50 protein-coding genes, 2 tRNA genes and 2 pseudogenes (1 of these 54 cut by a window edge) are annotated in these 57046 nt (G+C 62.9%); 28 read left to right on the plus strand and 26 right to left on the minus strand.

The window, feature by feature from the left end:
* Positions 1-103: 103 nt before the first annotated feature.
* Positions 104-517: pseudogene (locus LPA34_RS16485) on the plus strand (IS66 family transposase); the annotation flags it as partial.
* Positions 518-617: 100 nt separating this feature from the next.
* Here the strand turns inward: LPA34_RS16485 and LPA34_RS16490 are convergent.
* The 3 genes from LPA34_RS16490 to LPA34_RS16500 are packed head-to-tail and all read right to left on the minus strand — an operon-like array spanning position 618 to position 3224.
* Positions 618-1625, minus strand: coding sequence for a tyrosine-type recombinase/integrase (locus tag LPA34_RS16490; RefSeq protein ID WP_228980021.1), 1008 nt, complete (start codon positions 1623-1625; stop codon positions 618-620).
* Positions 1618-2580 carry a tyrosine-type recombinase/integrase gene (locus LPA34_RS16495; RefSeq protein WP_228980023.1) on the minus strand — a complete coding sequence of 321 codons (963 nt, stop codon included), beginning with the start codon at positions 2578-2580 and terminating at the stop codon, positions 1618-1620. The genes LPA34_RS16490 and LPA34_RS16495 overlap by 8 nt, the downstream gene beginning before the upstream one ends.
* On the minus strand, positions 2577-3224 hold the full coding sequence (locus LPA34_RS16500; protein ID WP_228980025.1) for a tyrosine-type recombinase/integrase: 648 nt from the start codon (positions 3222-3224) through the stop codon (positions 2577-2579). Before LPA34_RS16500 ends, LPA34_RS16495 begins: the two co-directional genes overlap by 4 nt.
* 790 nt (positions 3225-4014) lie before the next feature.
* On the opposite strand from LPA34_RS16500, the pseudogene LPA34_RS16505 reads away from it, so the two are divergent.
* Positions 4015-4227, plus strand: a pseudogene (locus LPA34_RS16505) (transposase domain-containing protein); the annotation flags it as partial.
* A gap of 643 nt (positions 4228-4870) precedes the next feature.
* Here the strand turns inward: LPA34_RS16505 and LPA34_RS16510 are convergent.
* Positions 4871-4946: transfer RNA gene (locus LPA34_RS16510), tRNA-Lys, on the minus strand.
* Positions 4947-5167: 221 nt separating this feature from the next.
* Here LPA34_RS16510 and LPA34_RS16515 point away from each other — a divergent pair.
* Positions 5168-5572 carry a PaaI family thioesterase gene (locus LPA34_RS16515; RefSeq protein WP_228980030.1) on the plus strand — a complete coding sequence of 135 codons (405 nt, stop codon included), beginning with the start codon at positions 5168-5170 and terminating at the stop codon, positions 5570-5572.
* A 43-nt stretch (positions 5573-5615) separates the two neighbouring features.
* Positions 5616-6482, plus strand: a complete 867-nt coding sequence (locus tag LPA34_RS16520; RefSeq protein WP_228980031.1) for a patatin-like phospholipase family protein — start codon at positions 5616-5618, stop codon at positions 6480-6482.
* 56 nt (positions 6483-6538) lie between these two features.
* Here LPA34_RS16520 and LPA34_RS16525 read toward each other — a convergent pair whose 3' ends face one another.
* The gene (locus LPA34_RS16525; RefSeq protein ID WP_228980034.1) at positions 6539-7552 is read right to left on the minus strand and encodes a D-2-hydroxyacid dehydrogenase family protein; all 1014 of its coding nucleotides are present in this window, start codon (positions 7550-7552) and stop codon (positions 6539-6541) included.
* A 349-nt stretch (positions 7553-7901) separates the two neighbouring features.
* Here LPA34_RS16525 and LPA34_RS16530 point away from each other — a divergent pair, with 349 nt between their 5' ends.
* Both LPA34_RS16530 and LPA34_RS16535 read left to right on the plus strand, forming a co-directional pair.
* On the plus strand, positions 7902-9758 hold the full coding sequence (locus tag LPA34_RS16530) for a phosphoenolpyruvate carboxykinase (GTP) (RefSeq protein ID WP_228980036.1): 1857 nt from the start codon (positions 7902-7904) through the stop codon (positions 9756-9758).
* A 364-nt stretch (positions 9759-10122) separates the two neighbouring features.
* Positions 10123-11217 carry a LysR family transcriptional regulator gene (locus tag LPA34_RS16535; RefSeq protein WP_228980037.1) on the plus strand — a complete coding sequence of 365 codons (1095 nt, stop codon included), beginning with the start codon at positions 10123-10125 and terminating at the stop codon, positions 11215-11217.
* A gap of 94 nt (positions 11218-11311) precedes the next feature.
* Here the strand turns inward: LPA34_RS16535 and LPA34_RS16540 are convergent, their stop codons facing one another.
* From LPA34_RS16540 to dprA, 3 genes are all read right to left on the minus strand, one after another.
* Complete coding sequence (locus tag LPA34_RS16540; RefSeq protein ID WP_228980038.1) at positions 11312-13987, minus strand: DNA topoisomerase III; 2676 nt, start codon at positions 13985-13987, stop codon at positions 11312-11314.
* Positions 13988-14268: 281 nt separating this feature from the next.
* Complete coding sequence (locus LPA34_RS16545) at positions 14269-14646, minus strand: thioredoxin family protein (protein ID WP_228980040.1); 378 nt, start codon at positions 14644-14646, stop codon at positions 14269-14271.
* Between the two features lie 58 nt (positions 14647-14704).
* Entirely contained in the window at positions 14705-15832 is a 1128-nt protein-coding gene (gene dprA, locus LPA34_RS16550) for a DNA-processing protein DprA (RefSeq protein ID WP_228980042.1), read from the minus strand.
* 264 nt (positions 15833-16096) lie between these two features.
* On the opposite strand from dprA, the gene def reads away from it, so the two are divergent.
* The 14 genes from def to LPA34_RS16620 all read left to right on the plus strand — a co-directional run bounded on the left by def (position 16097) and on the right by LPA34_RS16620 (position 29011).
* The gene (gene def, locus LPA34_RS16555; protein ID WP_228980045.1) at positions 16097-16600 is read left to right on the plus strand and encodes a peptide deformylase; all 504 of its coding nucleotides are present in this window, start codon (positions 16097-16099) and stop codon (positions 16598-16600) included.
* Between the two features lie 30 nt (positions 16601-16630).
* The gene (gene fmt, locus LPA34_RS16560; RefSeq protein WP_228980046.1) at positions 16631-17626 is read left to right on the plus strand and encodes a methionyl-tRNA formyltransferase; all 996 of its coding nucleotides are present in this window, start codon (positions 16631-16633) and stop codon (positions 17624-17626) included.
* Between the two features lie 161 nt (positions 17627-17787).
* The gene (locus LPA34_RS16565; RefSeq protein ID WP_228980049.1) at positions 17788-18441 is read left to right on the plus strand and encodes a LysE family translocator; all 654 of its coding nucleotides are present in this window, start codon (positions 17788-17790) and stop codon (positions 18439-18441) included.
* A 103-nt stretch (positions 18442-18544) separates the two neighbouring features.
* On the plus strand, positions 18545-19402 hold the full coding sequence (htpX, locus tag LPA34_RS16570; RefSeq protein WP_228980051.1) for a zinc metalloprotease HtpX: 858 nt from the start codon (positions 18545-18547) through the stop codon (positions 19400-19402).
* Positions 19403-19703: 301 nt separating this feature from the next.
* Positions 19704-21122 carry a 16S rRNA (cytosine(967)-C(5))-methyltransferase RsmB gene (gene rsmB, locus LPA34_RS16575; RefSeq protein WP_228980052.1) on the plus strand — a complete coding sequence of 473 codons (1419 nt, stop codon included), beginning with the start codon at positions 19704-19706 and terminating at the stop codon, positions 21120-21122.
* On the plus strand, positions 21119-21709 hold the full coding sequence (locus LPA34_RS16580) for a DUF4390 domain-containing protein (RefSeq protein ID WP_228980053.1): 591 nt from the start codon (positions 21119-21121) through the stop codon (positions 21707-21709). Before rsmB ends, LPA34_RS16580 begins: the two co-directional genes overlap by 4 nt.
* Positions 21699-24134, plus strand: a complete 2436-nt coding sequence (locus tag LPA34_RS16585; protein ID WP_228980054.1) for a sensor histidine kinase — start codon at positions 21699-21701, stop codon at positions 24132-24134. The genes LPA34_RS16580 and LPA34_RS16585 overlap by 11 nt, the downstream gene beginning before the upstream one ends.
* Positions 24135-24824, plus strand: a complete 690-nt coding sequence (gene esaR, locus LPA34_RS16590; RefSeq protein WP_228980055.1) for a response regulator transcription factor EsaR — start codon at positions 24135-24137, stop codon at positions 24822-24824.
* Between the two features lie 83 nt (positions 24825-24907).
* A tRNA-Phe gene (locus LPA34_RS16595) sits at positions 24908-24983 on the plus strand.
* 497 nt (positions 24984-25480) lie between these two features.
* A complete protein-coding gene (queC, locus tag LPA34_RS16600) occupies positions 25481-26212 on the plus strand; it encodes a 7-cyano-7-deazaguanine synthase QueC (protein ID WP_228980057.1) in 732 nt (243 codons plus the stop codon).
* Positions 26213-26290: 78 nt separating this feature from the next.
* A complete protein-coding gene (queE, locus tag LPA34_RS16605; protein ID WP_228980059.1) occupies positions 26291-26923 on the plus strand; it encodes a 7-carboxy-7-deazaguanine synthase in 633 nt (210 codons plus the stop codon).
* 9 nt (positions 26924-26932) lie between these two features.
* Positions 26933-27376, plus strand: a complete 444-nt coding sequence (gene queD, locus LPA34_RS16610; RefSeq protein WP_228980228.1) for a 6-carboxytetrahydropterin synthase QueD — start codon at positions 26933-26935, stop codon at positions 27374-27376.
* Between the two features lie 151 nt (positions 27377-27527).
* The gene (locus LPA34_RS16615) at positions 27528-28307 is read left to right on the plus strand and encodes an HpcH/HpaI aldolase family protein (RefSeq protein WP_228980061.1); all 780 of its coding nucleotides are present in this window, start codon (positions 27528-27530) and stop codon (positions 28305-28307) included.
* Positions 28304-29011 (plus strand): tetratricopeptide repeat protein, encoded by a 708-nt coding sequence (locus tag LPA34_RS16620; protein ID WP_411179001.1) that lies wholly within the window; start codon positions 28304-28306, stop codon positions 29009-29011. Before LPA34_RS16615 ends, LPA34_RS16620 begins: the two co-directional genes overlap by 4 nt.
* A gap of 59 nt (positions 29012-29070) precedes the next feature.
* Here the strand turns inward: LPA34_RS16620 and rodA are convergent, their stop codons facing one another.
* The 5 genes from rodA to LPA34_RS16645 all read right to left on the minus strand — a co-directional run bounded on the left by rodA (position 29071) and on the right by LPA34_RS16645 (position 35547).
* Complete coding sequence (gene rodA / locus LPA34_RS16625) at positions 29071-30219, minus strand: rod shape-determining protein RodA (protein ID WP_228980063.1); 1149 nt, start codon at positions 30217-30219, stop codon at positions 29071-29073.
* A gap of 11 nt (positions 30220-30230) precedes the next feature.
* Positions 30231-32579, minus strand: a complete 2349-nt coding sequence (gene mrdA, locus LPA34_RS16630; RefSeq protein WP_228980065.1) for a penicillin-binding protein 2 — start codon at positions 32577-32579, stop codon at positions 30231-30233.
* Between the two features lie 138 nt (positions 32580-32717).
* Positions 32718-33230, minus strand: a complete 513-nt coding sequence (gene mreD / locus LPA34_RS16635; protein ID WP_228980067.1) for a rod shape-determining protein MreD — start codon at positions 33228-33230, stop codon at positions 32718-32720.
* Complete coding sequence (gene mreC / locus LPA34_RS16640; protein WP_228980069.1) at positions 33227-34375, minus strand: rod shape-determining protein MreC; 1149 nt, start codon at positions 34373-34375, stop codon at positions 33227-33229. Before mreC ends, mreD begins: the two co-directional genes overlap by 4 nt.
* Before the next feature lie 128 nt (positions 34376-34503).
* Positions 34504-35547: a rod shape-determining protein gene (locus LPA34_RS16645; RefSeq protein ID WP_004189550.1), complete on the minus strand. Its 1044-nt coding sequence runs from the start codon at positions 35545-35547 to the stop codon at positions 34504-34506.
* Positions 35548-35913: 366 nt separating this feature from the next.
* Between LPA34_RS16645 and gatC the strand changes: the two genes are divergently transcribed.
* From gatC to LPA34_RS16670, 5 genes are all read left to right on the plus strand, one after another.
* On the plus strand, positions 35914-36213 hold the full coding sequence (gatC, locus tag LPA34_RS16650; RefSeq protein WP_228980074.1) for an Asp-tRNA(Asn)/Glu-tRNA(Gln) amidotransferase subunit GatC: 300 nt from the start codon (positions 35914-35916) through the stop codon (positions 36211-36213).
* A 113-nt stretch (positions 36214-36326) separates the two neighbouring features.
* A complete protein-coding gene (gene gatA, locus LPA34_RS16655; protein WP_228980075.1) occupies positions 36327-37817 on the plus strand; it encodes an Asp-tRNA(Asn)/Glu-tRNA(Gln) amidotransferase subunit GatA in 1491 nt (496 codons plus the stop codon).
* 4 nt (positions 37818-37821) lie between these two features.
* Entirely contained in the window at positions 37822-39297 is a 1476-nt protein-coding gene (gene gatB / locus LPA34_RS16660) for an Asp-tRNA(Asn)/Glu-tRNA(Gln) amidotransferase subunit GatB (RefSeq protein ID WP_228980077.1), read from the plus strand.
* A 143-nt stretch (positions 39298-39440) separates the two neighbouring features.
* Positions 39441-40280, plus strand: a complete 840-nt coding sequence (locus LPA34_RS16665) for a PPK2 family polyphosphate kinase (protein ID WP_228980080.1) — start codon at positions 39441-39443, stop codon at positions 40278-40280.
* 49 nt (positions 40281-40329) lie between these two features.
* Complete coding sequence (locus LPA34_RS16670; RefSeq protein WP_228980081.1) at positions 40330-41103, plus strand: exodeoxyribonuclease III; 774 nt, start codon at positions 40330-40332, stop codon at positions 41101-41103.
* A gap of 24 nt (positions 41104-41127) precedes the next feature.
* On the opposite strand, the gene LPA34_RS16675 is transcribed toward LPA34_RS16670, so the two are convergent.
* From LPA34_RS16675 to argB, 7 genes are all read right to left on the minus strand, one after another.
* Positions 41128-42225: a M48 family metallopeptidase gene (locus LPA34_RS16675; RefSeq protein WP_228980083.1), complete on the minus strand. Its 1098-nt coding sequence runs from the start codon at positions 42223-42225 to the stop codon at positions 41128-41130.
* Positions 42222-43616 (minus strand): AmpG family muropeptide MFS transporter, encoded by a 1395-nt coding sequence (locus LPA34_RS16680; protein WP_228980085.1) that lies wholly within the window; start codon positions 43614-43616, stop codon positions 42222-42224. Before LPA34_RS16680 ends, LPA34_RS16675 begins: the two co-directional genes overlap by 4 nt.
* Positions 43617-43630: 14 nt before the next feature.
* Positions 43631-44239, minus strand: a complete 609-nt coding sequence (gene metW / locus LPA34_RS16685; protein WP_228980087.1) for a methionine biosynthesis protein MetW — start codon at positions 44237-44239, stop codon at positions 43631-43633.
* Positions 44236-45381, minus strand: a complete 1146-nt coding sequence (gene metX, locus LPA34_RS16690; RefSeq protein WP_228980089.1) for a homoserine O-succinyltransferase MetX — start codon at positions 45379-45381, stop codon at positions 44236-44238. The genes metW and metX overlap by 4 nt, the downstream gene beginning before the upstream one ends.
* Before the next feature lie 298 nt (positions 45382-45679).
* On the minus strand, positions 45680-46351 hold the full coding sequence (slmA, locus tag LPA34_RS16695; RefSeq protein ID WP_228980091.1) for a nucleoid occlusion factor SlmA: 672 nt from the start codon (positions 46349-46351) through the stop codon (positions 45680-45682).
* Positions 46318-47109: a pyrimidine 5'-nucleotidase gene (locus LPA34_RS16700; protein ID WP_228980232.1), complete on the minus strand. Its 792-nt coding sequence runs from the start codon at positions 47107-47109 to the stop codon at positions 46318-46320. Before LPA34_RS16700 ends, slmA begins: the two co-directional genes overlap by 34 nt.
* 225 nt (positions 47110-47334) lie before the next feature.
* Positions 47335-48234, minus strand: coding sequence for an acetylglutamate kinase (argB, locus tag LPA34_RS16705; RefSeq protein ID WP_228980093.1), 900 nt, complete (start codon positions 48232-48234; stop codon positions 47335-47337).
* 281 nt (positions 48235-48515) lie between these two features.
* Between argB and LPA34_RS16710 the strand changes: the two genes are divergently transcribed.
* Genes LPA34_RS16710 through LPA34_RS16720 form a run of 3 tightly spaced genes read left to right on the plus strand, consistent with a single transcriptional unit; the run spans position 48516 to position 50664 of the window.
* The gene (locus LPA34_RS16710; RefSeq protein WP_228980096.1) at positions 48516-48749 is read left to right on the plus strand and encodes a cysteine-rich CWC family protein; all 234 of its coding nucleotides are present in this window, start codon (positions 48516-48518) and stop codon (positions 48747-48749) included.
* A gap of 20 nt (positions 48750-48769) precedes the next feature.
* Positions 48770-50125 carry an ATP-binding protein gene (locus LPA34_RS16715; protein ID WP_228980098.1) on the plus strand — a complete coding sequence of 452 codons (1356 nt, stop codon included), beginning with the start codon at positions 48770-48772 and terminating at the stop codon, positions 50123-50125.
* A complete protein-coding gene (locus LPA34_RS16720; protein ID WP_228980100.1) occupies positions 50122-50664 on the plus strand; it encodes a response regulator transcription factor in 543 nt (180 codons plus the stop codon). The genes LPA34_RS16715 and LPA34_RS16720 overlap by 4 nt, the downstream gene beginning before the upstream one ends.
* 153 nt (positions 50665-50817) lie before the next feature.
* Here the strand turns inward: LPA34_RS16720 and hslU are convergent, their stop codons facing one another.
* The 6 genes from hslU to xerC all read right to left on the minus strand — a co-directional run.
* Positions 50818-52164, minus strand: a complete 1347-nt coding sequence (gene hslU / locus LPA34_RS16725; RefSeq protein WP_228980102.1) for an ATP-dependent protease ATPase subunit HslU — start codon at positions 52162-52164, stop codon at positions 50818-50820.
* 9 nt (positions 52165-52173) lie between these two features.
* Positions 52174-52710 (minus strand): ATP-dependent protease subunit HslV, encoded by a 537-nt coding sequence (hslV, locus tag LPA34_RS16730; protein ID WP_228875513.1) that lies wholly within the window; start codon positions 52708-52710, stop codon positions 52174-52176.
* A 350-nt stretch (positions 52711-53060) separates the two neighbouring features.
* Complete coding sequence (dksA, locus tag LPA34_RS16735) at positions 53061-53480, minus strand: RNA polymerase-binding protein DksA (protein WP_006050516.1); 420 nt, start codon at positions 53478-53480, stop codon at positions 53061-53063.
* Between the two features lie 573 nt (positions 53481-54053).
* Positions 54054-55106 carry a CobW family GTP-binding protein gene (locus LPA34_RS16740; protein ID WP_228980104.1) on the minus strand — a complete coding sequence of 351 codons (1053 nt, stop codon included), beginning with the start codon at positions 55104-55106 and terminating at the stop codon, positions 54054-54056.
* A 166-nt stretch (positions 55107-55272) separates the two neighbouring features.
* The gene (locus LPA34_RS16745; protein WP_228980105.1) at positions 55273-56475 is read right to left on the minus strand and encodes a class I SAM-dependent rRNA methyltransferase; all 1203 of its coding nucleotides are present in this window, start codon (positions 56473-56475) and stop codon (positions 55273-55275) included.
* A 123-nt stretch (positions 56476-56598) separates the two neighbouring features.
* On the minus strand, positions 56599-57046 hold the 3' end of the coding sequence (xerC, locus tag LPA34_RS16750; protein ID WP_228980108.1) for a tyrosine recombinase XerC. Its footprint extends 476 nt past the window's final position; 448 of the gene's 924 nt are visible here — the last part of the coding sequence; the start codon falls outside the window, past its right edge; the stop codon is at positions 56599-56601.

Raw genomic sequence — 57046 nt, forward strand, 5'->3', positions numbered from 1 at the left:
TCACGTCAATAGCCAGGACAGGCCCCATGTTTCCTCGGCGCCTATCGGCTGCCGCCACATAAATTTGGCCGCAACATAGCCACTAAAATGTTATGCATAACATTTTAGTGGCTTCAACGAGCTGTATGAGAGCGGCCGGGTCCGTGAGGCTGCGTGCTGGGATCACGCGAGACGCTACATCTACGATGTACACGCCAGAACGCCTACCGAAGCAACCCGGCAGGTACTCGAACTGATCGGAGCACTTTATGGCATCGAGGCCGATATCCGTGGCCAATCTGCCCCGGAACGACTGCGTGTGCGGCAAGAGAAAAGTGTGCCGCTGCTCGTGACCATTCAGGCCTGGATGACGGACAAGCTCGCCACGCTGTCGAAGAAATCCGAACTCGCCCGCGCGATTCGATACTGGCTCAACCAGTGGGATGCGCTCGTGCTGTACTGCGCCGATGGCCGTGTGGAGATCAGTAACGCGCTGGCCGAGAATGCCCTGCGCTGCGTCAGCCTGGGCCGCAATAATGCGCAGCCAGAAATTATGTTGAGTCCGTCACTGTCGAATAGTGCCATGCGAGTCGCCGAAGCGATCCGCAAGGATTCGCGGTTCGGCGAGCTACGCATAATTACAACGACTCCAGGAACTGAAGGATGCGGTCCGGTGGTCGATATCGACGATTCTTTACTTGCGGCGGCTGAATCCTCTTCAACGCTCGCTCCTTCATTGTCAGATCAGCTTCCATATAGCCATGTGTTGTCGACGGGCTTTCGTGTCCCAGCCACAAGGCGATGACCGACAGGTCGATCCCTGATTGAAGTAGATGCATGGCAGTCGCGTGTCTAACCAGGTGCGGAGAAACACGTCGCTTGGCGAGTTGCGGACATTGGTCCTTCGCGCGCGTTACGGCAATTCTCATCCGATCGGCGACATTGGAGCGTGTCATCGCGTTTCCCGATCGATTTGGAAAGAGCCTCTGACTTGATGCATCTTGGATCTGCGGCAACCACCCCCTGATGAGCCTTGCCGTGGATCGCCATAAAGGCACCGTTCGTTCCTTGCGTCCTTTCCCAAGAATATGAACGAAGGGTGATGTACCCAGGACGACATCACTGACGCGTAGTGCCAGGATCTCCGAGACGCGCGCCCCCGTGTTATACATCGTTGCCAGCAGAACCCTGTCGCGTTGACCCGCCCAAGTGTCCGGGTCAGGCGCCGTCAACAGTTGCTGAATCTCTTCGCGTGACAGGAATCCGACCATAGGTTTATCGCAACGCTTCATCGGGACGGAGAGTGCACGCTGTATAACGGCCAACGACGCGACGTCACGGTGTGCTGCGTACTTCAGGAACGAGCGCAACGCTGCGAGTCGAACGTTGCGGGTCCGCGTGCTGTTGCGCCGCTCAACTTCGAGGTGTCGCAGAAACGCCAGGATCAGAGGTGCATCCATGTCCGACAGCGTCAGATCAGTTGGGCACCTCCCGAGGCGATCCGATGCGAACTGAAGAAACAGACGAAACGAATCGCGATAGCTCGATATCGTCTCCGGGCTCACCGCGCGTTGCTGCATCAACCGTTCGACGAAGAAGTCCTGCAGGAGCGTCGCAAAGGAAGGAGCCAGGCAGGTTTTAGTCATAACGTACCCCTTCAGCAAAGCGCGCAAATTTCTGGCTCACGATTTCCATGAGATCGGGAACCGCAGTCAGATACCAGTAGGTATCGCTCGGCTTCACGTGCCCCAGATATGTCGACAGCGCAATCATCCGATTGTCGACGTTCACGCCTTCCCGATACCACTTGAGAATGCACCGGCACACAAACGTATGGCGAAGATCATGGATTCGGGGCAACGCGTGGTCACCCCGAGAAGTCCACCCGAGTTGCTCGCGAAGCCGACCGAACACCCAATGCACCGTTCGGGCCTGCAACTTCCTGCCATCAAGATTCACAAAGAACGAAACGCACGGCTCTGCGGCGACGACCAGCGCACGGCGAGTAGCGTAACGCTTCATGGCCAGAGTTACGGTAGGATGCATCGGAATAACGCGCGATTTGTGAAACTTCGTCTCACGCACCGTAAGCGTGCCCTCGGCAAGATTCACGTCGTCTCGAGAGAGATTGATGGCTTCCGAGATACGCAAGCCGGTTGCCGCAATCAATCCAAACAGCGCTTCATATGTAAGCGGTCTGATCGAACCGACGGGTAACATTGCCACCGACGCCGTGAGGAGTTCGCCGAGTTCCTGCTCCGTGTAGATGTGCGGCGCCAGACGACGATGGGCCCGCCCGCACAGGTCGCGTCGCGGAACAACTGTATCGGGATAGAACTGCCTGAGATACTTCGCGAAGGGCCGGATTACCTCGATCCGACGCGCCCATGTAATGGCCCTTTCGCTCGGTGTCGAGTGCGCCCAGGTAAGAGTCAGATCTTCCGTGATCGGACCACGATGCCCCAGCGCGTCCGCGAAGCGGGCAAAGTTCATCGATACGTGCCCAGAGATCTTGAGGTCGAAGCCAAGACAGCGTCGTTCGGCGAGATATGCTTGCGCCAGCGATACCATAGTGTCAGCCGAGTTGACGAAGCGTTTCATGATTTGCTCCCCGGCCATGGGAGCGCGACAGCCTCCATGCTTTGCAGGTCGATCTTCGTGTAAATCGCGGTGGTGTCGATGCTTTGATGGCGCAGTACGTCAGCCACTTCCTTCAACGACGAGCCGGAACGAAGCAGCCGTCGGGCCACGCTGTGCCTCAGAAGATGAGTTCCAGATTGTTCAGTCCAGCCGCAGCGAACATATGCGGCATGCACCGCCTGATGGACACGCCCGGTTCCCAACGGAAGGTCGGCAGGCGCGTAGTGCCGTACAAAGACGGCGCGGGAGGTCGTCGTTGTTCTTCGGGCTAACCGGATATAGTCGGCGATCGCATGACCTGTTGGCTCCGGCAACGGAATGACGTAGCCCCGTCGCGATTTGGTGCGACGGATTTGCAGCGTGCCGTCGCGCCAGTTTAAATCGTCGAGCTGTATTTGCACGACTTCCGCAGCACGCAATCCAATATCTGCCAGACAACGTACCATTGCGTAATCACGCAAGTCGGCCGCCGTTTCGTGATGGAAGGAATTCAGGAGCTGTCCGATCGCTGCGTCCGAAAGCGTTTGAGGTAATGCCGCCAACCTCCATCCTGCTACGTTCGGCACCGCCGCGATCAACTCTGCGACCTGCTCGTTATATTGCATGCTCCTGAATCGCAGATAACTGCGCAACGTTATGCCCGCTACGTGAGCTGTTCCGGCTTTGCACCCGTCAGGGTAACGTGTCACGAATCGACGGACATCCTGAATCGTTAGCCGCTCCATGTCGATGGGTCCGCGACCAAAGCGTTGATGCAAGAAATCGCGAATGATTCGACCGCGCTGATATCGCGTGCACTCGGCAAGGCCGCAAACGTCCTTGAGGTACTCAGTGAAACGACACACCTCCTGTTGTACCGAATCCGGTTCTGCCCAAAGATACCGGGGGACAGCGCACGTGCCCAGGACGACCAGCAAATGCTGAAGTGCCGCGCTGACGTCTGTCCGACATCTCGGAATCGGATCGGGGCAGGTGCATCGAGGCAAATGGTCATTCACGAAGCCGCAGGCAAGTCGATTGTCGACGCGAGCTACGGCTATGCGGCGTGTTGTGAGCCAGTACGCAAAGTGCGCGACGCACCTCACGTAACGGTTGACGGTGCAAGCCGCGTAGCCGGCCTCAACGAGATATTCGCAGTAGCGCTCCGCGAAAGGAGAAAGGACGCTGCGCCTTAACCACGCCTGAGGCTGCGGTCGTAGAGGAACCAAGCCGATCATGATGTTTCTCCTGAATGGGTTACAACCCAAACAGGAAAGCACTTTTTATGTGTAGTTTGCTGCTACCCAACGATCCATGCAAGGCGCGTCGCACTGACGCCCGTGACGAGCCGTACCATGCAAACTCCGCATAATTTCTGGCTGCGCATTATCACCTCAATGCAATTATGTGCATTGTCGCAAGAATTTCCTGTTCGCCGGCTCCGACAGCGGAGGTGAATGGGCCGCTGCGATGTATGGCCTGATCGGGACGTGCAAGCTCAACGGGATCAACCCGCGCGCTTACCTTGAATACGTCCTGACTCATATCGCTGACCACCCCACCAATCGTGTCGACGATCTGTTGCTGTGGCGCGTTGCCGGGAAGCTACCTCGGCACGCCGGCCAATAACCGCTACCGTCGAATTGCCGGGCACAAAGCGCCGGTAGCCTCACTCCTCCAATCATGCCTCACGCGCATGAGGCATTGGGAACGGCTCTCGTGAGGTGCTTACCACCAGGCCCGGTGACAACACCCCCCGGATCATGGCTGCGACTGGGGGCGAGAACCATGCCGGGCCTGGCTGGCCAAATCCTCAATTATCGAGGAGTGAAGATAGTAACGGGGCTAGGTGTATCGGATATTGGGCGGACAGCCGCGATGCGATGTCGATGGCACCCTCATGTCCGGTCGTCAGCAGCTCAGACTTTGCTGACGCGTATCGGAGCGGTCGCGGGAGCATCCAAGATATGAGTGGTAAACATTGGACTCAGGGGCGGGCGGTGCCCCAAATCTTCGTGGAGTAAAGCCTGTGTCGCTGTTGGGTGGGGGAAAGGGTGTCGAGTTGCTAGAATTTTCGATGGCGACTGCGATCGCGGATGGAGTAGCCGGGGATCAATTCGCAGCTAGGCGCTGGCCCATCGAGTGTGGGCACTCGCCAAGAATATGAGTTGGCATTGATTGGTGTAGATCCAAAATGCCTACACAGTGCCTACACGAAACCCAGAAAGCAAAAAGCCCAGTCGCGATGACCGGGCTAAGTGCTTGATATCTTTGGTGGGGCGTGACAGATTCGAACTGTCGACCTACGGATTAAGAGTCCGCTGCTCTACCAGCTGAGCTAACGCCCCCAAACAGACTGCAAATTATGCACGAATCTCGGTTACCTGCCTAGCCCCTTTCGCGGATTTCCTGAAAAAATCTATCGGACGGCTCCTGCAAGCGTATCGAGACCAGGCGCGTTGAATCCGCGCACCCGCTCCAGAACACTGACTCTCACCACGCCCGGTATGATGTCGCGACAACACGAACACGCCGCGCTTGCCAGCGCGACTCGAACCGGGGGCACACGATGGACGACAACGCAATCCGCGAACTGCTAGACCGCGTGCTCGCGCCGTGGGTGCGCTCGCTCGCGCTGACGCCCGTCAAGGTCGACGAAGAGAGCGCCACGCTGCGTCTCCCGTTCTCCGGCGAGTTGCGGCATTCGGGCGGCGTGATCTGCGGCCAGGTCTTCATGGCCGCTGCCGATACCGCGATGATCGTCGCCATTTCGGCCGCGCTTGGCGCCTTCAAACCGATGACCACCGTCTCGCTCAACATCAGCTTCATGAAGGCCGTTCGCAAGGGCGACGTACTTGTCATTGCGCGCGTGCTGCGTCTCGGCCGCAATCTCGTGTTCGGTGAAGTCGAACTGCTCGATGAAGACGGACGGCTGGCCGTCCACGCCACCACCACCTACGCGCTGCTCGACTGAACCGGACCGCGCTCATCACGTCGCACCGGGGGAATCAGTCACGATGTTCGATCAGGTCGTATTCGCCGGCGGCGGCAATCGCTGCTGGTGGCAGGCGGGTTTCTGGGACGTCGTCCAGCCCGAACTGCACATCAAACCGCGCGTCATCTCCGGTATTTCGGCGGGCGCGGCCACGGCGTGCATGCTCTATACGAACGAATCCAGCTGGGTGATGCGCTACTACGAGCACGCGCTGCGCGAAAACACGAAAAACGCGTACTGGGGCAACCTGCTGCGTGGGCAATCTGTGTTCCCGCATTACCGGATTTACCGTCAGGCGCTGCTCGATATTTATGGCGACCGTTTCGCGGCGCTCGCGAAGGCGCCGGAAATCCGCATTGGTGTGTCGCATCTGCCACGCTGGCTGGGCGCGCGTAGCGCCGTGGCAGCCGGGCTGATCGCGTACAACATCGAAAAATACGTCCGCAAGACGCTGCATCCGACGCTGGGTCAGACGCTCGGCTTCCATCCGGAATTCGTGCGCGCGCAGGATTGCGCGACGGTCGAGGATCTCGCCGACCTGATCCTGCAATCGTCAAGTACGCCGCCGTTCACCCCAGTTTTGCGACGCAACGGCCGCCCCGTGCTGGACGGCGGAATGGTCGACAACGTGCCGGTCGGCGCCCTCGACGAAACGCCCGGCATGGTGCTCGTGATGGTCACGCGGCTCTATCCGCGTCCACAGATGTTCGTCGTGCCGCACGGCACGCAGCAGCGTCTGTATGTGCAGCCGTCGCGCAAGGTGCCGATTTCGAGCTGGGATTACACCAGCCCGTCACAGATGCAGCACGCGTATAACCTCGGCCGCGTCGACGGCGAGCAGTTCCTGCAGCGCATGCCCGAACTGCTGGACGCCGCCGCTCACGACTGAACCGCGACGCGCCCATACAGACCTCGCACCGCGCACAAAAGCGCGAGGAGGCCGGCTTACCGGCGCCGTCCGCCCTGCAGCGCTTCGGGATTCGCGACACTCGACGTATCGCCTTCGTCGAATGCGAGGATGTTTTTGAACGCCGCGCTGAAGTACAGCTCGTAGCTATCCCGTTCGACATAACCGATGTGCGGCGTGCAGATCACGTTTTCCATCCGCAGCAGGCTGTAGCCCTGCAGGATCGGCTCGCTCTCGTACACGTCGATCGCGACCATGCCCGGCCGGTTGTGCGAGAGCGCGCCCATCAGCGCGTTATCTTCCAGCAGTTCGGCGCGGCTCGTGTTCACGAAGAGCGCGGTCGGTTTCATGCGCATCAGGTCTTCCTGCCTGACGATGCCGCGCGTGTCGTCGTGCAGACGCAGATGCAGCGACAGCACGTCGCTCTGCTCGAACAGCGCCTCGCGGCTTTCGGCGATGTTGTAGCCGTCTTCCTTCGCCGCTTCGCGCGAGTGTTCACGCCCCCAGATCAGCACGTTCATGCCGAATGCCTTGCCGTAGCCCGCAAGCAGGCGACCAATCTTGCCGTAGCCCCAGATCCCGAGTGTCTGGCCGCGCAAAACAGTGCCGAGCCCAAAGTTCGGCGGCAGCGCCGACGTCTTCAAACCCGACTGCTGCCAGGCTCCTTGCTTAAGGTTTGCCACGTATTGCGGAATGCGCCGCTGGGCGGCCATGATGAGTGCCCACGTCAGTTCTGCGGGCGCGATCGGCGAACCGCTGCCTTCCAGCACGGCGATGCCGCGCTCGGTACATGCGGCCATGTCGATGTGGCTCGATGCCTTGCCCGTCTGGCTGATCATGCGAAGATGCGGCAATTTATCGAGGAGTTGCGAGGTGATACGCGTACGTTCGCGTATCAGAACCAGCGCATCGACTTCGGACAGGCGGCTTGCAAGCTGGCCCAGTCCACGGACAGTGTTGTTGAAAACCTTGACTTCATGGTCGGCCAGCAACTGGAAGCAATTGAGCTTGCGAACGGCGTCCTGGTAATCGTCGAGGATGGCAATCTTCATGGCGTTGTGTTTTACGGCGCACTTAATCGGCGCGGAACGGAGTGATAAGCTGAATGTCCCAACATGTGATTCGCACACATGCTGGTACTGCGGATTGAAGCCCTGTCGAACGGGGCCGGAATATCGACACCGTGTCAGGCAGGCAGAATTCACCCCTGTTTTTAACAGTTTGTTGCCAATCGATGCAAGCCGCTTTACAGACGGTTTCGAACAACAGGCTGGCAGGCCCACGACGTCATGCCCAATCAGGCGGCCCGGAACATCGGCGAAGCAGGATTGGACGCCTCTCGCAGCAGCGTTGCTGGGCTGGTTACCGTTTTTCTTTCAATAACAGAACGGAGACAGCTCGATGAATCATCCCGCATTCAACGGTCAGGCCGCCGTAGAGGCACCGGCCTGGATCAGACACCGGAAACTGATCGACTGGGTTCAGCGCGTCGCCGCGTTGACGAAGCCGGAACGCGTCGTCTGGTGTGACGGTTCGCAGGAAGAGTATGACCGGTTGTGCGCGCAGATGGTCGCGGCCGGCACGCTCAGGAAACTGAATCCGGCGAAGCGCCCCAACGCGTATCTCGCGTGCTCCGACCCGTCCGATGTGGCGCGCGTCGAGGATCGCACGTTCATCTGCTCGCAGCGCAAAGAGAACGCCGGCCCGACCAATAACTGGACCGAACCGGCCGAAATGCGCTCGACGCTCGATGGTCTTTTCGACGGAGCGATGCGCGGCCGCACGATGTACGTCGTGCCGTTTTCGATGGGGCCGCTCGGCTCGCCGATCGCGCACATCGGCATCGAACTCAGCGATAGCCCGTACGTGGTGACGAACATGCGCATCATGACGCGCATGGGCCGCCAGGTGTACGACGTGCTCGGCGAGGATGGCAACTTCGTGCCGTGCGTGCATTCGGTCGGCGCGCCGCTCGCCGCGGGTGCGAAAGACGTGCCGTGGCCGTGCAACGACACCAAATACATTGTCCATTTCCCCGAATCGCGAGAAATCTGGAGCTACGGCTCGGGCTACGGCGGCAACGCGCTGCTGGGCAAGAAATGCTTCGCGCTGCGGATCGCGTCGACGATGGGCCGCGACGAAGGCTGGCTCGCGGAACACATGCTGATTCTCGGCGTGATGTCGCCGGAAGGGCGCAAGTATCACGTCGCGGCGGCGTTTCCGTCGGCCTGCGGCAAGACCAATTTCGCGATGCTGATTCCGCCGGAAGGCATGAACGGCTGGCGCATCTCCACGATCGGCGACGATATCGCCTGGATCAAGCCGGGCAACGATGGACGCCTCTACGCGATCAATCCGGAAGCAGGCTACTTCGGCGTCGCGCCCGGCACGAGCGAAAAGACCAACTTCAACGCGATGGCGACGCTGAAGGAAAACGTCATCTTCACGAACGTCGCGCTGACGGACGACGGCGACGTCTGGTGGGAAGGCATGACCGACGAGCCGCCCGCACACGTGATCGACTGGCAGGGCAACGACTGGACGCCCGCGATCGCGAAGGAAACCGGCCGCAAGGCTGCGCATCCGAACGCGCGCTTCACGGCGCCGGCGTCGCAATGTCCTTCGATCGACGCCGAGTGGGAGAACCCGACCGGCGTAGCGATCGACGCGTTCATTTTCGGCGGCCGCCGCTCGACGACCGTGCCGCTCGTCACCGAGGCGCGCAACTGGGTCGAGGGCGTCTACATGGCTGCGACGATGGGCTCCGAGACGACGGCTGCCGCGGCCGGTCGGCAAGGCGTGGTGCGCCGCGACCCGTTCGCGATGCTGCCGTTTTGCGGCTACAACATGAGCGATTACTTCGGCCACTGGCTGCGGACCGGCGAGCGCCTCGCGCGCCTGAACGTGCAGATGCCGAAAATCTTCTGCGTAAACTGGTTCCGCAAGGGCGCCGACGGCAAGTTCGCGTGGCCAGGTTTCGGCGAGAACATGCGCGTGCTGCGCTGGATGGTCGGTCGCATCGAAGGCAACGCGAACGGCGCGGAACATGCGTTCGGCATCTCGCCGTCATACGACGACATCGACTGGAGCGGCCTGGATTTCACGCGCGAGCAGTACGACGAGGTGATTTCAGTCGACGATGCAGCCTGGCGCGAGGAGCTCGACCTGCACGCCCAGCTGTTCGATACGCTGGAGCGCGGCCTGCCGCCGGCATTGCAGGAAACGCGAACGGCATTGCGCGAACGGCTCACCGCATGACAGCATGACAATGTGAGCACCCGCTTCGCTGTTGCAAACCGCTCAAGCCGCCTACGGGCGGCTTTTTCATGTCCTGCATATGGCAAATTCTTGCCGCTTTCGAGGCACTTTCGACGGTTGCGCATAGCCTTTCGGCATTTTGCGCAATGATTGCTTCAACGGCGGCTTCCTCTCATTGTTTCTGACTGGGGAACAATCGAGAGAGGCATCTCACACAAAAGGGCACAATCGCATAAATTTTTATGTAATCGCTATGTTTCCAGGCAACTTCTGCAGGATTTCAGGAGTCGGAGGAGAATTCGCCATTCGCAGTTCGCTTCGCCTTCCCGGGAAGAAAAAAGCTGTAACACGCAGGAGTTGTCTTATGGATCATTTGCAGTCGATGCGAGTTTTCGTCAAGGTGGCGGATCTCGGTAGCTTTGCCCGCGCAGCTGGCGCGATGGATATCTCGAACGCTGTCGCGACCCGACATGTAGCCGACCTCGAAGGCCGGCTTGGCACACGGCTTCTCAACCGGACAACCCGTAGTCTCTCGCTGACCGAATCCGGTCAGGTTTATCTCGAACGCGCGCGCCAGATTCTCGACGAGCTGGAAGACGTCGAACAGATGGTGGTGGCGCGCAATCATGAACCCGTCGGCACGCTGCGCATCGTCGCGCCCGTGGTGTTCGGGCTGCACAATCTCGCGCCGGTGCTGCAGACGTACGCCGAGCGCTATCCGAAAGTCATCCCGGACGTCACGCTGGTCGACCGGCAGGTCGATCTCGTCGAAGAAGGGTTCGATGTGGGTGTCGTGATCGCGCGGCATATGCGCAGCGCGAGCATCGTCACGCGGCGCCTGACCACCGGCTGCATGACCGTATGCGCGACGCCGGCGTATCTGGAAAAGCACGGCGCGCCGACGCGTCCCGAACATCTGGCCGAACACCCGTGCCTGAGCCTGCCGTCCGAATACTGGGGCGACGAGCGTGTCTTCACGGGGCCGGACGGTGAAGTGCGCGTGCGTCCGACGAACGTGATCGTCGCGAACAACACGGAGATGCTGCGTCAGTTCGCGATGCTCGGCATGGGCATCGCGATCCTGCCAAGCTATCTGATTGGCCGCGATACGACGCGCGGCAAGCTGGTGCGCCTCATGGGCGATTACCGTTTGCCGCAGGTCGAGATCAACATCGCGTACCCGAGCCGTCGACATCTGCCGGCGAAGGTACGCACGTTCATCGATCACCTGGTCGAGCACTTCAACCAGACGCCGAACAGCCAGCTGGGCGAGCAATGGATCAAGGACGGCCTGATGCGCCCGTCCGCGGCAGCGATGGCGCCTGCCTCGGATCGCATGCCACCCGAGGCGTTCGACGGCGCTGAGCCGCTGTCCAGCCTGCTGGACAGCGAAGTGCCCGCGGCCAAGCCGGTCAAGTCCAGTTCGCGGACGCGACCGACGGCGTTATCCCCGCTTTAAGTCACGCGGGCGTAGACGAAAAAAAGCGCAGCCTGGTGGCTGCGCTTTTTTATTGCCGCGCGCCGCCGTGCAAAGCCGGCGCACGCGGTATTGCCTACGAGCCGGTCTTGCGCGCGACAGCCTTTTTCGCGGGCGCTTTTTTGGCGGCCGCGGTTTTGGTTGCCGCGGCTTTTTTCGCGGGCGTTCTGGCCGCCGTTTTCCGTGCCGGTGCAGCCCTGGCTGTGACGCCTGCTTCCTGCGTTTCGGCCTGCGCGTCGTCGCTGGCGCCGGCTGCCTTTTTGGCCGCCGTCTTCGCGGCGGTTTTCGCTGAAGGTTCTTTCTTCTCGAACTCGAAGCCGATCTTGCCGTCGCTCTGCTTCACGAGGAACGCCTTGAAGTTGCGACCGGTACGCGACGACTTGAAGTTCGTCAGCAGATCGGTGCGCCCTTCTTCGAGCAGTTTCGACATCTGTTCGCGGCTGATTTCCTGTTGAAGGATCACCTTGCCCGAACGGAAATCGCAGGTTTTCGGATTCGCCACCGAGTTCTCGCAGACGAAGCTCATGCCGTGTTCGAACACACGCGCCTTGCACTTCGGGCAGGCGCCGACCGGTTCCTGCGCGGAGAAATCAGGCGGTTCGCCGTCTTCGCCGCCCGAATCCTGGCCGAAGTCGAATTCGAGCTTGTAGTTCTTCGTTTCGTCGTCGAACGAGAGCTTGAGGATGGCCGAGAACGGGCGTCCCATCTTGCTGCGAAAGCCCGAGAGCGGGCCGATTGTCTTGTTCTGCAGCAGTTCCTCGACTTCCGGAATCTCGAACTGACGGCCGCCCGGAATCTTGGAAATCGAGAACTCGCATTTCGTACACGCAAAGCGCCGGTAGTTTTCCTTGACCTGGCCGCCGCAATTCGGACACGGCGTCTCAAGCGTGGCGTAGTCGCCCGGAATCGTGTCCGAGTCATATTCCTTCGCGCGCTTGACGATTTGCTGCGTCATGCGCGCGATTTCCTGCATGAACTCGTCGCGCTTCAGGTGGCCGCGCTCCATCTGCGCGAGCTTGTGCTCCCACTCGCCGGTGAGTTCCGGCGCGGTCAGTTCCTCGACACCCAGGCCGCGCAGCAGCGTGGTCAGCTGGAACGCCTTGGCGGTCGGAATCAGATCACGGCCTTCGCGAATCAGATACTTTTCGCCCAGCAGACCTTCGATGATGGCGGCGCGCGTGGCCGGCGTGCCGAGCCCCTTGGCGGCCATCGCCTCGCGCAGCTCGTCGTCCTCGACGAGCTTGCCCGCGCCTTCCATCGCCGAAAGCAAGGTGGCTTCGTTGTAGCGTGCAGGCGGTTTGGTCACGAGCTGATGGGCCGCGACCTTGTCGGTCTTGACCTTCTCGTCCTTCTGCACGGGCACGAGGTTCGCGTCTTCACCGCCGATTTCGCGGCCGTAAATTTGCAGCCAGCCCGGCTCGACCAGCACCTTGCCTTCGGTCTTGAAGTGATGACCGACGACTTCCGTGATGCGCGTCGTTACCTTGAACTCGGCAGCCGGGAAGAACACCGCGAGGAAGCGCTTCACGACGAGGTCGTACAGCTTCTGCTCCGGCTCGGACAGCGCCTTCGGCGCCTGCAGCGTCGGGATGATTGCGAAGTGGTCGCTGATCTTCGAATTGTCGAAGATGCGCTTGTTCGGCTTCACCCAGCCCTTATCGAGCACCTGCTTCGCGAACGGCAGATAGTTGTTGCTCTCCTTCAGCATGTCGAGCGTGCTCTTCACGGTCTCGATATAGTCTTCCGGCAGCGCGCGCGCATCGGTACGCGGATAGGTCAGCACCTTGTGCCTTTCGTACAGCGCCTGGGCGAGACCGAGCGTGTTCTTGGCCGAAAAGCCGAAGCGGCCGTTGGCTTCACGCTGAAGGCTCGTCAGGTCGAAGAGCGCGGGCGAGAGCTGCGTCGACGGCTTCGATTCTTCTGTCACCGTGCCGATCTGGCCGCGACAGGCGGCGACGATCGTTTCGGCAGCTGGCACGCTCCAGAGGCGCGAATCGCGCTTTTCCGGATCGAACTCGTCTCGCTTGAATTTCGGGTCGTACCAGCGGCCTTCATAGAAGCCCGCCGAACAGACGAACTCGGCCTTCACTTCCCAATAGTCACGCGGCACAAAGCGGCGAATCTTCTCTTCCCGCTCGACGACGATCGACAGCGTCGGCGTCTGCACACGCCCGACGGTGGTCAGGAAGAAGCCGCCACCCTTGCTGTTGAACGCGGTCATCGCCCGCGTGCCGTTGATACCCACGAGCCAGTCGGCTTCCGAACGGCAGCGTGCCGCATCGGCGAGCGGCTGCATTTCCTCGTCGCTACGCAGACGGGCGAAGCCGTCGCGGATCGCGGCCGGCGTCATCGATTGCAGCCAGAGACGCTGCACGGGTTGCTTCGCCTTCGCGTGCTGCGCGATCAGACGGAAAATCAGCTCGCCTTCGCGCCCCGCGTCGCAGGCATTCACCAGACGGTCGATGTCCTTGCGCTTGAGCAGCTTCGTCAGCACCTTCAACCGCGATTCGCTTTTTGCGATCGGATTCAGGTCGAAATGCGGCGGGATGACCGGCAGATTGGCGAAGCTCCATTTTCCGCGCTTGACTTCGTATTCCTCGGGCGCCGCGATCTCGAGCAAATGCCCGACCGCCGACGACAGGACATAGTCATCGCTTTCGAAGTATTCGTCATGCTTGGTAAAGCCGCCCAAAGCGCGCGCGATGTCGTTCGCGACGGAAGGCTTTTCGGCGATGATCAGTGCTTTGGACATGACTGGGATGTGAGTATGTGGATCGGGTTTATGGCCCTTTAACGACCGCTTTATAGCACACGCCGCTGAAACGGCAATTCCTGTGCTTCAAAAAGCGGCTCTTCATCATTGAGCGCCCGCCAGTCCGGCAAGCGCGGCTCCCACGCCTGGGGGCGCCCTGAAAGCCTTGCTGGCTGTGCGTTTCGGCGCTTGATGCGGCCTTCTTCAGCCTTCTGGCGACCTGCCGCAATGTGTTTTCGCGCGGCTCAATCGCGCATCGGGCTGGCCTCCCGGCGACGTTTTCAGGCAACAGCCAGCGCTGGTCGCAGTTTAGGTGCGCCCGTGACACCCGCCAGCGCGGTGGACTCGGCCAGCATGCGTTCGACGATGCCCGCCTGTGGAAGCACGGTGCCGAAAAAGCGTGTCGTGCTGGCGTCTTCGATCAGGATCGTCGGGAAATTTTCCACGTCCAGATCGTCGAAGCGGTCCGCGTGCGTCTCGATATCGATCCACGCAAAACAGATGTCGGGATGGCGATCTGCCAGCCGGTCGAACGCGTCACGATACTCGCGGCACGTTCCGCACCACTGCGCGCACAGACACGCAACGAACAACGTGTGGCGGTCGTTGATACGCTCGGCGATCCGGTCCTGATCGGTGTCGAGATTCAGCGCGGGCATGGCGATTCCTTGCGTATTTATGTCAGATGCTTTGGCGCGAATGTAGCATGGCGCGCCGTCAGCTGTGGCTGGCCCGAACGAAGCGGCCGCCCGGTAACACGTTCAGGTGGCCTGCCAGTTCCAGCTGCAGGAGCGCGGCCTGCAACCTCGCCTCGCCCAATTCGGTACGCGTGGCGAGGATTTCAAGCGTGGCCGGCGAATGACCGAGCGCCTCGAGCAGTTGACGGGCTTCTGGCGCGAGCGAAGCCGGGATGCCCGAAGGCGCCCGAAGCGACGGCGCGCCCGTGGAAATCGCGAACCCGAGTTCTTCGAGCACGTCCTCCGGCGTCTCGACCAGTTTTGCGCCCTGCTTGATCATCCGGTGGCAGCCGCGCGAAAGCGGTGCGTGAATCGAGCCGGGGATCGCGAACACATCGCGTCCCATTTCGTTCGCGAGCCGGGCAGTGATCAGCGACCCGGAGCGCATTGCCGCCTCGACGATGAGCACGCCGCTCGACAGCCCCGCGATCAGCCGGTTGCGCTGGGGAAAATGGGCGGAGCGCGCCGGCGTGCCGAGCGGCCATTCCGACACGATGACGCCCGCCGCGGCGATCTGGTGCGCAAGCTGATGATTCGCCGATGGGTACACCACATCCGCTCCCGTTCCAATGACCGCGACGGTGCTGCCGGGTCCGGCGAGCGCGCTGCGATGCGCGGCCGCGTCGATCCCCAGCGCGAGCCCGGATACGACGGCGAGGCCCACGTCCGACAGCGCCCGTGCAAACCAGCCTGCATCTTCGACGCCCTGCGGCGTCGCGCTACGGCTGCCGACCACGGCGACGCTTCGCGCGTGGAGCAGTTCGAGTTTCCCCTTTATATATAGCAGCGGTGGCGGATCGGGCATGGTCAGCAGCGACGACGGATAAGCCGGATCGCCCAACGTCAGCACCTGGTTGCCGGGCGCTTCGCGCCATGCGAGGGCCGCGGCGAGCTGTTCGTCGAAACCGGGCGCGGGCGGCGCGAGCACGGCCCGCGCGGACGCTTCACTGCTTGCCGCTGCGATTGCTGCGAACGGTTGACCAAACAGCGCCTCGGGAAGCCCGAAAGCATCGAGAAGCGTGCGCAGGACGGCGGGTTTGAGTCCACGTGCCAGCGAAAGCCGCAGCCACGCGGCGAGTTCGGCATCGGTCATCGGCAGGGTGCGCATTGCGTGTCAGTCCTTTACGGGCAGCGGCCGGGCGGTCGCCATGCTAAAATTTTCATCATCCGGAACAAAAGCAGCGCCGCGCCCGCCCGCGCGTGCCTTTCAGTCGTGCGTCCAGTCCTGTGTTGAATCGAACTGGTTCGACCGCAATCCTCCGTATAAGCCGATGAGCCCACAAGCTGGCCAGATGGCCATGTATGAGGCCCGGTCCGGTATCAGACTGGAAGCGGCCGTGACGCGCAGCGCTCACTCACTCTCATCAAAACCATGGCTTTACTGAACATCCTCAACTATCCCGACAAGCGCCTGCACAAGATCGCGAAGCCCGTCGAAGCGGTCAACGACCGCATCCGCCGGCTGGTCTCCGATATGGCCGAGACGATGTATGCGGCACCGGGCGTCGGCCTTGCGGCAACGCAGGTCGACGTGCATGAACGCGTGATCGTGATCGACGTGTCTGAAACGCACGATGAACTGCAGGCTTTCATCAACCCGGAAATCATCTGGTCGAGCGACGAGAAGAAGCTTTCCGAAGAAGGCTGCCTGTCGGTGCCCGGGATCTACGACGACGTCGAGCGTGCCGAGAAGGTGCGTGTGCGTGCGCTGAACGAGAAGGGCGAGACGTTCGAACTCGACTGCGAAGGCCTGCTCGCCGTGTGTATCCAGCACGAAATGGATCACCTGATGGGCCACGTGTTCGTCGAATACCTGTCGCCGCTCAAGCAGACGCGCATCAAGAGCAAGATGAAAAAGCTCGCGCACGCGATGTAACGCGTTCCTATCCCGCAAAAGCCCCTGTACATGAGCCATTCGCTGCGCGTCATTTTTGCCGGTACGCCGGAATTCGCCGCCGCGGCACTTGCGGCGATTCACGCGGCCGGATTTCCGGTGCCGCTCGTTCTGACGCAACCTGATCGCCCCGCCGGCCGCGGCATGAAACTGCAGGCGAGCCCGGTGAAACGTTTCGCGCTGGAACATGGCCTCGATGTCGCGCAGCCCCCGTCGTTACGCCGGAACGGTAAATATCCAGTCGAAGCCAGCGCCGCCATCGACCAGTTGCGAGCAACCCAACACGACGTCATGGTCGTGGCCGCGTACGGACTGCTACTGCCGCAGGAAGTGCTCGATATCCCGCCGCACGGCTGCATCAACATTCACGCGTCGCTGCTGCCGCGCTGGCGCGGCGCGGCGCCGATCCACCGTGCGATCGAAGCTGGCGACGCCGAAACTGGCATCACGCTGATGCAGATGGACGTCGGCCTCGATACCGGCGCGATGATTTCCGAAGCCCGCACGCCCATCTGTCCCGACGACACCACCGCAACGCTGCACGACCGGCTCGCGCAGGCTGGCGCCACCTTGATCGTCGATGCACTCGTGGAACTCGAGCGCTCGGGCAAGCTGACGTCCGCGCCGCAACCCGCCGACGGCGCAACGTACGCCGAAAAGATTGCAAAGCACGAAGCGGCGCTCGACTGGCGGCGTCCCGCCATGGAGCTTGCGCGTCAGGTTCGCGCGTTCGACCCGTTCCCGGGCGGCGTGGCGACGCTCGAAGACGGCACCGCGCTTAAAATCTGGGCCGCGGAAGCACTCGATGCCGCTGGTTCAGCGCGTGAAGCTGCGCCCGGCACGATCGTCGAGGTCTCGCCGGAAGGCGTGGTCGTCGCGAGCGGCGCCGGCGCGTTGCGCCTCACGCAACTACAGAAGCCCGGCGGCAAGCGCTTGCCGGTGCGCGAGTTTCTCGCGGGCTCAACCCTTGCCGCAGGACAGCGTCTCAAGCTGCCCGAAGCGCAGTAAGCGCTGCGCCTTCCGCGCTGCGGCGCCCTGATTTCCTCGTCGTTCAGGCAGGATCGTAACGCCGCGGGTGTCGCCGCACCATATGCCGTTCGGCCAGATCTCGCTGCCTCCTCGCGGCGCGTTAGAATCGTTTGTGCATTCCCCACGCGTCCGAGGTTTCAATGTTTGGCATCACTCATTTCGCTTTTTTCGTCGTCGCGGTTTTCCTGCTGAACATAACGCCCGGCCCCGACACGGCTTATATCGTCGGGCGCAGCGTTGCGCAGGGCCGCGGCGCAGGGCTGATGTCGTCGCTCGGTATTTCGGCTGGGTGCTGCGTGCATTCGCTGGCCTGCGCGTTCGGTCTGACCGCGCTGCTTGCGGCGTCGGCTACGGCTTTCACCGTCATCAAGTTCGTCGGCGCGATCTACCTGATCTATCTTGGCGCACGATTGATCCTTGCGAAGCCGGCGGCAGAGTCGCCCGATGCGCCGAAGACCGCTCCTTCGCGCGCGCCCGGCGCGCCGAAATCGCTGCGTCAGCTTTTCCTGCAGGGCTTCTGGACGAACGTGCTGAACCCGAAGGTCGTGCTGTTCTTCGTGTCGTTCTTTCCGCAATTCGTCACTGTGGATAGCGGACACAAAACGCTGGCGTTCCTGGCGCTTGGTGTGGTCTTCGTCGCGATGAGCATGGTCTGGAACAGCTTCGTCGCATGGATCGCCGGCAGCGTGACGCAGCGCTTTTCCGGCAAGCCCGGTGTGAAGAAGTGGCTCGACCGTGGCGTGGGTAGCGCGTTCGTCGGTCTGGGCATCAAACTCGCCACCGCGTCACGCTGATTGAATTTTCCTTGCGCGCCCATATCTAACAAATCACTTACAATCGACCGCCGCACTCGGCGGCTTCATAGGTGAACCCGGATTCGGGCAAGGAGTACAGGAAATGTTTAACTGGGTGAAAACCGCGATGCTGATGGCCGCGATTACGGCCCTTTTCATCGTGATTGGCGGCATGATCGGCGGTTCGCGAGGCATGATGCTCGCGTTCCTGATCGCCGTCGGCATGAATTTCTTTTCGTACTGGTTCTCGGACAAGATGGTGCTGCGCATGTACAACGCGCAGGAAGTCGACGAAACCAGTGCGCCGCAGTTTTACCGGATGGTCCGCGAACTCGCCACGCGCGCGGGCCTGCCGATGCCCAAGGTCTATCTGATCAACGAAGACGCGCCGAATGCCTTCGCGACGGGCCGTAACCCTGAGCACGCAGCAGTGGCGGCGACGACAGGCATTTTGCGGGTGCTGTCGGAGCGCGAAATGCGCGGCGTGATGGCGCACGAACTGGCGCACGTGAAGCACCGCGACATCCTGATTTCGACGGTGTCGGCGACGATGGCGGGCGCGATTTCGGCGCTGGCCAACTTCGCGATGTTCTTTGGCGGGCGCGACGAGAACGGCCGCCCGTCGAACCCGATCGCCAGTATCGCCGTCGCGATTCTGGCGCCGATTGCCGGCGCGCTTATCCAGATGGCGATTTCACGTGCGCGCGAGTTCGAAGCGGATCGAGGCGGTGCGCAGATTTCCGGGGATCCGCAGGCGCTTGCGTCGGCGCTCGAGAAGATTCATCGCTACGCGAGCGGTATTCCGTTCGCGACTGCCGAAGCCCATCCGGCAACGGCTCAGATGATGATCATGAACCCGCTCGCCGGCGGCGGCATCGCGAACCTGTTTTCCACGCACCCGGCCACTGAGGAACGCGTGGCGCGTCTGATGGAGATGGCGCGAACCGGGCGCTTCGAATGATTTGACGCGAGCGCACCCACTTCGGATGAAATGAACCGAAGGGGTACGCTTGCAGGACGGCATTCGCGTCCCACAGCCCGAGGGGCGAGCCGGCAGGCTCGCCCTTTTCGATTCAACACCCAGACAACCCCGCACGTACAACCCGCCCGCACCCTGGCAAAGCCCCCAGGCACGACACAGGCAACCTCAAACACATCCGGATCGCACCCGCCCGTGGTTGCCGGCCCGGCGCCAGCGGCGCGCCACGCTACAATGTCTCTTTTGCGCCACGCCGCCTGTGTGGCTCGTCTCTGTCTGATCCATGACTGCCAAGCCTTCCGAGCGACCCGTTTCATCGAAATCCCCTCGCCCGCGCGAATCGCGTCTGTCGATGTTGCATCTCGCGCCTGAGTCGCTGGGCTTTGCGCTCGATTGTGCGGCGCAGGCCGTCGGCGCCGTGCGCCTCGGCGCCGCGCTGCCGGCCGCCCTGCAAAGCGTTTTCGTCTCCGCGCCTGAAGGTGCTGCCGCGCGCGGCGCGGTGCAGGACATCGCGTATCGAACAATGCGTCGTCTCGCCACCGCCGATGCGCTGATCGCACAGCTCGTGCGCAAGGCGCCTCCGCCGCACGTCGGCCACATGCTGGCATGCTCGCTGTCGCTGCTTGTCGACGAGGAAGAATCGGCCGCGTACACGCCGTTCACCGTTGTCGATCAGGCCGTCAACGCGATCGGTGCGCGCCGCGAGTTCGCGTTCGCGAAGGGACTCGTCAACGCGGTTTTGCGCCGCTTCCTGCGCGAGCGCGAAGGCCTGCTTGCGACCGTGCAGACCGACGACGTCGCCCACTGGAACTACCCGCAATGGTGGATCGACGCCGTCAGAAGCGCATGGCCGGACGACTGGGCGGCGATCCTTGCCTCCGGCAAGGAGCAGGGACCGCTGACACTACGCGTGAACGCGCGCCGTTCGACCGTTGCCGATTATCTGAAGGTGCTGGGCGAGCATCACATCACGGCGAGCGCGGCCGGCGAGCATGCGGTACGTCTCGATACACCCATGCCGGTCGACCGCATTCCGGGTTTCGATGAAGGCGTCGTCTCGGTGCAGGATGCCGGTGCGCAGCTCGCCGCGCAATCCCTCGGCGTGCAAAACGGCATGCGGGTACTCGATGCGTGCGCGGCGCCTGGCGGCAAGACCGGGCATCTGCTCGAACTCGCCGATATCGAACTGATCGCGCTCGAAAGCGATGCGTCGCGCGCGCGGCGCATCGGCGAAAATCTTCAGCGCCTGAATCTCGAAGCCGAAGTGCGCATCGGCGACGCCGGCGATCCCGCGAAGTGGCATGACGACCAGCCGTTCGACCGGATACTTGCTGACGTGCCGTGTTCGGCATCGGGCATCGTGCGACGGCATCCGGACATTCGCTGGCTGCGTCGCGCGAGCGATATTCCCGCGCTGGTTGCCGAGCAGCGGCGCATTCTCGAAGCGCTCTGGCCGCTCGTCAAACCCGGCGGCGAACTGCTTTACGTGACGTGCTCGATCTTCCCCGAAGAGGGCGAGTTGCAGGCGCAGTGGTTTGGAGGCAATCATCAAGATGCGGTACGATTGGACGCGCCGGGGCAGCTGTTGCCCAAGGTCGCCCGCGCGCAGGCCAGTTCGTCAGGCGCGCCGCGCGCCGGGCAGGACACCGACTTGAATTCAGACCACGACGGATTTTTCTACGCGCGCTTTCAGAAACGGTGACCATCAAACGCTTCTTCCCGCTTCGGCTCGCGGCCGTACTCTGGATTGCGCTGGCCGTTTGGCTGGGCACGGCCGAATCCGCGCGCGCCGACTCGATCGCCGTGCAGCGTGCATCGTTGCAGGCCGACGGCAGTGGCTGGAATCTCGACGCGCGTTTTGAATTCGACTTGAACAGCAATCTTGAAGACGCCGTCAACAAGGGCATTCCGCTCTACTTCACCACCGATTTCGAGCTCAGCCGCCCGCGCTGGTACTGGTTCGACGAGCAGCCGGTCAATGTTTCGCAAAGCATCCGTCTGTCGTTCCAGCCGCTCACGCGTGAATATCGCGTGTCGTCGGGTGGCCTTCAGCTTGGCTTCAGCACGCTGAAGGACGCGCTCTCGGTGATCAAGCATGTCACGTCGTGGCATGTGATCGACCGCAACGAGGTCAATGTCGGCGAGACGTATAACGCGTCGGTCCGCATGCAGCTCGATGTCGCGCTGATGCCGAAGCCGTTCCAGATCGACGCGGTCAACAACCGCGACTGGAATCTCTCTTCGGACTGGAAGCGCTTTACCTTTACGGTGACTGAACGTGCTAAATAAAGTGCGCCATGCCACGACCACCAGCATCACCGGACTCATCGTCCGCGTGCTGGTGTCGACGGTCGCCGTCACCGCTGTCCTGCTGCTCGTGCTGCTTGCGGCCGCGAGCGCGAACACCGAATTCTTCGATCGCTACTATCAGTGGCTGTACGCGGCGAACGTCGCGGTCGCGCTGATTTTCATGCTGATCGTCGCGGTGCTCGTCGTCGTGATCATCACGCGATTGCGTAAGGGCAAGTTCGGCACGCGGCTCCTCGCGAAGCTCGCGTTCTTTTTCGCGCTCGTGGGCGTCGTGCCGGGCGGGATCATCTACATCGTGTCGTACCAGTTCGTGTCGCGCAGCATCGAATCGTGGTTCGACGTCAACGTCGAAACGGCGCTCACGTCCGGTCTGAATCTGGGACGCGGCATGCTCGATGCATCGCTGTCCGATCTGCAGACGAAGGGCCGTCTGATGTCCGAGCAGCTGGCGAGCACCGGAGCGGGCAGTACGACGCTCACGCTGCTGCGTCTGCGCGACCAGTTTGGCGTGCAGGAAGCGCTCATCGTCGAGCCGGTGCGCAGCATGTCGGGCGCGACGCCGGACATGCACGTCGTCGCGCAGGCGTCGGGCAATTACGCGTCGCTGGTGCCGAACGATCTGCCCACGCTGCTCATGATCGACCAGGCGCGCGGCCGCGGCTTCGCCGCCATCGAAGGCGAAGTGGACGGCGATCCGAATCTGCGCGGCGCGAAGGGCGCGTTGCGTCTGCGCGTCGTGCAGCGCATTCCGGATTCGAACGCGGCGTTGCTGCAACCGGCCGAACGCTTCCTGCAGCTCACGGTGCCGGTTTCGCCGTCGCTCGCGCGTAACGCCGATGCCGTGCAGCGCGCCTATCGCGAGTATCAGGAAAAGGCGCTCGGGCGTACGGGGCTACGCAAGATGTACATCGGCACGCTGACGCTTGCGTTGTTCCTCGCCACCTTTATCGCGATGATGCTGGCGCTCGCGCTCGGCAACCAGCTCGCACGGCCGCTGTTCCTGCTCGCGCAAGGCACGAAGGAAGTGACCGAGGGCGACTACACGCCGAAGCGCGAAATCAAGTCGCGTGACGAACTCGGCTTCCTCACGCAGTCGTTCAACGCGATGACGCGCCAGCTTTCAGAGGCGCGCGCGGCGGTTGAGAACAACCGCATCGCACTCGAACATTCGAAGGCGTATCTGGAAAGCATTCTTGCGAACCTGACTGCAGGCGTTTTCGTATTCGACCGGCGCTTCCGGCTGACCACGGCGAACCGCGGGGCGGAGCGCATCTTCCGTCAGCCGTTCCAGCCGATGCTTGGCTCGCCGCTGGATCATATCGGCGTGCTCGACGAATTCGGCGCGATGGTGCGCAAGGCGTTTGCCGATCGCGAGGCGGCGAGCGGTGACGGACACGGTCACGGTCAGGACGATCGTGGGCACTGGCAGCAGCAGGTATCGGTTCAGGTGGCCGGCGAAGCTGAACCGTTGACGCTGCTGGTGCGCGGCGCGCGGCTCGTCGCGGCTACCGATGGCGACGCGCAGGATGCGCAGACGTCCGGCTACGTGGTCGTGTTCGACGACATATCGGACGTGATCTCGGCGCAGCGTTCGATCGCGTGGGGCGAAGTCGCGCGGCGGCTCGCGCACGAGATCAAGAATCCGCTGACGCCGATCCAGCTTTCCGCGGAGCGCTTGCAGATGAAGCTCGCCGACAAGCTCGCGCCGTCCGACGCCGACGTGCTCAAGCGCGGCGCGACCACGATCGTGAACCAGGTCGCCGCGATGAAACAGATGGTCGACAGTTTCCGCGATTACGCGCGCACGCCGCCGGCGGTGCTCGCGAATCTGCAGCTCAACGATCTCGTGAGCGAAGTGCTCACGTTGTACGGCATCGAGGAAGGCAAGAGTGCGATCGAAGTGGAACTCGGTGCGCATCTTCCGGTGATTCGCGGCGATGCGACGCAATTGCGCCAGGTGATCCACAATCTGTTGCAGAACGCGCAGGACGCAGTGGCCGACGTCGAGCATCCCCATGTGGTGCTCGAGACGCGGACAGTAGAATATGGCGATCCCGATGCAGAAGGGAAAGCGGGTGTCGCGGTGCGTCTGACTGTCTCGGACAACGGTCCGGGCTTCTCCGCCCGCATTCTCACGCGCGCTTTCGAACCATACGTGACGACCAAGGCCAAAGGAACAGGTCTTGGTCTTGCCATGGTCAAGAAGATCGTCGACGAACACGGCGCGCGAATCGACATTCGCAACCGCATGAAAGCGGGCGATGTGGTCGAGGGCGCGCAGATTTCGATACTTTTCCTTCAAATGGCAGACGATGCGGCGGCGCCGGACGCGGGGCCACACGGCACGCATGGCGACGCATTGCAGGGAACGACAAAAGCAACCGTGCAGACAAGGGCAGCGTAAATGGCAACCATCCTGGTGGTAGATGATGAAATGGGCATCCGGGAATTGCTCTCGGAGATCCTGAGCGACGAAGGGCACGTCGTGGAAGCTGCGGAAAATGCGCAGGAGGCGCGTGATTTCCGTCTGCGTCAGGCGCCGGATCTCGTGCTGCTCGACATCTGGATGCCGGATACCGATGGCGTCACGTTGTTGAAAGAGTGGGCCGCGCAAGGGCAACTGACGATGCCTGTGATCATGATGTCCGGTCACGCGACGATCGACACCGCGGTCGAGGCCACGCGCATCGGCGCGCTCAATTTCCTCGAGAAACCGATTGCCTTGCAGAAACTGCTGAAAGCGGTCGAGCAGGGTCTTGCGCGCGGCAACGCGGCGCCCGCCGCCGGCGGCGTGGTGGCGAAACCCGCGGTGCCCGCGGGCATGTCGATGGTGGCTTCGGCGGCCGCACTGCCGATGCTTTCCGGCGACAGCATGATCGGCAGCGCACTGCCGGCGCAGACGGCGTCGATTTCGTTCGACATTCCGCTGCGCGATGCGCGTGACGCCTTCGAACGCGCTTACTTCGAATATCATCTCGCGCGCGAAAACGGCAGCATGACGCGCGTCGCGGAGAAAACCGGGCTGGAACGCACGCACCTGTATCGCAAGCTGAAGCAGCTCGGCGTCGACCTTGGCAAGAACAAGAGCGAATAAGGCCGGCCATACGCCATCCCGATAAATTTCATCAAGGGACTTGAGGCGGCCTGCCCACTTTGATATACTTTCGCTTCTTCGTTGGCCCGGTAGCTCAGTTGGTAGAGCAGCGGATTGAAAATCCGCGTGTCGTTGGTTCGATTCCGACCCAGGCCACCAGAATTTAGCCCCAGGAAAATCGCAAGATTCCTGGGGCTTTCTGTTTTTGGTGTCCCAATGGAGCGTCGGCGGGACGGGTTTGCGGCAGGCGGCGCTGTCAGCGGCAGGCGGCGGTGCATGATAAAATCGCGCCAGTTCAAGGACTTGCCACGTTCGACTGACAAGTCCTTTTTCGTTTCAGGCAGCCTGTGGCCTGGCATTTCGCGCCAATGACCGGCGGTCGATGCCTCCGGAACGTGCTGGATTGCGGGGTTGCGGTGAACGGCGTGAGCGTCCCGGATTGCGCGGCGCGCGCCACGCGCAAAAGAAAGCCAACGGGTGGCGATGAGCGGTATAAGCGCCAGCGACGCTGCGTGCGAAAGGCGCGGCCTATACTGCCTGAGACCGGCCCCATCGGGCGCCGGCTCGACATTGACCCAGCCTCGGCCATGCGTTGCCCTGCTGTTGCACACACCGCACAGCGCGACGCGGGCACTCATCAATCACGGAGTTTCACGGTGACCCGGACAGACGCTAAACGCAGCGCCCTCGTGCTCTTCTCCGGTGGTCAGGACTCGGCCACCTGCCTCGCATGGGCGCTCGAACGATACGAAACAGTCGAGACGCTCGGCTTCGATTACGGTCAGCGGCATCGCGTCGAACTGGAATGCCGCGAGGGGTTTCGCAGCGCGGTCGCGCGCGAATTTCCCGCGTGGAGCGAGCGGCTCGGCGACGATCACATGATTGATCTCGGCGTGCTCGGCGCGATCAGCGATACCGCGATGACGCGCGAGATCCAGATCGAAGCCGCCGCAAGTGGCCTGCCGAATACGTTCGTGCCCGGCCGCAATCTGATGTTCATGACGATCGCCGCGGCCATTGCGTATCGTCGCGGATTGCAGGTGCTGGTGGGTGGAATGTGCGAAACGGATTTTTCGGGCTATCCCGATTGCCGCGACGACACGATGAAAGCACTGCAGGTTGCGCTGAATCTCGGCATGGACAGCCGTTTCCTGCTCGAAACACCGCTGATGTGGCTCGACAAGGCCGACACCTGGCGGCTCGCGCTGGAGCTGGGCGGCGAAGCGCTCGTCGAGCTGATCCGGGTCGAGACGCACACGTGCTATGTCGGCGAGCGCGCCGAACTGCACAAGTGGGGTTTCGGCTGCGGCGAATGTCCGGCGTGCAAATTGCGCAAGCGCGGCTATGAAGCGTATCTCGCCGGCGAGAAAGTAACGGAACCGGTTTAACCGCCGCGCAGCAAGGCGCGACAACGCCCGCGCAGCACAGGCAGTCAACACATTCAGGATATTCAGGCAGAAAGCAGCATGACGTACGCGGTCAAGGAAATCTTCTACACATTGCAGGGCGAGGGCGCGAATGCCGGGCGCCCGGCCGTGTTCTGCCGCTTCGCCGGCTGCAATCTGTGGTCGGGCCGCGAGGAAGATCGCGCCGACGCCGTGTGCCGCTTCTGCGATACGGATTTCGTCGGCACCGACGGTGAGAACGGCGGCAAATTCCGCGCGGCGGATGAACTGGTCGCGAAGATTGCGTCGCTGTGGCCGGAAGGCGAAGGGCAGCGCTTTGTCGTGTGTACCGGCGGTGAACCGATGCTGCAGATCGACCCGCCGTTCGTCGATGCGCTGCACGCCGCCGGCTTCGAAATCGCGATCGAAACCAACGGCTCGCTGCCCGTGCTGGACACCATCGACTGGATCTGCGTGAGCCCGAAAGCCGACGCGCCGCTCGTCGTCACGAAGGGCAACGAGCTGAAGGTCGTCGTTCCGCAGGACAACCAGCGCCTCGCCGACTACGCGAAGCTCGATTTTGACTATTTCCTCGTGCAGCCGATGGACGGTCCGTCGCGCGATATCAACACGAAGCTCGCGATCGACTGGTGCAAGCGCCATCCGCAATGGCGCCTGTCGATGCAAACCCACAAGTATCTGAACATTCCCTGATCCGCCGTGCTGACGATTACCCGAAAACTCGAATTCGATGCGGGCCACCGCATTCCCGATCACCGCAGCCAGTGCCGTAACCTGCACGGCCACCGGTATGTGCTCGAAATCACGCTGCAAGGCGATCTCGTCGATACGGAAGGTGCGCCGGATCGCGGCATGGTGATGGATTTCGCCGACGTGAAGTCGCTCGCGAACCAGCATCTCGTGGACCTGTGGGACCACGCGTTTCTCGTCTACGCAGGCGACACGCAGGTGCGCGGCTTCCTCGAAACGATGCCTGGCCACAAGACGGTCGTGCTCGACCGCATTCCGACCGTCGAAAATCTCGCCGCCGTCGCGTTCGATATTCTCGCGAACGTCTACGATGCGCATTACGGCGTGAACCTGCGGCTGCACAAGGTGCGGCTTTACGAAACGCCTAACTGCTGGGCTGACGTCGTTCGCGACTGAACGGGCGCGTTATTGTCACGGTATGATCGCGGCGTAACCAGCCGGAGCGAGACATGCCGTACACCACACCGACAAGCGGGCGCGACCGCCGCCGCGCCGACGTCGAATCCAGTGCTTCCCGCCGCCCCGCGCGTCGTGAGGGAGCACCGCGATGAGCACGTTCACCAATCCTCTCAAGCTACGCCTGAAAGAACCGGATCCGCTGTTCGGATTGTGGCTTTCGCTCGGCAGCGATTCCGCCGCCGAAGCGCTCGCGCACGCGGGCTTCGACTGGCTCCTGATCGACATGGAGCACTCGCCGAACGACAGCGTCGATGTCACCGGCCAGTTGCGCGCGATTGCTGCGGCGCATCTTCCGACTGAACCCGTCGTGCGTCTGCCGGCGAGCGAGGCGTGGCTCGTCAAACGCGTGCTCGACGCGGGCGCGCGCACGTTGATGTTTCCGAATATCGAAACGGCTGAAGAAGCGGCGCAGGCCGTGCGTCTGACGCAATACCCGGTTGCCGGCGGCGACGGCCTGCGTGGCGTCGCGGGCGCGGTGCGCGCGGCGGCGTACGGCATGCGGCGCGACTACGTGCAGAACGCGAATGCGCAGATCGCGACGATCGTGCAGATCGAGTCGGCGCACGCCGTCGACAATATCGAGCAGATCGCGGCCACGCCCGGTATCGACTGCCTGTTCATCGGACCAGCCGATCTCGCCGCGAGCCTCGGCCATCTCGGCGACTCGAAGCATCCGGAGGTCATCGCTGCCATCGCGCGTGTCACCGCGGTCGCGCATCGCGCGAAGGTGGCGACGGGCATCTTCGCCATGGATGTCCTGAGTGCGCGGCAGTATCGCGCCGAAGGTTTCCGCTTTATCGCGCTCGCCGCGGACGTCATGTGGATGTTGCGCGCGACGCGCCAGGCGCTGCAGGAGGTGCGTTCATGATCCGCGTTTCATTGCCTGCATGGCTGGCACTCGCCGCGACCGTTGCAGTACTCGCGACACCGATGCAGGCCCATGCGCAGACGGTCGTCTCGCCCAGGGCCGCGGAAGCCGAGACGCAGACGGCTGTCGCCGACTACAACGCGGGCAACTTCGGACCGGCGCTCGCTGAATTCCGCAAGGCTGCGCAGCACGGCAGCCGCCTCGCCGAATTCAACTACGCGATGATGCTGCTGAACGGCGAAGGTACCGCACCCGATGTCGACGAAGGCAAGAAGTGGTTGCGCAAGGCCGCCGACGCGAACATGTCGCACGCGCAGTATGTGTACGGAAAGATGTACGACGATGGCGAATTCGTCAGCCGCGATCCGTCGGAGGCGCACACATGGTTTTTGAAGGCGGCAAAGCAGGGACACGTGCAGGCCGAACTGGCCCTTGCAAACCAGTTCCTGGACGGTCGCGGTACCGCGCGCGACAACCAGCAGGCGTTCATCTGGTACAAGAAAGCGGCCGAAGGCGGCGATATGACCGCGCAGTACGTGACGGGCTCATTTTATGAGCGTGGGGGCGATGGCGTCGACCGTAACCTGAATGTCGCGCGGGCCTACTACGCGGCAGCCGCGGCGCAGGGCGATCCGGCGGCGCGCCTGAAATACCAGCAGCTCACCTCGCAGCTTCAGCAGGAACACGAGGCGAAACCGCAGTAGCGCGATTCGCGGCGGCCGGCATTCGCCAGCCGCCGCGTGCATCGCCTGTCAACGACAGATTAGCTCTTCATCAATCGTTTCTGTCGCGCGACGCTCATGATGAGCCCGGTCGCGATGCCGAGCGTAATCAACGCCGTTCCGCCGTAACTCATGAACGGCAACGGTACGCCGACAACCGGCAGAATTCCGCTCACCATTCCGATATTCACGAACGCGTAGGTGAAAAACGCCATCGTCAGGGAACCGGCGAGCAGCCGGCCAAACAGCGTCGCCCCGTTCGCCGCGATGTAGAGCCCGCGCGCGATCAGCAGCATGTAAAGCGTCAGTAGCACGATGCCGCCGGCGAGTCCGAATTCCTCCGAAAACACCGCGAAAATGAAGTCGGTGTGCTTTTCCGGGATGAATTCGAGGTGAGCCTGGGTGCCCTTCATCCAGCCCTTGCCGGTTGCGCCGCCGGAGCCGATCGCAATCACCGCCTGGATGGTGTGGAAGCCCTTGCCGAGCGGATCCGAGGTCGGATCGAGCAGTGTGCAGATACGGTGCTTCTGGTAATCGTGCATCAGCGGCCACGTGACTTCCGGCTGGCAGATCCTGTTCTGGAACACGGCGATCGAACCCACCGCGATCACGGCGGCAATCAGCACCGGCACGATCAGCTTGAAACTCAAACCCGCGAAGTAAATGACGAAGAGACCCGCGGCAAACACGAGCACGGCCGTGCCGAGGTCCGGCTGTTTCGCGATCAGTCCGACGGGAATCACGAGGATCAGCAGGCCGACCGCGTAGTCGAACCAGCGCATCACCCCTTCGCGCTTCTGGTAGTACCACGCGAGCATCATCGGCGTCGCGATCTTCATGATCTCGGACGGCTGGATCACCACGCCGACGTTGATCCAGCGCTTCGCGCCCTTGCGCGTCAGCCCGAACATCGCCACGGCAACCAGCAGCGCGATGCCAAATGTATAGAGCGGCAGCGCAAAGCGCATCAACGTGGTGGGCGGCACGGTGGCGAGCGCCCACATCAGGACGAACGTCAGCATGATGTTGCGTAGCTGGTCTTCGACCTTGCCGGGCATGTCGAGCGTCGCGCTATACAACGTCACGATGCCGACGCACAGCAACAGAAAAACGATCAGCGCCAGCGGCTTGTCGAAGCCGAGGAACATGCTCTTGAGGCGATCGAGCCAGGCGCGCTTGTCGAATTGCATGCCGCTTTCCTTTATTCGTCCATGCCGCCGGTGGCCGGCTGATTCGGCGATGCCGGCGCGATGCCGGTGTCGCGCGAGGGCGCGGCCGCCGTCGTCGGTGTTTCGCTGGCCGGGCGCGATGGATGCGGCGTCTTGCGGGCCGGTTTCACAGCGTCGGAAGCGGAAATTGCATCGGTCGCGGAAGCGCTTTTACGGGCGGCGCGTGCCGCCTTCGACGCCGATGCCGCCAGCGGCTTCGCCGCATCAGCCGCCGTGGATGCCGGCGACGCCCCGGAAGCCGCTCCCGCCGCATCGGGCTTCGGCTTCACCGGCGCGCCCGGAGGCGGCGGCAGCGGCGTATAGCCTGCCGCGACCCGGGTCGGCGTGGCGACATCCGGCGCTGGCGACGCCTCACCGATGACCGGTGCCGACGCGTCCTCCGTTGCCGACGCCGCCGCTTCGATGGCGGCCGCTTCCGCGCCTGGTTTCGCGCGGTCGACGAGGTAATAGTCGAGCACGCGACGCGCGATCGGCCCCGCGACCTGCGCGCCCCAGCCGCCGTTTTCGACGATCAGCGCCACTGCGATGCGCGGATGATCGGCCGGTGCGAACGCGATAAAGAGCGCGTGGTCGCGCAGATGCTCGGCGAGCGCGTGACCGTGGTATTTCGCGCCCTGCAGCGAGAACACCTGCGCCGTGCCGGTCTTGCCGGCCGCCAGATACGCCGCGTTGCGGAACACCTGATATGCGGTGCCCGACGGATTCGTCGTCACGTTTTCCATCCCGCGCTTGACGACGTCGATGTCCTGCTGCGCGACGTTGATGCGGCCATCGTCCTTCGGCACCGTCAGGCGCGTGGCGTGCGTGATCGGATTCTCGATCTCTTTCACGAGGTGAGGCTTCATCAGCACGCCGTTGTTGGCGAGCGTCGCGGTGGCGTGCGCGAGTTGCAGGATCGTGAACGAGTTGTAGCCCTGGCCGATGCCGAGACTGATCGTTTCGCCTTCATACCAGCGCTGCTGTTCCGGCTTGCGATACGCCTTGCGCTTCCATTCGGTCGACGGCAGGATGCCGCGCGCCTCGCCGGAAATGTCGATGCCGGTGATCTGCCCGAAGCCCCACGGCTTCATGAAGTTGGCAATCGCGTTCACGCCCAGATCGTGCGCGAGCATGTAGAAATACGTGTCGTTCGACACCATGATCGCGCGGTTCATGTCGATCCAGCCCTGGCCTTGCGGCACGTCGTTGCGGAACGTGTGGCCGGCGAAGGTGTACGAACCCGGATCCTGGAAGCCCCAGCCCGGCGTGCGCTTGTGCAGGGTGAGCGCGGCGAGCGCCATGAACGGCTTGTACGTCGACCCCGGCGGATACGTGCCGTGTAATGGACGGTTCAGCAATGGGTGATCCGGCGAATTGTTCAGCTCGTCCCAGGTCTGCTGGTCGATGCCGTCGACGAACGAGTTCGGATCGAAACTCGGCGCCGACACGAATGCGAGCACGTCGCCCGTCGACGGCTCGATGGCGACGAGTGCGCCGCGCCGGCCCGCGAATGCCTGCTCCGCGACCTGCTGCAGGCCGATATCCAGCGACAGCACGAGGTTGTTGCCCGGCGTCGCCTGGGTACGCGACAGCGTGCGAACCGGACGGCCGCCGGCGGTCACTTCCACTTCCTCGAAACCCGTCAGGCCGTGCAGTTCGGTCTCGTAACTCTGCTCGACGCCGATCTTGCCGATGTAGTCCGTGCCCTTGTAGTTGTTGGCGTCGAGACGCGGATCGTAGTGGTCGGAATCCGTGTCGTTCTGGTCGCTGACGTCGTCGATGCGTTCCTGGTCGCGCTGCGAAATCCGCCCGATATAGCCGATCACGTGCGCCGCCGTCGGACCCAGCGGATATTGACGGAACAGGCGCGCGCGCACTTCGACGCCCGGAAAACGGAAACGTTGCGCGGTGAAACGCGCGACTTCCTCGTCGGTGAGACGCGTGCGGATCGGCAGGCTCTCGAAGTTCTTTGAGTCTTCCTGCAGCTTCTTGAAGCGGCGACGGTCGCGCGCATCGATCGGGATGACCGTCGAGAGGTTGTCGATGACGTTTTCCAGCGAGTCGTTCAGCTTCGACGGGGTGATTTCGAGCGTGTAGGCCGAGTAGTTCTTCGCCAGCACGATGCCGTTACGGTCGGTGATGATGCCGCGGTTCGGCACGATCGGCGCGACGGAAATACGGTTTTCGTCGGCTTGCAGCGAATATTTGCTGTAGTGCCAAACCTGCAGGAACAGGAAACGAAAACCGATCAGCCCGAAGCAGATGAACACGAACACACCCGCTGCGGCGACCCGCAGGCGGAACTTCGAAAGTTGCTGTTGTGTGTCGTTGAATTCGGTCATGCGCGTGTGGAATGGGCCGACGGGCGGCCGTCAGGAAAAGCGTGCCCGCGGGCAATGGCGGGCGGAAAATCTAAACGTGGCGCGTCCGGCCGGCGGGATGAATACGTGTTCAATCGGGCTCCCGGCGCGCGGTGCGACCTAGATGGGCCGGGTATCGTCCGGATCGGCGGGGCGGCGCTGCGGCATCAACAACAATACGCTTGCGATGGGCCAAAGTGCAGCTTCGACGAAGCCGTCGATCAGATAACCCCATCCGGGGAATGCGGCGCCCGTCAAAAGACGGATCACGAACGGCACGATCTGCGCGCCGACCAGCAGCGGCATGACCGCGAACGCCTGAATGCCGATCGACATCCACAGCACGCGGCGGTGAATCGTGATCGCGCCATACGACAGCACGGTATAGGCGAGCGCGTGTTCGCCGAGCAGGCTCGCGTTGTGCACGTCCATCAACAGGCCGAGGAAAAACGCGATGCCCATGCCGACCTTGCGCGGCTGGTGGACGTTCCAGAACAGCAGCACCAGCGCGACGAAGTCGGGCACGCCGATCATCCGTCCCCACGGCATCAGGTTCAGCAGGAAGGCGGCGGCGAGACTGAACGCGATGAAGTACGGATTGACCGGCTGCAGAATGTATTGCGGGCGGTTCATGGCTTCGTCCCCTGCACACTCTTTTCGGCCTTTTCGGCCTTTTCGGCCTTTTCGGTCTTTTCGCCTGTCCTGGCGCTGGCGGTTGCCGAAGCTGGCTGCGCGGCCCGTGCGTTTTTCCCGGCGGCCCGAGTGGCGGGTTTTTCAGCCGGCTTTTCCGTAGCTTTGTCCGCGCTCTTTTCACCGGTTTTTTCCGGTGCTTTCGCCGCGCCCGCGCTCTTTTCCGTGGCCTTGTCGGTCGGTTTTGCGTTGCGCTTCGCCTTCGCTTCTTTTGCGGCGGCGACGGGATCAGGTTCCGGAGGGCGTGGCGGAACGTCGTTCACGTAATGCAGCACGAGCAACTGACGCGCTCCGCGCACCTGTGCGACCGGTACGCAGACCACGCGGGCGAACGCGGTGTCCGCCTGCTTGTCGACGCGCACCACCTTCGCAACCGGCAGACCCGGCGGATACACGCCGTCGAGGCCGCTTGTGACGAGTTCGTCGCCGGCCAGCACGTCGGCGCTGATCGGCACGAAGCGCAGATCGAGCGAATCGCCCTTCGGCGTGCCGTAGATCACGCTGCGCAGGCCCGTGCGCACGATCTGGACGGGCACGGCCTGATCCTTGTCGGTGAGCAGCGTGACTTCCGACTGCAGCGGGAACACGCGCGTGACCTGTCCGATGACGCCGTCTTCGTTGACGACCGGCGAACCGTCTTTCACGCCCTGCTGCGAGCCGCGCCCGATCACGACCTTCTGCGTGAACGGATCGCGCGTGTCGTACTGGATTTCGGCCGGCGTGGATTGCGTGGTGCTGCGCTGCGACAGTTCGAGCAGCGCGCGCAGATGGCTGTTTTCAGCGCCGAGTTCGGCGGCCAGGTTGGCCTGTTGCGACAACTGGAGGTTTTTCGCGCGCAGCCTGTCGTTCTCGCTGCGCAGCGTGGTGCTGCTCACGGCGAGGTCGGCTGCGCCCATGAACAGGTCGCGCGGCACGAGCGCCGCGCGTTGCAACGGATAAAGGCCCGCACCGAGGACGCCGCGAACGATCTCAAGGGTTCGGAAGCGTGCGTCGGAGATCAGCAAGGCGAGCGCCAGCACGACGAAGAAGATCAGCCGTGCGAGTGCCGACGGGCCTTGCCTGAACAGGGGCGGCGGACTGTATTCCATGGTCGGCGCCGGGGGCGTGAGCGTGTTGGGTGAGACTGCGGCGCGTCAGATCGGCGCCTGGCGGGCGGCGACGGCAGCTGGCAACGCCAGCCGTTGGGTCCGCGCCGCTTTCATCAATTTAGACCCGCTTACTCGTAGGAAAAGATGCTGCCGAGCTTGTCCATGCGCTCGAGCGCCATACCCGAGCCGCGCACGACGCACGTCAGCGGGTCTTCGGCGACGAGCACCGGCAAGCCGGTTTCTTCCGCGAGCAGACGGTCGAGATCGCGCAGCAGTGCGCCACCGCCCGTCAGCATCATGCCGCGTTCGGCGATGTCGGCGCCGAGTTCCGGCGGGGTCTGTTCCAGCGCGATCTTCACCGACGACACGATCTGGTTCAGCGGATCGGTGAGGGCTTCCAGGATCTCGTTGCTTGAAATCGTGAAGCTGCGCGGAATCCCTTCCGACAGGTTGCGGCCCTTCACTTCCATTTCCTTGACTTCGGAACCCGGGAACGCGGAGCCGATTTCCTTCTTGATGGCTTCGGCCGTTTGCTCGCCGATCAGCATGCCGTAGTTGCGGCGGATGTAGTTGACGATGGCTTCGTCGAACTTGTCGCCACCGACGCGCACCGAACCCTTGTACACGATGCCGCCGAGCGAGATCACGCCGACTTCCGTCGTGCCGCCGCCGATGTCGACGACCATCGAGCCGGTGGCTTCCGACACCGGCAGGCCGGCGCCAATTGCCGCGGCCATCGGTTCTTCGATGAGGTAGACCTGCGAGGCGCCCGCGCCGTGCGCGGCTTCCTTGATCGCGCGGCGCTCGACCTGGGTCGAGCCGCACGGCACGCAGATGATGATGCGCGGCGACGGCGAGAACATGCGCGATTCGTGGGCGGTCTTGATGAACTGCTTGATCATCTGCTCGGTGACGGTGAAGTCGGCGATCACGCCGTCCTTCATTGGCCGGATCGCCTCGATGTTGCCCGGTACCTTGCCGAGCATCTGCTTGGCTTCCTTGCCGACCGCCTGAATTGTTTTCTTGCCGTTCGGACCGCCTTCCTGGCGGATCGACACCACGGAGGGTTCATCGAGAACGATGCCTTTGCCGCGCATATAGATGAGCGTATTGGCAGTACCGAGGTCAATGGCCAGATCGTTGGAAAAGTAGCTGCGCAAAAAACCGAACATTCAAAAATCCTGTCTCGCTGGGGGCCGGGCCTCGCATCGTACGCGCAGGACGGCAGCGGAAAAAATAACAGCTTCAGGTCGGGCGGGAACATGCCACAGAAGCCTGAAACTGCGAGGGGAATCTACCGGAGACCGAAACAAGGCCATACGGTTCACTGGAAAATGTCCGGTAAGGCCTTGGTAAGTCAGACCGGGTTTGGGTCGAACGCGTAATGATACCTTATAATTTTGGATGTTTTGGAGGAAACGGACGGTACTTTTCGCCGTCGCCAGGCCCTTTTCGAGGGCGCGCTCCAATGTCGTAACTCTCTGTCGCAGCACTCTTTTTCCGCACTGCGCCAGTCCACGTCTCTTTCCGGTGACCGCATGGCTCTGACCCTGACCGATGTGAAACGCATCGCACACCTCGCGCGGCTCGAATTGCCCGATGCCGACGCGGAGCACACGCTTGCCCAGCTCAACGATTTTTTCGGCCTCGTCGAGCAGATGCAGGCCGTCGACACCACCGGCATCGCGCCGCTCGCGCACCCGATCGAGCAGATCGAGGACGTCGCGCTGCGCCTGCGCGACGACGCCGCCACCGAGGTCGTGCGCCGCGACGAATTCCAGCGCCCGGCTCCGGCCGTGCAGGAAGGGCTGTATCTGGTGCCGAAGGTTCTCGAATAGGCGCTGGCCGTGCGCCCGCGTGAGGCGGGCACCCATGGCACGGCAGGCCGGCGGGCAGCCGGACGCCTTCACGACAGCGCAACGCGCTGCCGCGCTTTCCAGGAATAAACGCAATGCATGAAAAAAGTTTGATCGAACTGCGCGCCGCGCTCGATGCGAAGGAATGCTCCGCCGTCGAACTCGCGCAGACGTATCTGCAACGCATCGAAGCCGCGAAGAGCCTGAACGCGTTCATCCAGGTCGATGCCGATCTGACACTGGCGCAGGCCAAAGCCGCCGACGCGCGTCTCGCCGCGGGCAACGCAGGTCCGCTGACGGGCCTGCCCATCGCGCACAAGGACGTGTTCGTGACGCGTGGCTGGCGCTCGACCGCCGGCTCGAAGATGCTCGAGAACTACCAAAGCCCGTTCGATGCGACCGTCGTCGACCGGCTGGCGCGCGCGGGCATGGTGTGCGTCGGCAAGACGAACATGGACGAATTCGCGATGGGTTCGTCGAACGAAAACTCGCACTTCGGCCCCGTGCAGAACCCGTGGGACCGCAAGGCCGTGCCGGGCGGCTCGTCGGGCGGCTCAGCCGCGGCGGTCGCAGCGCGCCTCGCGCCCGCCGCGACGGGTACGGATACCGGCGGCTCGATCCGCCAGCCGGCGTCGTTCACGGGCATCACCGGCATCAAGCCGACGTACGGCCGCGTGTCGCGTTACGGGATGATCGCTTTTGCGTCGTCGCTGGATCAGGGCGGTCCGTTCGCGCAGACCGCGGCCGACTGCGCGACGCTGCTTACCGCAATGGGCGGCTTCGACGAGCGCGATTCCACCAGCCTCACGCGCGACGACGAAGACTACACGCGCTACCTCGGCAGCACGTGGGCCGCAGACGCAGGCGCAGCCAGGCCGCTCGCCGGCCTGCGTATCGGCCTGCCGAAGGAATACTTCGGCGCGGGTCTCGCCGATGACGTCCGCGCGTCGATCGACGCCGCGCTGAAGCAGTACGAAGCACTGGGCGCGACGCTCGTCGACGTGTCGCTGCCGAAAACCGAGCTGTCGATTCCCGTGTACTACGTGATCGCGCCGGCGGAAGCGTCGTCGAACCTGTCGCGTTTCGATGGCGTGCGTTACGGCCATCGCGCGGCGCAGTATCGCGACCTGCTCGACATGTACAAGAAGTCGCGCGCCGAAGGGTTCGGTCCGGAAGTGAAGCGCCGCATTCTGGTCGGCACGTACGTGCTGTCGCACGGTTACTACGACGCGTACTACCTGCAGGCCCAGAAGATCCGCCGCATCATCGCGCAGGACTTCCAGGAAGCGTTCAAACAGTGCGACGTGATCATGGGCCCGGTGTCGCCGTCGGTCGCGTGGGATCTCGGCGCGAAGGGCGACGATCCGGTGCAGATGTACCTCGCGGACATCTACACGCTGTCGGTGAGCCTCGCGGGGCTGCCCGGCATGAGCGTGCCGTGCGGTTTCGGCACGGGCGCGAATGCAGCGCGTCCGGTCGGTCTGCAGATCATCGGCAACTATTTCAGCGAAGCCCGCATGTTGCAGATCGCCGACGCGTTCCAGCGCGCGACCGGCTGGCATCGTCAAACCCCGGCAGGAGTGTGAATCCATGACCACGCAATGGGAAGTCGTTATCGGTCTTGAGACGCACGCGCAGTTGTCGACCGTCTCGAAGATTTTTTCTGCCGCATCCACGCAGTTCGGCGCCGCGCCGAACACGCAGGCCGCACCCGTCGATCTTGCGCTGCCGGGCACGCTGCCGGTGATGAACCGCGGCGCCGTCGAGCGCGCGATCCAGTTCGGTCTCGCGATTGGCGCGACGGTCGCGCCGCGCAGCATCTTCGCGCGCAAGAATTATTTCTATCCCGATCTGCCGAAGGGCTATCAGATCAGCCAGTACGAAATTCCGGTCGTGCAGGGCGGACAGATCACGATCCAGGTGCCCGCGAATGAAAAAGCAGGCAAGCCGGCGTATGAAAAAACCGTCAACCTGACGCGCGCCCACCTCGAGGAAGACGCGGGCAAGTCGCTGCACGAAGATTTTGCCGGCATGACGGGCATCGATCTGAATCGTGCCGGCACGCCGCTGCTCGAAATCGTCACCGAGCCGGAAATGCGCAGCGCCGCCGAAGCGGTCGCATACGCGAAAACGCTGCACACGCTCGTCGTGTGGCTGGGCATCTGCGACGGCAACATGCAGGAAGGCTCGTTCCGTTGCGACGCGAACGTGTCGGTGCGTCCGGTCGGTCAGGAGAAGTTCGGCACGCGCGCCGAGATCAAGAACCTGAACTCGTTCCGCTTCCTCGAAGAAGCGATCCAGTACGAAGTGCGCCGCCAGATCGAGCTGATCGAAGACGGCGGCACGGTGGTGCAGGAAACGCGTCTGTACGATCCGGACAAGCGCGAAACGCGTTCGATGCGCAGCAAGGAAGACGCGCACGATTACCGCTATTTCCCCGACCCCGACCTGATGCCGCTGATGATCGACGCAGCGTGGATCGAGCGTGTGAAGCGCACCCTGCCGGAGTTGCCGGAAGCAATCCAGGCGCGCTTTGTCGAGCAATACGGTCTCACGCCGTATGACGCCGGTGTGCTGACGTCGAGCAAGGCGAGCGCCGCGTACTACGAGGCGCTCGTCGCGAAACTCGGCGCGGCGCAGGCGAAGGTCGCGGCGAACTGGCTGAACGGCGAAGTGTCGTCGCAGCTGAACCGCGAAGGGCTCGACATCGCACAAAGCCCTGTTTCGGCCGCGCAGCTCGCGCTGCTGCTGCAACGCATCGCCGACGGCACGATTTCCAACAAGATCGCGAAGGAAATCTTCCTCGCGATCTGGGAAGAAAAAGCCACCGACGAAGCCGCCGCGGATCGCATCATCGAAGCAAAGGGCCTCAAGCAGATTTCGGACGTTGGCGCGCTCGAAGCGATCATCGACGAAGTCCTCGCCGCGAACGCGAAGTCGGTTGAGGAATTCCGCGCCGGTAAGGAAAAGGCGTTCAACGCGCTGATCGGTCAGGCGATGAAAGCCACGAAGGGCAAGGCCAATCCGCAACAGGTCAACGATCTGCTGAAGAAGAAGCTGGGCTGATCTGAAGTAAAGGTGTCGCGGGGGCGTTTCATGCAGTCGGGAAACGCCGCCGGTCATGACGGGCTGTTGCCGGACGAAGGTTGAGGCAGCGGCCCGTTTCCTTTTGTCGACGCCCAATCGACGTCGTCAGCAAAGAGATCCACATGGCAAAAAAACCTGAACTGGATGATTTTCGCGTTCCGTTTTTCGACGATAAGGGCAAGCCGGCGAAGTTCTCGCCTGGCGAGTTCGATCCCGGCGCGAAGCCCTTTTCGAGCGGCACGAAAGAAGGCGACCGCGAGCGTCTCGCGGTAATCGGCGCGCTGCTCGACGGCCTGCAGGAGCGTTTGCACGCGCAGCGCGTTCGACGCGTCCTGCTCGTGCTGCAGGGCATGGACACGAGTGGCAAGGACGGCACGATCCGCGCGGTTTTTCGCGAGGTCGATCCGCTTGGGCTGCGCATCGTGCCGTTCAAGGCGCCGACGCCCGTCGAAGCGGCGCATGATTTTCTGTGGCGCGTCCACGCGCAGGCGCCGGCTGCCGGCGAGCTGACGATCTTCAACCGCAGCCATTACGAAGACGTACTGGTGCCCGCGGTGCTTGGCGACATCGACGCCGACGAATGCGCGCGCCGCTATCGACACATCCGCGAATTCGAAGCGCTGCTTGCCGACAGCGGCACGACCCTCATCAAATGCATGCTGCACATTTCGAAGGACGAGCAGAAGAAGCGCCTGCAGGCGCGCATCGACGATCCGACGAAGCACTGGAAATTCGATGTCGCTGATCTCGATGCACGCAAGTTGTGGGACAAATACCAGAACGCCTATCAGGACGCGCTCGCCGCGACCTCGACTGACTACGCGCCGTGGTACGTGATTCCGGCCGATTCGAAGACGCACCGCAACCTGATGATCGCCGAGCTGCTGTTGCGCGCGTTCGAAGGATTGAAGCTTGAGTTTCCGCCGGCCAAAGACTCGCTGAAGGGCCTGAAAATCGAATGACGCCAGTTTTAGCCGGCGTGCTGCCAACCATCAAACAAAAGGAAACGACATGTTGCGTGTGATTACCGCCAATCTCAACGGCATCCGCTCGGCGGCCAAAAAAGGTTTCTTCGACTGGTTCCGCGACCAGAACGCCGATGTGCTCTGCGTGCAGGAAATCAAGTGCTCGCAGGACGACATGACGCCTGAATTTCTCGCGCCGCACGGCTACACGGGCTACTTCCAGCACGCGGTGAAAAAGGGCTACAGCGGCGCGGGCGTGTACACGCGCGTCGAACCGGACGAAGTCGTGATCGGTTTCGGCAGCGAAGAGTTCGACGCCGAAGGGCGTTATGTCGAAGTGCGTTTCGGCAATCTGTCGGTGATTTCTGTGTATGTGCCGTCGGGGTCGAGCGGCGAGGAGCGGCAACTGGCGAAATACCGCTTCATGGACGTGTTCATGCCGCACCTCGACGCATTGCGCCAGGAGCGCGAAGTGATCGTGTGCGGCGACGTGAACATCGTGCACAAGGAAATCGACATCAAGAACTGGAAGGGCAACCAGAAGAATTCAGGCTGCCTGCCGGAGGAGCGCGCGTGGCTCACGAAGCTGTTCGACGAAGTGGGCTACGTCGACGTGTTTCGCACGCTCGATCCGCGCCCGGAGCAGTACACGTGGTGGAGCAATCGCGGTCAGGCGTATGCGAAGAACGTGGGGTGGCGGATCGACTATCAGATCGCGACGCCGGGCATTGCCGGCCGGGCGAAGCGCACGGAGGTGTTCCGCGACATCAAGTTCAGCGACCACGCGCCGCTGACTGTCGATTACGATCGTCCGGCCTGACGTATCGGGAGGCGGTAACGCGTTTTATTCGGTCGCGAATTTGTGCTTCGGGCGGCCGATGCCGGCGTAATCCGGCAATGCGTCGACTGTTTTGCCGATCGCCTTCGCGTAGAGCGGCAGCATGTCGGGCAGGCGTTTCATGATGTCGGCGCGCCGCGCCGGCGTATACGGATGCACGTAGATGAAGCCCTGCTCGCGGTTTTTGCGCGTTGCTGCCGCGAGCTTGTCCCATAGTGTGATGGCGGCGCGCGGATCGAAACCCGCGCGTGACGCGATGTCGCTGCCGATCACGTCGGCCTCGGTTTCGTCCGTGCTCTCGTATTTCATTTCGAGCAGTTGCGTGCCGATGCCAAGCGGCGCTTCACCAAGATCGGCCAGGCCGAAGAGCTGCGGGATCGGCCCGGAACTGAGCTGCGCGGCCTGCTGTTCGCCGAGCCGCTCGCGCGCGTGTTCGCGCAGTGCGTGCGCGATTTCGTGGCCGAGCAGCATGCCAAGCTCGTTGTCGTTCAGGCGCACGCGGTCCAGCAGGCCGCCATACACCACCACCTTGCCGCCCGGCAGACAGTACATCCGGATATCCGGTGACTTCACGACCGCGACATCCCACTTCCAGTTTTTCGCGCGCTCGTTCCACTTCAGCGAGAACGGAATCAGTTGATCCATGGTCGTGCGCACGCGTTTGACGCGAGCGTCCGTCGCGGGATAGAGCTTGTTGGCGTGGCTGGCGCCGCGCGCGATTTCGTCGAATTCGGCCGACGCCTGCGATTCGAGCATCGCCGACGGAATCAGATTGCGGAACACCGCCGGACTGCCGCCGAAACGGATCGACTGGCTCGGGCCGTATACGCTTTGGTGACTGGAGGGGGCCGTAGCGCCCGGCGCTGAAGCGCTGGAAGCGCCGGTTGCAGCGGAAGCGCCCGAAACCGGCGTCGTGGCCACGGCTGCCCTTGACGCGGGCGCGCTGGCCGCGTCCGCTGCGCTGACGGTTGCGTTGGCGGGCGCATCGGCGGCGAGCGCCTGATGCGCCGGAAACAGCGTCAGACCCGCGCTCACGCAGACGCCCACGCGCGCCGCGAATGCGGTGCGTCGGAACATCGTGAGCAGCGGGGCGGACGCGATCACGACTGCGTTCTCCAGGGAGCGATCCGGAACAAAAGTAACATGCCGGGCACGGCGAGCGCCGTACACACGATGAAGTACGTGAACCAGCCGATCTCGGCGACCACATAACCGCTGGCCGCCGAAGCCAGAGTGCGCGGCACCGAGGCGAGGCTCGTGAAGAGCGCGAACTGGGTGGCGGTATAGCGTGGATCGGTAGTGCTGGCGATATACGCGGTGAAGGCCGCCAGCGTCAGGCCGGTCGCGAAGGTTTCGAAGCCATAGACGAGCGCGAGCGCGACCAGACGCGGATCGAGCTGGACGGTCCAGTCGATGCCGACCCACGACAACAGCTTCGTTGTGCCCTGACCCGTCGTCACGGCGAAATCGTAGATCGCGGCCAGCGCGTGCGACGCGGGGCCAAGCTGCGCAAGCCACGCAAAGCCGAGCGTCGACACCATCTGCAGCAGGCCGAAGATCCACAGGCCGCGGCCGATGCCGATCTTCATCAGCCACACGCCGCCGACAATGCCACCCGCCAGGCTCGCGCCGAACGCGGTCGTCTTCGCGATCACGCCGATCTGCGTGCGCGAAAAGCCGATATCGAGGAAGAACGACGTGGACAGCGTGGTCGCCATGACGTCGCCGAGCTTGTACAGGAAGATGAAGCCGAGCACGAACAGCGCGCCTTTCCAGCCATCACGCAGGATGAATTCGCGAAATGGCAGCACGATCGCGTCGCGCAGGTTCTTCGGCGGCGCGCCGTGTACTTCGGGCTCGCTGACGAGCAGGGCCATTACCATCCCCGGCAGCATGAACGCCGCGGTGACGATAAAGACGGTGGTCCACGGCAGATGGTCCGACAGGATCAGCGCGAGCGAACCCGGCACCAGCGCCGCGATCTTGTATGCGTTCACGTGGACGGCGTTGCCGAGACCCTGCTGCGTATCAGTCAACAGTTCGCGCCGGTAGGCGTCGATCGCGATGTCCTGGCTCGCGCCGAAGAACGCGACCAGCGCGGTCAGCGCGGCAACCGTCCAGATCGAGTCGCGCGGCGACACGAAGCCGAGCATCGCGATCGCGCCCGCGACCAGAATCTGCGTGACGAGCATCCAGCCGCGCCGCCTGCCCGGGCGCCAGCCCGGCAGATGCGGCAGATAACGGTCCATCAGCGGCGCCCAGACGAATTTCCACGTGTACGGAAACTGGATCAGCGCGAAGAGGCCGATTTCCTTCAGGTTGACGCCTTCGGAGCGCAACCAGGCCTGGACAAGATAGACGAGCGTGAAAAGCGGCAACCCCGACGTAAAGCCGAGGAAGACGCATATCAGCATGTGTCGGTTGAAAAACGCACGCCAGCCGGGGTGGTCTTCGTGAGCGGAAAGTGCAGGCGCCTCGTGTGGCGGGTTCGACATGTGGATAGTCTGCGTTAGCTTTTCTTGACCCGATAGACCGCAAGACTACCACGCCAGTTCTCGCCCCAACGGACCGCCTGGCCGCCGTGCAGCACCACGCGGTCGAGGATTTCGATGCCGGCTTCCGGCGCGAGCGCCTCGAAATCCTTGATCGTCAGGACGCGCACGTTCGGCGTGTTGTGCCACTGGAACGGCAGCGATTTCGAAACGGGCATCCGACCCTGCAACACCGAGAGCCGGTGCGACCAGTAGCCGAAGTTCGGAAACGACACGATGCATTCCTTCCCGACGCGTACCGTCTCGCGCAGGATCGCGGCGGTCTGGTGAATCGTCTGGAGCGTCTGCGACAGGATCGCGAAATCGAAACTGCCGTCCTCGAACAGGCGCAGGCCGTCCTCCAGATTCTGCTGGATCACGTTGATGCCGTTTTTCGCCGATGCGAGCACACCGGCGTCGTTGATCTCGATGCCGTAACCGGAAACGTCCAGTTCTTCGGTCAGCAGCGACAGCAGCGAGCCGTCGCCGCAGCCGAGATCGAGCACCGTCGAGCGCGGCTCGACCCAGCGGGCGATCGCGCGGAAGTCGGGCCGTGTCGCAAGATAATCGAGCGCGCGCTGGTTCATGCGTTCACCTCGGTGGCAATGCGTTCGTAGTAGGCGCGCATCAGGTTGTGATAGCGGGCGTCGTCGAGCAGGAAGGCGTCGTGCCCGTGCGGCGCGTCGATTTCGGCGTACGTCACCGTGCGTTTGTGATCGAGCAGCGCCTTGACCAGTTCGCGCGAACGCGCGGGCGCGAAACGCCAGTCCGTCGAGAAACTCGCGATCAGGTATTTCGCCGTGGTGTGCGCGAGCGCGGCGGTCAGGTCGCCATCGAACGCTTTCGCCGGATCGAAGTAGTCGAGCGCGCGCGTGATCAGCAGATACGTGTTCGCGTCGAAGTAGTCGGCGAATTTGTCGCCCTGATACCGCAGATACGACTCCACTTCGAACTCGACGTCGAAATTGAAGTTGTAGGCGTCGTGCGCGCCTTCGGCCCGGCGCAACGCACGGCCGAACCTGGCGGCCATGTCGTCGTCGGAGAGATACGTGATGTGGCCGATCATCCGCGCGACCCGCAGGCCACGCTTCGGCTTCACGTTGTGCGCGTAATAGTTGCCGCCGTGGAAGTCCGGGTCCGACAGGATCGCCGAGCGCGCCACTTCGTTGAACGCGATGTTCTGCGCGGAGAGCTTCGGCGTCGATGCCACCACGATGCAGTGCGCGACACGCTCCGGGTACATCATGCTCCACGCCAGCGCCTGCATGCCGCCGAGGCTGCCGCCCATCACGGCTGCAAAGCGCTCGATGCCGAAGATGTCGGCGAGGCGCGCCTGCGCGTTCACCCAGTCCTCGACGGTGACGACCGGAAAACTCGCGCCGTATGGCTGCTGCGTCGACGGATCGATGCTCATCGGGCCCGTCGAGCCGAAACACGAGCCGAGATTGTTCACGCCGATCACGAAGAAGCGGTTCGTATCGAGCGGCTTGCCTGGGCCGACCATGTTGTCCCACCAGCCGACGTCCTTCGGATCATCCGCGTAGACGCCCGCGACGTGATGCGACGCGTTGAGCGCGTGACAGACGAGCACCGCGTTGCTGCGCGCGGCGTTGAGCGTGCCGTAGGTTTCGACGATCAGGTCGTAACCGGCGAGCGAGCTGCCGTTCTGCATGAGCAGCGGCTCGGGGAAATGCATTTTCTGGGGAGCGACGATGCCGATCGATTCCATTCATTCCGCCTTTTAACGACTCTGGGCGGCTAGATGGTGTCGGCGATGCGCGAAAAGACGATATGCGCGGCTGACGACCTCTTTAGCCGCATTTGTAGTGAACCGCGGGAACCCTCCCGGCAGTTCGCGCGCCCGCAATCGAGTCAGCAAATCGGCGCGTCATTCATCCTGCATGTTCCGGTGGCCGCTATGGCAGCGAATACCGCAATCAGGCGCAAATTATAGCGGAAAGTTCTGGAGTAGCGGCGCGCGCCGTCCTGTCGACTTCCCGAACCGGGAATGCCGCTACGTTACTGGATTACTGGAGGATGAGTAGCAACTGCGCTTCGGCGTGTTCGCCGGGTGCGCGCGAAAAGCCGCTGCGGGCAAAGCGGTGCCAGCGTCCGATGATGTAGCTCACCAGCAGGCTTGCGCGAACGGCGGGATCGTAGTCCGCCGGCAGCGGCACGGCGGCGCTGTCGGCCTGCGTGTTGACATCCATCAATCCGAGCCGCAGGCATTGCTTCAGCGACGCCTCGACGCGCTCCAGCATCTGGTTCACGCGTTCCGCCAGCCGTTCATGTTCGCCGACGAGCGCTTCGCCTGTCAGCACGCGCGTCATGCCGGGGTTCCTGGCGGCGAAGTTGAGCAGCATGAGCGCGATCGAGCGCGCCTGAAGCACGCCGTTTGGCTCTTTCGATACGATCTGGTTGATGAGCCCGAAAATGGATTGCTCGATGAACTCGATCAGCCCTTCGAACATCTGTGCCTTGCTGGCGAAATGCCGGTAAAGCGCCGCTTCCGAGACGCCGAGCCGCGCGGCGAGCGCCGCCGTGGTGATTTTTTCGCTCTTGGGCGCCTCCAGCATGGCGGCGAGCGTCTGGAGGATGTGGACGCGCCGCTCGCCGGGTTTCAGGCGCGGCGCGCGGGTGCCGCTGGCGTCGTGATGTTCGTCGTTTACCGGCGGGTCAGGTCTGTCAGTCGGCTGCATGGATGTCGCCTTTTCAGTCGCCCCGAGCGGATGCCCGATCGCAATGATTTTAACGAACGAATCGACCAGTCGACATAGTGGGGACGGCCAGTGCCCGGCAGACGCGCCGGCACGCCCTCCGCGCGGCGCTGCGCCGGCAGATGGCCGGTGATCCACACCGTGCGGATGCCGAGTCGCCGGTAGTTTTTCAGATGGCTGCGCGTGTCTTCGACGAGGATGGCGTCCGCGAGACTGACGTGCGCGTCGCGCATGGCACGACGCAGCATCGACGGATCGGGCTTCGCGCGCCAGGCGCGCCGGTCGCGCATGTGCTCGATGGCGATCACCCGCTCGAACAGTGGCGCGATGCGCAGCTCGTCGAGGACCGCGCGCGCGTACTTTTCGGGCGCGTTGGTCAGCACGATCTTGCGGCCCGGCAGCGCCTCGATGAGACGCGCGAGGCCGCGCTCGGCGCGCAGCATCGCGGGCAGATCAGGGAACGTGTGCACGACCTTGAGAAAGTGGTGCGGATCGACTGGATGATGGCGCGCAAGGCCCAGCAGCGTTGCGCCGTAACGCTGCGTGTAGCCGGTGCGCAGACGGTTCGCCTCGTCGCGCTCGACCTGCAGGGCGTCGATGATGTACTGCGTCATCGCCAGGTTGATCGCCGGGAAGATCGCGTGCGATGCGTGATGCAGCGTGTTGTCGAGATCGAAGAGCCACACGGGCGTGCCGCCTCCGATATGCGGCCGACGGCGTTTAGGACGGGAGGGACGCATCATGCTGGCAGTGGAAACGGGAGAGGCCATGCAGGAGTCCGGTTTGAAGGCCTGTTCGAACGCCGGGCAGCAGGCCATGAATCAGGCCTGAAAGCGCCGGATGCAGCGTGAAATACAGTGGGCCTGAACGCCGGCTGGTGGAGCATCGCGCTGCCACCGCACAAGGGCGGCGGGCTGCGTGGCACGATACGCGCATGGCTGCGCGCACCGTGTTTCATGATGCGCTCAATGCGAGCGGATCATGGTGCCGAACGGCTGTTCGGTCAGGATTTCGAGCAGCACCGAATGCTCGATGCGGCCGTCGATAATATGCACCGAGCGCACACCGCTCTTTGCCGCATCGAGTGCCGACGAGATTTTCGGCAACATGCCGCCCGAGATCGTTCCGTCCGCGAACAGACCATCGATTTCCCGTGCCGACAGATCGGTCAGCAGGTTGCCCGCCTTGTCCATCACGCCGGGGATGTTGGTCATCATGACGAGCTTCTCGGCGTTCAGCACGACCGCCAGCTTGCCTGCGACCAGATCCGCGTTGATGTTGTACGACAGCCCGTCTTCACCGAAGCCGATCGGCGAGATCACCGGAATGAACGCGTCGTCCTGCAACGCTTTCACGACCGCCGGGTTGATTGCCTCGACTTCGCCGACCTGGCCGATATCGACGTACTGGCCCGGATTCTCGCGGTCGGGCATCAGCATCTTGCGTGCGTGAATGAGGCCGCCATCCTTGCCCGTCAAGCCCACCGCATGACCGCCGAAGTGGTTGATCAGCGTGACGATGTCCTGCTGCACTTCGCCGCCGAGCACCCATTCGACGACTTCCATCGTCTCTTCGTCGGTGACGCGCATGCCCTGGATGAACGTGCCCTGCTTGCCGATTTTCTTCAGCGCCTGATCGATCTGCGGGCCGCCGCCGTGCACGATCACCGGGTTGATGCCGACCAGCTTCAGCAGAATGACGTCGCGCGCGAAGCCCTGCTTCAGGCGCTCTTCGGTCATGGCATTGCCGCCGTATTTGATCACCACGGTCTTGCCGTGATACTGGCGGATATAGGGCAGCGCCTCGGCCAGAATTTCGGCTTTCAGGGTGGGCGCAATCTGCGAAAGGTCTGGGATCTCGGACATGGCGGCAGAGTCAGGCAGGGCAGTTGAAACAAGGGCGAATTGTACAGGAGTGGCGCGCTGCAACAGGGTTTTCGAAGCGCGCCGGAGCGGTGCGCGGGGCGCTTTTCGTGCAGTGCGCAACATGGCGTCGCCGCGCGGCGGGATAACACCTGCCCGGCGCGGCATGAGATGGATTCTCCCGCGCCCCGGCGAGGCCGAAAAGCTGGCCGAACGGCCGGTTACTGGCGCATGCAGGACGTGGCATTATTCCTGTGATTCCCCAACAGATTCATCATTTCGCCATGAACGCGTCAGATTCTTCTTCGCAGGATGTGGTGAGCGTGCGCTGTCCGCGCTGCGGCCATGCGTTCGACTGCGGCGCGCGGGCGAAAGACGTCGCATGCTGGTGCCGCGCGATGCTGGCGTTGCCAGCGGAGCGACTCGCGGCGGGAAGCGGGTGTCTGTGCCCCGAATGCCTTGCCACTGAAATCGCAAGCACCCAGCAAAGCGGCGCGCCGGGTGCCCCGGGCCGCTGACTGACGGGTAAACTGGCGGCATGCACCGCATAACCACCACCGGCAGGGTCAACCTCGGGCATCTTTTCTGGCTGCGAAGCTTCGCCATCATTGGGCAGCTTGGCACGATCGCGGTTGTCCAGTTCATGTTCGGCGTCCATCTGCCGCTCCCCGCGATGCTGCTCGTGATCGCGCTCGAAGTCGTGTTCAACGGCTTGACGTGGATTCGCGTGGCGCGCGAGAAGCCTGAGTCCAATCTCGAGCTGTTCGGCCAGATCTGGGTTGATCTGGGCGCCCTGTCGGCGCTGCTGTTCCTGTCGGGCGGCACGACCAATCCGTTCGTGTCGCTGTATCTGCCCTCGCTGGCGATTGCCGCGGCCGTGCTGCCCTGGTATCTGATGGCGTGGCTCGCCGCGTTCGCGGCTGCCTGTTACGCCGTGCTCGGCTTCGATTCCGTGCCGCTCAACCTCGACAATCCGGCGAACCTCTTCGACTACTACCGCGCCGGCATGTGGGTGAACTTCATGGTGAGCGTCGGCCTGATCGCGTGGTTCGTGGCGCGGATGTCGCGCGCCCTGCGGCTGCGCGAAGCCGCGCTGGGCGAGGCCCAGCAGCGCTTGCTGCGCGATGAGCGTGCCGTGGCGCTCGGCGTGCAGGCCGCCACCGTCGCGCACGAAATCGGCACGCCGCTCTCCACGATCGCGATGCTTGCCGAAGAACTGCGCGACGCGGCGCGTACCGACCAGGGTCTCGCGCCGTATTCGGCGGATATCTCCCTGCTCGAACAGCAGATGGCGTTGTGCACGTCGGCGCTCGCGCGGCTGCGCAGTCGCGCCTCGTCGCCGGGTAGCCGGCTGACGGTGGGCGAATGGCTCGCATCGTTCGTCGAGCAATGGCGGCTGCGGCATCCGCATGTCAAATTCGAACGCCCGGGAACGCCGCCCGACCACGTCAGCCTTGACGATACGGTCGCAGTCGGCCAGATTCTCACGATCCTGCTGGATAATGCGGCGCGCGCGAGCCGCGATCACGTCACGCTGACCGCCCGGCTGACGGCGCGCGGCGATACGATCGAGTTCGAAGTGTGCGACGCCGGCCCGGGTATTCCGCCGACGCTGCGTCATTCGCTCGGCACGATGCCGGTCGACAGCACGCAGGGCGGTCACGGCGTCGGCCTTTATCTGGCGTTTTCCGCCGCGACGCGCCTGGGTGGTTCGATCGAATTAAGCGATATCAACGAAACGAAGCCGCGCGGCACGCGCGCTACGCTGCGACTGCCGGTGGCAGGCCACGGGCAGTCCGGCGCATGGAAACCCGGTACCGCGCAGACGGCCGCTGGCCAGACGGATGCGAACCGGAACGGTTCGGCACCTGACAATACGGAGAAACAGGCATGAGCGACATGAATTTTCTGGTCATCGACGATGACGAAGTGTTCTCCGGCATCCTCGCGCGGGGCCTCACGCGACGCGGCTTCACGGTCGCCGAGGCGCACAACGCAGCCGAGGCGATCAGGCTCGCGAACCAGCAGAAGTTCGGGCAGATCACGGTCGACCTGCATCTGGGCAACGATTCCGGCCTGAACCTGGTCGCGCCGTTGCGCGAATTGCAGCCGGACGCACGCATGCTCGTGCTGACGGGCTACGCAAGTATCGCGACGGCCGTGCAGGCGGTGAAGGATGGCGCCGACAACTATCTGGCAAAGCCCGCCAACGTCGAATCGATTCTTTCCGCGCTACAAAGCGAAGCGAGCGCGCTGCAGGCCGAAGAGGCGATCGACCACCCGGCGCCGCTTTCCGTGGCGCGGCTCGAATGGGAGCATATCCAGCGCGTGCTGGCGGAAAACGGCAACAACATTTCGGCGACGGCGCGTGCGCTGAACATGCATCGCCGCACGCTGCAGCGCAAGCTGGCGAAACGGCCGGTGCGGCAGTGAGTTGCGCGCCGTGAATGCATGGCACTGGTGGGAAAACGGGCGGCCTTCGAAAAGGCCGTCCGTTTTACTTGTGCGTGATGCCGTATGGTCTACCCGGCGGGTGCCGGATAGTGTGTGCGTCGACGGCATTGCAGGCAGCGCCGTCGCGCGGGACTACAGCACGTAGCGGGACAGGTCCTCGTCTTCGGCGACTTCGTTCAGCGCACGATCGACATAGGCCGCGTCGATCGTGACGTTCGTGCCCGCGTGATTGCCCGCGGAGAACGACACTTCCTCGAGCAGCTTTTCGATCACCGTATAGAGACGGCGCGCGCCGATGTTCTCGGTTTTTTCGTTCACCGAAAACGCGATTTCGGCCAGGCGGCGAATGCCGTCTTCAGCGAAGTCGAGATGCACGTCTTCGGTAGCGAGCAGCGCCTGGTACTGTTTGACGAGGCTCGCGTCCGTTGCGACAAGAATCGATTCAAAGTCTTTCACCGAAAGCGAATCGAGTTCGACGCGAATCGGGAAGCGACCCTGCAGCTCGGGAATCAGGTCACTCGGCCTGGCCAGATGGAACGCACCGCTCGCGATGAACAGAACGTGATCCGTCTTCACCATGCCGTACTTCGTGTTGATCGTGGTGCCTTCGACGAGCGGCAGCAGATCGCGCTGCACACCCTGCCGCGACACCTCGCCGCCGCCGGCTTCATTGCGTGACGCGATCTTGTCGATCTCGTCGAGGAACACGATGCCGTTCTGCTCGACGTTACGCACGGCCATTGCCTTGACTTCTTCGTCGTTGAGCATCTTGCCGGCTTCCTCGTCGGTCAGCAGCTTCAGCGCTTCCTTGACCTTCAGCTTGCGACGCATTTTCTTGCCGCCGCCGATGTTCGCGAACATCGAACGGATCTGCTCGGTCATGTCTTCCATGCCCGGCGGCCCCATGATGTCCATGCCGACCTGCGGTTGCTCGACGTCGAGTTCGATTTCCTTGTCGTCGAGAAGACCTTCGCGCAGACGCTTGCGGAATGTCTGACGCGTGGTGCTGCTTTCGTCGACGGTGTCGGCCGCGCTCGAGCTTGCGCCAAAACCGACGGGTCGCGCCGTTGGCAGCAGGATGTCGAGAATGCGGTCTTCGGCCTGATCTTCGGCCTTCGTGCGAACCTTGCGCATTTCCGTTTCGCGCGTCTGCTTGATGGAGATTTCCATCAGATCGCGCACGATGCTGTCGACGTCGCGACCGACGTAGCCGACTTCCGTGAACTTCGTGGCTTCGATCTTGATGAACGGCGCGTCGGCGAGCCTGGCCAGACGGCGCGCGATTTCGGTTTTACCGACACCTGTCGGCCCGATCATCAGAATGTTCTTCGGCGTGATTTCCTGGCGCAGCGGCTCTTCGACCTGCTGACGACGCCAGCGGTTGCGCAGCGCGACCGCGACCGCCTTCTTTGCACGGTCCTGACCGATGATGTGTTTGTCGAGTTCCGAGACGATCTCGGCTGGAGTCATGGTGCTCATCGTGGGTCCTTACTCGATCGTCTCGATGACGCGGTTATGGTTCGTGTAGATACACATGTCGCCGGCAATCTCCAGCGCCTTTTCGACGATCTCGCGCGGTGAAAGATCCGTGTTCGCGAGAAGCGCCGCGGCCGCCGCCTGCGCGTACGCACCGCCCGAGCCGATGGCGCAGATGCCGCCTTCAGGATCGAGCACGTCGCCGTTGCCGGTGATGACGAGCGTGGTGTGTGCGTCGGCGGTGATCAGCATGGCCTCGAGGCGGCGCAGCATGCGGTCGGTGCGCCAGTCCTTGGCGAGTTCGACGGCTGCCCGCGTGAGGTTGCCCTGATGTTTTTCGAGCTTGGCTTCGAAGCGGTCGAGGAGCGAAAAGGCGTCGGCCGTGCCGCCGGCGAAACCGACCATCACCTTGCCGCCATAGATGCGCCGGACTTTTTTTGCACCGCCTTTCATGACGATGTTGCCCAGTGTCACCTGGCCGTCGCCGCCGAGCGCGACCTTGTCGCCGCGCCGCACGGAAACGATCGTCGTGCCGTGAAATTGCTCCATATGCGTTCCTTTTGCAAAAACGGGAAGGACGCAGCAGCGCTGTGCGCCACTACTTGAATCCGGGTAAGCGGACGGCGCGCAACGCGGAAAACCAGGCAAAGGCGCGCGCGCTCGTGCAACGCATGTCGGATTTATTTTAGGGCGTGCACCGCCATATCAAGAGTCGGCCGGATGGCTAACGGCGGAAAAAGGCGGGATAAAGAAGAAAAAACGCGTAAAAAGATGGGGCCGAAACGGCCGCGCCGGCAGCACGAAAGGGCGCGCCCCGGAAGAAAAAAGGCGCACGGAACACCGTGCGCCTCTCGACGAAGCAGCGTATTGGGGCGCGGGCCGAAACCGCGCCGCGACGGTTAGTCGCCGAACAGCTTCTGGCGCAGCTCGCGGCGTTCCTGCGCTTCGAGCGACAGGGTTGCCGTGGGGCGTGCGAGCAGACGCGGAATGCCGATCGGCTCGCCGGTTTCCTCGCACCAGCCGTAGTCGCCCGAATCGATGCGTGCGAGCGATTGCTGAACCTTCTTCAGCAGCTTGCGTTCGCGGTCGCGCGTGCGCAGTTCCAGCGCATGCTCTTCCTCGATCGTCGCGCGGTCGGCCGGGTCCGGCACGATCACGGTTTCACGCAGGTTTTCAGTCGTCTGGCCGGCATTGCGGAGAATTTCCGCCTGCAGCTGTTCGAGCTTGTTCTTGAAGAAAGCGAGCTGATCCTCATTCATGTAATCCTTGTCGCTCATCTTCAGGATTTCGGCTTCGGTCAAGAGTCGTTTCGTCGTCATCTGGCTTGCTTCTTCAATGTGAGGCAAAACTCATACATATTGCCCGCTCTTTCGTGTTGCCCGCAAAGATGCCCTGATTAACGCTCAAATGAGCGACGGCGAACACGGACGGTGGGCTGTCGTGACGCCAAAGGCGCCGATGCGGGGCCGAACTCCTCTGGAAACCGGTCTACAAATGCTCCTGAGGCATGATCTTTCTACCGGCAGCGCGCTCCCCGAAACCGGTGTGCCAACCGGCATGCCGACGTGAATTCCGGATGAGATTTTCCGGCGCCGTGTGTGCCCGGTGCGAGCTGCAATGTCCCGGGCATTTCGTTGTCATTCTCCAGTGGGCCCGTATTGTAACTGAATCACAATACGGGACGACAACCGGGGGAAATCCCTGCTGCCACTGCCAATATCCTGAAAATATAACGCGCTGACGACCAAAAAGCGATGGTCGTTCATGGTTTTGCACAACAGGGTTTTCACGCGCCTTTCATATATGCCGCATTTTTGAATGGCCCGGCCGCACTGGCGAGGCCAGATTTACCGGTTTCGGGCCGCTTCCTGTTTTCGCGCAGCGCGGCCGCTTCAGGCAAGGCAGGCGTCGAGGCCGTCAGTAATCAGGTCTTGCGGCAGTTCGATACCGATAAACACCATCTTGCTGTTTTTCTTTTCAACCGGCTGCCATTTGGACGCGAGATCGCTGCCCATCATCTGATGCACGCCCTGGAACACCACCTTGCGATCGACGCCCTTCATGTACAGCACGCCCTTGTAGCGCAGCAGACGCTCGCCGTAGATCTGCAGGATGCCGCCGAGGAAGTCTTCGAGGCGGTTCGGGTCGAACGGCCGCTCGCTGCGGTAGACGAACGATTTGATCTTGTCGTCGTGATGCGCGTGGTGGTGATGGGCGTGATCGTGGTCGTGACCTTCGTGATCGCACTTGCCGTGATCGTGATCATCATGTGCGTGGTCGTGGTCGTGGTCGTCTTCGGCGAGGAAATCCGGGTCGATTTCGAGTTTCGCATTCAGGTTGAAGCCGCGCAGATCGAAGATTTCCTTGATGTCGGCCTCACCGAAATTGACGATCCTGATCGCCGCTTTCGGGTTCATGTGCAGCAGACGGTGACGCAGGTCGCCAAGCGCCTTGTCGTCGACGAGATCGGCCTTCGTGATGAACAGGCGGTCAGCGAAGCCGACCTGACGCTGCACGACTTCATGCTCGTCGAGCTGGTGATCCGCGTGTTTTGCGTCGACGAGCGTGATGATCGCGTCGAGCAGGAATTCGTCGGCGATCTCGTTATCCATAAAGAACGTCTGCGCCACGGGACCCGGATTGGCGAGACCGGTGGTTTCGATCACGACGCGGTCGAAATCCAGTTCGCCGGCCTGCTTTTTCGCGGCCAGGTCGCTGAGCACGCGCGCGAGGTCGCCGCGGATCGTGCAGCAGATGCAGCCGTTGCTCATCTGGATGATCTGCTCGTTCGCGTCCTGCACGAGGATTTCGTTATCGATGTTCTCTTCGCCGAACTCGTTTTCGATCACGGCGATCTTCATGCCGTGCTTTTCGTTCAGGATGCGCTTGAGCAGCGTGGTTTTGCCGCTGCCGAGAAAGCCGGTCAGGATGGTAACGGGAATCATGGTGTCTGCCTGTTAAATACGTGAAATCAGGTGCGGGGCCGCGCGCCGGCGGCCACTCGATCGGTCTGTTATTGAAACATATCTGTCAAGGCACCGCTTGCGGCTGCACGGCCAGCGGCACCCCGCCGGAATCCGGCCACGGGAAATATCCCGAAACTATGGGCGATCAGGCGATTTGCAACAACAGGCCTTTCAGATACTCGCCTTCCGGAAACGCGGTCAGCAGCGGATGGTCGACGCCCGCGCCGAGCCGCTTCAGGATGCGCGCGTCGATCCGCGCGTCGGAGGCGGCACTGGAGACGATTTTCTGGAACAGTTCGGCATCGATCGCGCCGGAGCACGAATAGGTGAAGAGCAGGCCGCCCGGCCGAAGCAGTTTCAGCCCGGTCAGGTTGATGTCCTTGTAGGCGCGCGCCGCGCGGTCCACATGTTCGCGCGACGGCGCGAATTTGGGCGGATCCAGCACGATCAGGTCGAAACGTTCGCCTTCGTCGTAAAGACGGCGTAGCGTCTTGAACGCGTCGGCATCGAGCCAGGTGGCGCGCGCAGCGTCGAAACCGTTAGCCGTCACGTTCTGCTGCGCAAGCGCGAGCGCCTCGCCGGACGAATCGATCGACACCACGCGCTGTGCGCCGCCCTTTAACGCGGCGAGCGAAAAGCCGCCGGTATAGCAGAAGCAGTTGAGCACGTCGCGACCCTGTGCAAACTGCTGCACGAGCGCGCGGTTGTCGCGCTGGTCGACGTAGAAACCCGTCTTGTGGCCGTTGCGTACGTCGACGTGATAGCGCACGCCGTTTTCCGTCGAGATCAGCGTGGCCGGCGGTTCGTCGCCGGCCAGCACGCCGGTTGTCTGTTCGAGGCCTTCCTTCTCGCGGATCGACACGTCGGAGCGTTCGTAGACGTTCGGACAACCCGTTGCATCTGTCAGCGCCGCGACGATCGCTTCCTTCCACGCCTCGACGCCCGCTGCCATGAACTGGCAGACGATCTGGCCGCGCTGTGTTTCATCGTCGGCGATGTAGTAGTCGACGACGAGACCGGGCAAACCGTCCGCCTCCCCGAAAATCAGCCGCACGGCGCCGGTGTTCTGCACCATCTTTTGACGATGTGCGAGCGCGCGCTGCACGCGGCGCCTGAAGAACGCGTGATCGACGGGCTCGGCCTCGTCGAAGCTCCAGACGCGCGCGCGGATCTGCGAGTGCGCGCTATACGCCGCGCGCGCCAGAAACCGGCCGTCGTGCGCCCGGACGATGACGGTCGCGCCCGAAGCCGGCTCACCGTCGACGCGATCGATCGCGTTCGCATAGACCCACGGATGGCGGCGCAGCAGCGACTTCTCTTTCGACGATTTCAGCGTGACGGTGATCATGATTTGACTTTGCGAGGGGCTATTGCGTGCGGGCGACCGGGCGGACGTCTGTGCCCTGGGCGCTGCGGGAAGATGCATTGATATGGCCGGCGCGCATCAATTCGGGCGCCGGAAAGAGTACGGCTAGTCGCGCTTTTTGGCGCGCGGATGCGCCTGATCGTAGACCCGCGCCAGATGCTGGAAATCGAGCGCCGTATAGACCTGCGTGGCGGTGATGCTCGCGTGCCCCAACAGTTCCTGCACCGCGCGCAGGTCGCCGCTCGACTGCAGCACGTGCGTGGCGAACGAGTGACGCAGCACGTGCGGATGCACGTTCGCGGGAATGCCCGCGAGCATCGCGGCACGCTTCACGCGATCGCGCACGACGTTCGGCGACATCCGGTTGCCGCGCGACGAGAGAAACAGCGGGTGCGGATCGTGTTTCACGAATTCATCGCGCACGGCGATCCAGGCGCGCAGCGCATCGAGCGCCTTCGCACCGACCGGCACGACGCGGCGCCGGTTGCCCTTGCCGAGCACTTCGACCTCGGTCGCGTCGAGCTTGAGCCAGCCTGCCGAGCGATAGCCGTCG

Origin of the sequence: Paraburkholderia gardini, assembly GCF_907164575.1 — a bacterium.
In the GTDB taxonomy this organism is placed as follows: domain Bacteria; phylum Pseudomonadota; class Gammaproteobacteria; order Burkholderiales; family Burkholderiaceae; genus Paraburkholderia; species Paraburkholderia gardini.

Bases quoted from the DNA above. Each gene is read 5' to 3' on its own strand.
- LPA34_RS16490 (WP_228980021.1), bottom strand. From the start codon at position 1,625: ATGACTAAAACCTGCCTGGCTCCTTCCTTTGCGACGCTCCTGCAGGAC.
- LPA34_RS16495 (WP_228980023.1), bottom strand. From the start codon at position 2,580: ATGAAACGCTTCGTCAACTCGGCTGACACTATGGTATCGCTGGCGCAA.
- LPA34_RS16500 (WP_228980025.1), bottom strand. From the start codon at position 3,224: ATGCAATATAACGAGCAGGTCGCAGAGTTGATCGCGGCGGTGCCGAAC.
- LPA34_RS16515 (WP_228980030.1), top strand. From the start codon at position 5,168: ATGGACGACAACGCAATCCGCGAACTGCTAGACCGCGTGCTCGCGCCG.
- LPA34_RS16520 (WP_228980031.1), top strand. From the start codon at position 5,616: ATGTTCGATCAGGTCGTATTCGCCGGCGGCGGCAATCGCTGCTGGTGG.
- LPA34_RS16525 (WP_228980034.1), bottom strand. From the start codon at position 7,552: ATGAAGATTGCCATCCTCGACGATTACCAGGACGCCGTTCGCAAGCTC.
- LPA34_RS16530 (WP_228980036.1), top strand. From the start codon at position 7,902: ATGAATCATCCCGCATTCAACGGTCAGGCCGCCGTAGAGGCACCGGCC.
- LPA34_RS16535 (WP_228980037.1), top strand. From the start codon at position 10,123: ATGGATCATTTGCAGTCGATGCGAGTTTTCGTCAAGGTGGCGGATCTC.
- LPA34_RS16540 (WP_228980038.1), bottom strand. From the start codon at position 13,987: ATGTCCAAAGCACTGATCATCGCCGAAAAGCCTTCCGTCGCGAACGAC.
- LPA34_RS16545 (WP_228980040.1), bottom strand. From the start codon at position 14,646: ATGCCCGCGCTGAATCTCGACACCGATCAGGACCGGATCGCCGAGCGT.
- dprA (WP_228980042.1), bottom strand. From the start codon at position 15,832: ATGCGCACCCTGCCGATGACCGATGCCGAACTCGCCGCGTGGCTGCGG.
- def (WP_228980045.1), top strand. From the start codon at position 16,097: ATGGCTTTACTGAACATCCTCAACTATCCCGACAAGCGCCTGCACAAG.
- fmt (WP_228980046.1), top strand. From the start codon at position 16,631: ATGAGCCATTCGCTGCGCGTCATTTTTGCCGGTACGCCGGAATTCGCC.
- LPA34_RS16565 (WP_228980049.1), top strand. From the start codon at position 17,788: ATGTTTGGCATCACTCATTTCGCTTTTTTCGTCGTCGCGGTTTTCCTG.
- htpX (WP_228980051.1), top strand. From the start codon at position 18,545: ATGTTTAACTGGGTGAAAACCGCGATGCTGATGGCCGCGATTACGGCC.
- rsmB (WP_228980052.1), top strand. From the start codon at position 19,704: ATGACTGCCAAGCCTTCCGAGCGACCCGTTTCATCGAAATCCCCTCGC.
- esaR (WP_228980055.1), top strand. From the start codon at position 24,135: ATGGCAACCATCCTGGTGGTAGATGATGAAATGGGCATCCGGGAATTG.
- queE (WP_228980059.1), top strand. From the start codon at position 26,291: ATGACGTACGCGGTCAAGGAAATCTTCTACACATTGCAGGGCGAGGGC.
- LPA34_RS16615 (WP_228980061.1), top strand. From the start codon at position 27,528: ATGAGCACGTTCACCAATCCTCTCAAGCTACGCCTGAAAGAACCGGAT.
- LPA34_RS16620 (WP_411179001.1), top strand. From the start codon at position 28,304: ATGATCCGCGTTTCATTGCCTGCATGGCTGGCACTCGCCGCGACCGTT.
- rodA (WP_228980063.1), bottom strand. From the start codon at position 30,219: ATGCAATTCGACAAGCGCGCCTGGCTCGATCGCCTCAAGAGCATGTTC.
- mrdA (WP_228980065.1), bottom strand. From the start codon at position 32,579: ATGACCGAATTCAACGACACACAACAGCAACTTTCGAAGTTCCGCCTG.
- mreD (WP_228980067.1), bottom strand. From the start codon at position 33,230: ATGAACCGCCCGCAATACATTCTGCAGCCGGTCAATCCGTACTTCATC.
- mreC (WP_228980069.1), bottom strand. From the start codon at position 34,375: ATGGAATACAGTCCGCCGCCCCTGTTCAGGCAAGGCCCGTCGGCACTC.
- LPA34_RS16645 (WP_004189550.1), bottom strand. From the start codon at position 35,547: ATGTTCGGTTTTTTGCGCAGCTACTTTTCCAACGATCTGGCCATTGAC.
- gatC (WP_228980074.1), top strand. From the start codon at position 35,914: ATGGCTCTGACCCTGACCGATGTGAAACGCATCGCACACCTCGCGCGG.
- gatA (WP_228980075.1), top strand. From the start codon at position 36,327: ATGCATGAAAAAAGTTTGATCGAACTGCGCGCCGCGCTCGATGCGAAG.
- gatB (WP_228980077.1), top strand. From the start codon at position 37,822: ATGACCACGCAATGGGAAGTCGTTATCGGTCTTGAGACGCACGCGCAG.
- LPA34_RS16665 (WP_228980080.1), top strand. From the start codon at position 39,441: ATGGCAAAAAAACCTGAACTGGATGATTTTCGCGTTCCGTTTTTCGAC.
- LPA34_RS16670 (WP_228980081.1), top strand. From the start codon at position 40,330: ATGTTGCGTGTGATTACCGCCAATCTCAACGGCATCCGCTCGGCGGCC.
- LPA34_RS16680 (WP_228980085.1), bottom strand. From the start codon at position 43,616: ATGTCGAACCCGCCACACGAGGCGCCTGCACTTTCCGCTCACGAAGAC.
- metW (WP_228980087.1), bottom strand. From the start codon at position 44,239: ATGAACCAGCGCGCGCTCGATTATCTTGCGACACGGCCCGACTTCCGC.
- metX (WP_228980089.1), bottom strand. From the start codon at position 45,381: ATGGAATCGATCGGCATCGTCGCTCCCCAGAAAATGCATTTCCCCGAG.
- slmA (WP_228980091.1), bottom strand. From the start codon at position 46,351: ATGCAGCCGACTGACAGACCTGACCCGCCGGTAAACGACGAACATCAC.
- LPA34_RS16700 (WP_228980232.1), bottom strand. From the start codon at position 47,109: ATGCGTCCCTCCCGTCCTAAACGCCGTCGGCCGCATATCGGAGGCGGC.
- argB (WP_228980093.1), bottom strand. From the start codon at position 48,234: ATGTCCGAGATCCCAGACCTTTCGCAGATTGCGCCCACCCTGAAAGCC.
- LPA34_RS16710 (WP_228980096.1), top strand. From the start codon at position 48,516: ATGAACGCGTCAGATTCTTCTTCGCAGGATGTGGTGAGCGTGCGCTGT.
- LPA34_RS16715 (WP_228980098.1), top strand. From the start codon at position 48,770: ATGCACCGCATAACCACCACCGGCAGGGTCAACCTCGGGCATCTTTTC.
- LPA34_RS16720 (WP_228980100.1), top strand. From the start codon at position 50,122: ATGAGCGACATGAATTTTCTGGTCATCGACGATGACGAAGTGTTCTCC.
- hslU (WP_228980102.1), bottom strand. From the start codon at position 52,164: ATGAGCACCATGACTCCAGCCGAGATCGTCTCGGAACTCGACAAACAC.
- hslV (WP_228875513.1), bottom strand. From the start codon at position 52,710: ATGGAGCAATTTCACGGCACGACGATCGTTTCCGTGCGGCGCGGCGAC.
- dksA (WP_006050516.1), bottom strand. From the start codon at position 53,480: ATGACGACGAAACGACTCTTGACCGAAGCCGAAATCCTGAAGATGAGC.
- LPA34_RS16740 (WP_228980104.1), bottom strand. From the start codon at position 55,106: ATGATTCCCGTTACCATCCTGACCGGCTTTCTCGGCAGCGGCAAAACC.
- LPA34_RS16745 (WP_228980105.1), bottom strand. From the start codon at position 56,475: ATGATCACCGTCACGCTGAAATCGTCGAAAGAGAAGTCGCTGCTGCGC.